This is a genomic window from Pedobacter sp. Bi126 (genome assembly GCF_918698245.1).
Taxonomy (GTDB): domain Bacteria; phylum Bacteroidota; class Bacteroidia; order Sphingobacteriales; family Sphingobacteriaceae; genus Pedobacter.
This window is the reverse complement of record NZ_CAKKMS010000007.1, coordinates 173,015-230,685: the sequence shown is the minus strand read 5'-3', so window position 1 is coordinate 230,685 and position 57,671 is coordinate 173,015. Positions and strand designations below refer to the sequence as shown.

At 38.3% G+C, this 57,671-nt stretch carries 53 protein-coding genes (2 of these 53 running past the window's edge); 16 read left to right on the top strand and 37 right to left on the bottom strand.

The genetic code is table 11. The features are described 5' to 3' along the window. Nucleotides 1–50: the 3' end of a head GIN domain-containing protein gene (locus LQ201_RS22615; RefSeq protein WP_230146698.1), read on the top strand. It extends 691 nt beyond the left edge of the window; only the last 50 of its 741 coding nucleotides appear in the window; the start codon falls outside the window, past its left edge; its stop codon occupies nt 48–50. 140 nt (nt 51–190) lie between these two features. Here LQ201_RS22615 and LQ201_RS22610 read toward each other — a convergent pair whose 3' ends face one another. The 3 genes from LQ201_RS22610 to LQ201_RS22600 form a co-directional block, all read right to left on the bottom strand. After that, nucleotides 191–598, bottom strand: a complete 408-nt coding sequence (locus LQ201_RS22610; RefSeq protein WP_230145962.1) for a hypothetical protein — start codon at nt 596–598, stop codon at nt 191–193. 100 nt (nt 599–698) lie between these two features. After that, nucleotides 699–2,108 (bottom strand): 23S rRNA (uracil(1939)-C(5))-methyltransferase RlmD, encoded by a 1,410-nt coding sequence (gene rlmD, locus LQ201_RS22605; RefSeq protein ID WP_230145961.1) that lies wholly within the window; start codon nt 2,106–2,108, stop codon nt 699–701. 216 nt (nt 2,109–2,324) lie between these two features. Further along, nucleotides 2,325–2,435, bottom strand: a complete 111-nt coding sequence (locus LQ201_RS22600) for a hypothetical protein (protein WP_029275619.1) — start codon at nt 2,433–2,435, stop codon at nt 2,325–2,327. 213 nt (nt 2,436–2,648) lie between these two features. Here LQ201_RS22600 and LQ201_RS22595 point away from each other — a divergent pair, with 213 nt between their 5' ends. Genes LQ201_RS22595 through crtD form a run of 3 tightly spaced genes read left to right on the top strand, consistent with a single transcriptional unit; the run spans nt 2,649 to nt 6,347 of the window. Beyond that, on the top strand, nt 2,649–3,107 hold the full coding sequence (locus LQ201_RS22595) for a DoxX family protein (protein WP_057931136.1): 459 nt from the start codon (nt 2,649–2,651) through the stop codon (nt 3,105–3,107). A 44-nt stretch (nt 3,108–3,151) separates the two neighbouring features. Continuing rightward, on the top strand, nt 3,152–4,855 hold the full coding sequence (locus LQ201_RS22590; protein ID WP_230145960.1) for a M28 family peptidase: 1,704 nt from the start codon (nt 3,152–3,154) through the stop codon (nt 4,853–4,855). A 4-nt stretch (nt 4,856–4,859) separates the two neighbouring features. Beyond that, nucleotides 4,860–6,347 (top strand): 1-hydroxycarotenoid 3,4-desaturase CrtD, encoded by a 1,488-nt coding sequence (gene crtD, locus LQ201_RS22585; protein WP_230145959.1) that lies wholly within the window; start codon nt 4,860–4,862, stop codon nt 6,345–6,347. A gap of 145 nt (nt 6,348–6,492) precedes the next feature. Here the strand turns inward: crtD and LQ201_RS22580 are convergent, their stop codons facing one another. The 5 genes from LQ201_RS22580 to LQ201_RS22560 are packed head-to-tail and all read right to left on the bottom strand — an operon-like array spanning nt 6,493 to nt 10,263. Beyond that, complete coding sequence (locus tag LQ201_RS22580; protein WP_230145958.1) at nt 6,493–6,996, bottom strand: shikimate kinase; 504 nt, start codon at nt 6,994–6,996, stop codon at nt 6,493–6,495. A gap of 25 nt (nt 6,997–7,021) precedes the next feature. Further along, the gene (locus tag LQ201_RS22575; RefSeq protein ID WP_230145957.1) at nt 7,022–7,468 is read right to left on the bottom strand and encodes a DinB family protein; all 447 of its coding nucleotides are present in this window, start codon (nt 7,466–7,468) and stop codon (nt 7,022–7,024) included. Nucleotides 7,469–7,471: 3 nt separating this feature from the next. Next, on the bottom strand, nt 7,472–8,527 hold the full coding sequence (locus LQ201_RS22570; RefSeq protein ID WP_230145956.1) for an ABC transporter permease: 1,056 nt from the start codon (nt 8,525–8,527) through the stop codon (nt 7,472–7,474). 2 nt (nt 8,528–8,529) lie between these two features. Further along, the gene (locus tag LQ201_RS22565) at nt 8,530–9,681 is read right to left on the bottom strand and encodes a BT_3928 family protein (RefSeq protein ID WP_230145955.1); all 1,152 of its coding nucleotides are present in this window, start codon (nt 9,679–9,681) and stop codon (nt 8,530–8,532) included. A 36-nt stretch (nt 9,682–9,717) separates the two neighbouring features. Continuing rightward, the gene (locus LQ201_RS22560) at nt 9,718–10,263 is read right to left on the bottom strand and encodes a DUF1599 domain-containing protein (protein WP_230145954.1); all 546 of its coding nucleotides are present in this window, start codon (nt 10,261–10,263) and stop codon (nt 9,718–9,720) included. A gap of 99 nt (nt 10,264–10,362) precedes the next feature. Here LQ201_RS22560 and folP point away from each other — a divergent pair, with 99 nt between their 5' ends. Together folP and cdaA are read left to right on the top strand one after the other, a co-directional pair. Beyond that, complete coding sequence (gene folP / locus LQ201_RS22555) at nt 10,363–11,214, top strand: dihydropteroate synthase (RefSeq protein WP_230145953.1); 852 nt, start codon at nt 10,363–10,365, stop codon at nt 11,212–11,214. A gap of 113 nt (nt 11,215–11,327) precedes the next feature. Then, nucleotides 11,328–12,119 (top strand): diadenylate cyclase CdaA, encoded by a 792-nt coding sequence (cdaA, locus tag LQ201_RS22550; RefSeq protein ID WP_230145952.1) that lies wholly within the window; start codon nt 11,328–11,330, stop codon nt 12,117–12,119. A 620-nt stretch (nt 12,120–12,739) separates the two neighbouring features. On the opposite strand, the gene LQ201_RS22545 is transcribed toward cdaA, so the two are convergent. The 10 genes from LQ201_RS22545 to LQ201_RS22500 form a co-directional block, all read right to left on the bottom strand. Further along, entirely contained in the window at nt 12,740–13,150 is a 411-nt protein-coding gene (locus LQ201_RS22545) for a BrxA/BrxB family bacilliredoxin (protein ID WP_029275606.1), read from the bottom strand. Nucleotides 13,151–13,251: 101 nt separating this feature from the next. Further along, the gene (locus tag LQ201_RS22540) at nt 13,252–13,740 is read right to left on the bottom strand and encodes a CCC motif membrane protein (protein ID WP_230145951.1); all 489 of its coding nucleotides are present in this window, start codon (nt 13,738–13,740) and stop codon (nt 13,252–13,254) included. Nucleotides 13,741–13,748: 8 nt separating this feature from the next. Continuing rightward, complete coding sequence (locus tag LQ201_RS22535; protein ID WP_230145950.1) at nt 13,749–14,069, bottom strand: DUF2752 domain-containing protein; 321 nt, start codon at nt 14,067–14,069, stop codon at nt 13,749–13,751. After that, the gene (locus tag LQ201_RS22530) at nt 14,050–14,484 is read right to left on the bottom strand and encodes a YkvA family protein (protein WP_230145949.1); all 435 of its coding nucleotides are present in this window, start codon (nt 14,482–14,484) and stop codon (nt 14,050–14,052) included. The genes LQ201_RS22535 and LQ201_RS22530 overlap by 20 nt, the downstream gene beginning before the upstream one ends. Nucleotides 14,485–14,502: 18 nt before the next feature. Further along, nucleotides 14,503–15,387, bottom strand: a complete 885-nt coding sequence (locus LQ201_RS22525) for a YARHG domain-containing protein (RefSeq protein ID WP_230145948.1) — start codon at nt 15,385–15,387, stop codon at nt 14,503–14,505. Nucleotides 15,388–15,407: 20 nt separating this feature from the next. After that, entirely contained in the window at nt 15,408–16,034 is a 627-nt protein-coding gene (locus LQ201_RS22520; RefSeq protein WP_230145947.1) for a DUF2306 domain-containing protein, read from the bottom strand. Between the two features lie 171 nt (nt 16,035–16,205). Then, nucleotides 16,206–17,723, bottom strand: coding sequence for a GH3 auxin-responsive promoter family protein (locus LQ201_RS22515; RefSeq protein ID WP_230145946.1), 1,518 nt, complete (start codon nt 17,721–17,723; stop codon nt 16,206–16,208). A gap of 158 nt (nt 17,724–17,881) precedes the next feature. Then, nucleotides 17,882–18,622, bottom strand: a complete 741-nt coding sequence (gene lptB, locus LQ201_RS22510; protein ID WP_057931148.1) for an LPS export ABC transporter ATP-binding protein — start codon at nt 18,620–18,622, stop codon at nt 17,882–17,884. Between the two features lie 89 nt (nt 18,623–18,711). Then, nucleotides 18,712–20,412: a single-stranded-DNA-specific exonuclease RecJ gene (recJ, locus tag LQ201_RS22505; RefSeq protein ID WP_230145945.1), complete on the bottom strand. Its 1,701-nt coding sequence runs from the start codon at nt 20,410–20,412 to the stop codon at nt 18,712–18,714. Between the two features lie 102 nt (nt 20,413–20,514). Continuing rightward, nucleotides 20,515–21,840: a sulfatase-like hydrolase/transferase gene (locus LQ201_RS22500; protein ID WP_230145944.1), complete on the bottom strand. Its 1,326-nt coding sequence runs from the start codon at nt 21,838–21,840 to the stop codon at nt 20,515–20,517. 112 nt (nt 21,841–21,952) lie between these two features. Between LQ201_RS22500 and LQ201_RS22495 the strand changes: the two genes are divergently transcribed. After that, entirely contained in the window at nt 21,953–22,720 is a 768-nt protein-coding gene (locus tag LQ201_RS22495) for an MBL fold metallo-hydrolase (protein ID WP_230145943.1), read from the top strand. Nucleotides 22,721–23,507: 787 nt separating this feature from the next. Here the strand turns inward: LQ201_RS22495 and LQ201_RS22490 are convergent. Further along, nucleotides 23,508–24,095 (bottom strand): YceI family protein, encoded by a 588-nt coding sequence (locus LQ201_RS22490; protein ID WP_230145942.1) that lies wholly within the window; start codon nt 24,093–24,095, stop codon nt 23,508–23,510. Nucleotides 24,096–24,244: 149 nt separating this feature from the next. After that, the gene (locus LQ201_RS22485) at nt 24,245–25,216 is read right to left on the bottom strand and encodes a serine hydrolase (RefSeq protein ID WP_230145940.1); all 972 of its coding nucleotides are present in this window, start codon (nt 25,214–25,216) and stop codon (nt 24,245–24,247) included. A gap of 293 nt (nt 25,217–25,509) precedes the next feature. Between LQ201_RS22485 and LQ201_RS22480 the strand changes: the two genes are divergently transcribed. Beyond that, nucleotides 25,510–25,647, top strand: a complete 138-nt coding sequence (locus LQ201_RS22480) for a hypothetical protein (RefSeq protein ID WP_230145939.1) — start codon at nt 25,510–25,512, stop codon at nt 25,645–25,647. Next, nucleotides 25,625–25,825, top strand: a complete 201-nt coding sequence (locus tag LQ201_RS22475; RefSeq protein ID WP_230145937.1) for a hypothetical protein — start codon at nt 25,625–25,627, stop codon at nt 25,823–25,825. Before LQ201_RS22480 ends, LQ201_RS22475 begins: the two co-directional genes overlap by 23 nt. Nucleotides 25,826–26,379: 554 nt before the next feature. Here LQ201_RS22475 and gcvP read toward each other — a convergent pair. Continuing rightward, the gene (gene gcvP, locus LQ201_RS22470; RefSeq protein ID WP_230145936.1) at nt 26,380–29,256 is read right to left on the bottom strand and encodes an aminomethyl-transferring glycine dehydrogenase; all 2,877 of its coding nucleotides are present in this window, start codon (nt 29,254–29,256) and stop codon (nt 26,380–26,382) included. A gap of 343 nt (nt 29,257–29,599) precedes the next feature. Here gcvP and LQ201_RS22465 point away from each other — a divergent pair, with 343 nt between their 5' ends. Next, on the top strand, nt 29,600–30,448 hold the full coding sequence (locus LQ201_RS22465) for a hypothetical protein (protein ID WP_230145934.1): 849 nt from the start codon (nt 29,600–29,602) through the stop codon (nt 30,446–30,448). 238 nt (nt 30,449–30,686) lie between these two features. Here LQ201_RS22465 and LQ201_RS22460 read toward each other — a convergent pair whose 3' ends face one another. The 4 genes from LQ201_RS22460 to LQ201_RS22445 all read right to left on the bottom strand — a co-directional run bounded on the left by LQ201_RS22460 (nt 30,687) and on the right by LQ201_RS22445 (nt 37,020). Then, on the bottom strand, nt 30,687–33,230 hold the full coding sequence (locus LQ201_RS22460) for a TlpA disulfide reductase family protein (RefSeq protein ID WP_230145932.1): 2,544 nt from the start codon (nt 33,228–33,230) through the stop codon (nt 30,687–30,689). A gap of 343 nt (nt 33,231–33,573) precedes the next feature. After that, nucleotides 33,574–34,137: a hypothetical protein gene (locus LQ201_RS22455; RefSeq protein WP_057931158.1), complete on the bottom strand. Its 564-nt coding sequence runs from the start codon at nt 34,135–34,137 to the stop codon at nt 33,574–33,576. A 1,178-nt stretch (nt 34,138–35,315) separates the two neighbouring features. Then, on the bottom strand, nt 35,316–36,206 hold the full coding sequence (locus tag LQ201_RS22450) for a DMT family transporter (RefSeq protein WP_230145930.1): 891 nt from the start codon (nt 36,204–36,206) through the stop codon (nt 35,316–35,318). 97 nt (nt 36,207–36,303) lie between these two features. Further along, entirely contained in the window at nt 36,304–37,020 is a 717-nt protein-coding gene (locus LQ201_RS22445; protein WP_230145929.1) for a pyridoxine 5'-phosphate synthase, read from the bottom strand. Between the two features lie 83 nt (nt 37,021–37,103). Between LQ201_RS22445 and LQ201_RS22440 the strand changes: the two genes are divergently transcribed. The 3 genes from LQ201_RS22440 (at nt 37,104) to LQ201_RS22430 (ending at nt 40,427) form a co-directional block, all read left to right on the top strand. Further along, nucleotides 37,104–38,744 carry a glycosyltransferase family 39 protein gene (locus tag LQ201_RS22440; RefSeq protein ID WP_230145927.1) on the top strand — a complete coding sequence of 547 codons (1,641 nt, stop codon included), beginning with the start codon at nt 37,104–37,106 and terminating at the stop codon, nt 38,742–38,744. Nucleotide 38,745: 1 nt separating this feature from the next. After that, on the top strand, nt 38,746–39,126 hold the full coding sequence (locus LQ201_RS22435) for a GtrA family protein (protein WP_029277767.1): 381 nt from the start codon (nt 38,746–38,748) through the stop codon (nt 39,124–39,126). Between the two features lie 320 nt (nt 39,127–39,446). Then, nucleotides 39,447–40,427: a polysaccharide deacetylase gene (locus LQ201_RS22430; protein ID WP_230145925.1), complete on the top strand. Its 981-nt coding sequence runs from the start codon at nt 39,447–39,449 to the stop codon at nt 40,425–40,427. Nucleotides 40,428–40,695: 268 nt separating this feature from the next. Here LQ201_RS22430 and LQ201_RS22425 read toward each other — a convergent pair whose 3' ends face one another. Continuing rightward, complete coding sequence (locus LQ201_RS22425) at nt 40,696–41,037, bottom strand: DUF6370 family protein (protein WP_230145923.1); 342 nt, start codon at nt 41,035–41,037, stop codon at nt 40,696–40,698. A 326-nt stretch (nt 41,038–41,363) separates the two neighbouring features. Continuing rightward, nucleotides 41,364–42,680, bottom strand: coding sequence for an adenosylhomocysteinase (gene ahcY / locus LQ201_RS22420; RefSeq protein ID WP_230145922.1), 1,317 nt, complete (start codon nt 42,678–42,680; stop codon nt 41,364–41,366). A gap of 347 nt (nt 42,681–43,027) precedes the next feature. On the opposite strand from ahcY, the gene LQ201_RS22415 reads away from it, so the two are divergent. After that, nucleotides 43,028–43,456: a CBS domain-containing protein gene (locus tag LQ201_RS22415; RefSeq protein WP_230145920.1), complete on the top strand. Its 429-nt coding sequence runs from the start codon at nt 43,028–43,030 to the stop codon at nt 43,454–43,456. A gap of 48 nt (nt 43,457–43,504) precedes the next feature. Here the strand turns inward: LQ201_RS22415 and LQ201_RS22410 are convergent, their stop codons facing one another. From LQ201_RS22410 to LQ201_RS22390, 5 genes are all read right to left on the bottom strand, one after another. After that, nucleotides 43,505–43,894 carry a polymer-forming cytoskeletal protein gene (locus LQ201_RS22410; protein WP_230145918.1) on the bottom strand — a complete coding sequence of 130 codons (390 nt, stop codon included), beginning with the start codon at nt 43,892–43,894 and terminating at the stop codon, nt 43,505–43,507. A 5-nt stretch (nt 43,895–43,899) separates the two neighbouring features. Then, nucleotides 43,900–44,736 carry a M23 family metallopeptidase gene (locus LQ201_RS22405; RefSeq protein WP_230145916.1) on the bottom strand — a complete coding sequence of 279 codons (837 nt, stop codon included), beginning with the start codon at nt 44,734–44,736 and terminating at the stop codon, nt 43,900–43,902. Nucleotides 44,737–45,110: 374 nt separating this feature from the next. Continuing rightward, nucleotides 45,111–46,559, bottom strand: coding sequence for a M20/M25/M40 family metallo-hydrolase (locus LQ201_RS22400; RefSeq protein WP_230145914.1), 1,449 nt, complete (start codon nt 46,557–46,559; stop codon nt 45,111–45,113). Nucleotides 46,560–47,035: 476 nt separating this feature from the next. Then, on the bottom strand, nt 47,036–48,091 hold the full coding sequence (locus LQ201_RS22395; RefSeq protein WP_230145912.1) for a TerC family protein: 1,056 nt from the start codon (nt 48,089–48,091) through the stop codon (nt 47,036–47,038). Next, entirely contained in the window at nt 48,091–49,062 is a 972-nt protein-coding gene (locus LQ201_RS22390; RefSeq protein ID WP_230145910.1) for a polyprenyl synthetase family protein, read from the bottom strand. Before LQ201_RS22390 ends, LQ201_RS22395 begins: the two co-directional genes overlap by 1 nt. A gap of 293 nt (nt 49,063–49,355) precedes the next feature. On the opposite strand from LQ201_RS22390, the gene LQ201_RS22385 reads away from it, so the two are divergent. Continuing rightward, on the top strand, nt 49,356–50,348 hold the full coding sequence (locus LQ201_RS22385) for a carboxylesterase (RefSeq protein WP_230145909.1): 993 nt from the start codon (nt 49,356–49,358) through the stop codon (nt 50,346–50,348). A gap of 129 nt (nt 50,349–50,477) precedes the next feature. After that, nucleotides 50,478–50,999 carry a hypothetical protein gene (locus tag LQ201_RS22380; RefSeq protein ID WP_230145908.1) on the top strand — a complete coding sequence of 174 codons (522 nt, stop codon included), beginning with the start codon at nt 50,478–50,480 and terminating at the stop codon, nt 50,997–50,999. A gap of 96 nt (nt 51,000–51,095) precedes the next feature. On the opposite strand, the gene LQ201_RS22375 is transcribed toward LQ201_RS22380, so the two are convergent. The 5 genes from LQ201_RS22375 to uvrA all read right to left on the bottom strand — a co-directional run. After that, nucleotides 51,096–52,064 (bottom strand): YpdA family putative bacillithiol disulfide reductase, encoded by a 969-nt coding sequence (locus LQ201_RS22375; protein WP_230145906.1) that lies wholly within the window; start codon nt 52,062–52,064, stop codon nt 51,096–51,098. Nucleotides 52,065–52,224: 160 nt separating this feature from the next. Then, nucleotides 52,225–53,637 carry a rhodanese-like domain-containing protein gene (locus tag LQ201_RS22370; RefSeq protein WP_230145905.1) on the bottom strand — a complete coding sequence of 471 codons (1,413 nt, stop codon included), beginning with the start codon at nt 53,635–53,637 and terminating at the stop codon, nt 52,225–52,227. 239 nt (nt 53,638–53,876) lie between these two features. Beyond that, nucleotides 53,877–54,896, bottom strand: a complete 1,020-nt coding sequence (locus tag LQ201_RS22365; protein WP_230145903.1) for an asparaginase — start codon at nt 54,894–54,896, stop codon at nt 53,877–53,879. A 287-nt stretch (nt 54,897–55,183) separates the two neighbouring features. Continuing rightward, complete coding sequence (locus LQ201_RS22360) at nt 55,184–55,951, bottom strand: TatD family hydrolase (protein ID WP_230145901.1); 768 nt, start codon at nt 55,949–55,951, stop codon at nt 55,184–55,186. 236 nt (nt 55,952–56,187) lie between these two features. Then, on the bottom strand, nt 56,188–57,671 hold the 3' portion of the coding sequence (gene uvrA, locus LQ201_RS22355) for an excinuclease ABC subunit UvrA (protein ID WP_230145900.1). The gene runs 1,414 nt beyond the window's last position; the window shows 1,484 of its 2,898 coding nt (coding positions 1,415–2,898); its start codon lies beyond the right edge, outside the window — the gene reads right to left on this strand; the stop codon is at nt 56,188–56,190.

Below are 57,671 nucleotides of genomic sequence, written 5' to 3'. Positions count from 1 at the left end.
TCAAGAAAACATCAAGCTCAAAAAGTGGAGATGTACACCACGTAAATTAAAAGTTTAGTTTAGTTAATAATAACGCGCTGCTTTGTGGATACAAAGCGGCGTTTTTTATTCGGTAATTGCACAGATTAATAGATTACACAGATTCTGATCATTAAAGGCTTAGGGAGGGAATCATCAACCTTTCTATCCTCTACCTTTTTTTGTACGGATAGTAAATAAAGTTGGCGCCTTCAGGAACAATTACGAATACGCACATAAAATCTTCCGGTTTTTTATATACTTTTAAGAAGGGCTCTTTTTTTTCCTTGCTGATGATTCCTTTTTCTACAAATTCTTCTAACGTAGAGGCTTGTATGGTCCAATCGGTATTAAGTTCTTCTTTATTTAAGATAAGTTCGCCAATGTTCACCTCATGCTGATGTGCAATAAAAATTGGATGGGCAGAAATGCCTTCCACCATAATCTCGATTGCTACTTCTTTAATCGCATCAGCGTAAAATTCTAAGTCTTTTTCTAAACTTACCAGCGGACTTTCCTGCTTTTTTTGTGGTGTTCCGTTCTCTTCGGGCGTTGCGCCTAATAATTCTTCTCTATCCATACCTTAACTAATGATTGAATTTTGAATGAGTGAATAGTTGAATGTCAAAGGCAAATTGCCCCATTCTTTCATTCAATTTTTCTCTCATTCAATCATTTTATTACTTTAACCTTAACAATACTACATTTTCTACGTGTTGCGTGTGCGGAAACATATCTACAGGTTTAATGCGCACCACATCGTATTTTTCTTTCAATAATTCTAAATCTCTTGCCTGTGTGGCTGCATTACAGCTTACATAGACAATTTTTTCAGACTCCATTTCAAGCAATCTCTGTACTACATCTGTATGCATACCAGCCCGTGGCGGATCAGTAATGACCACATCTGGTTTACCATGTGCCAGGATAAATTCTGAAGTAAGAATATCTTTCATATCTCCGGCATAGAAAATTGTATTATCGATGCCATTTAGCGCTGAGTTAAACTTTGCATCTTCAATAGCGGTTGGTACATATTCTACCCCAACTACCTGCTTTACGTTTTTGGCAATAAAATTTGCAATCGTCCCGGCACCAGTGTATAAATCATAAACCAGTTCATCACCTTTAAATCCGGCAAAATCCCTGGTGATTTTATATAGCTCGAAGGCTTGTTCAGAATTGGTCTGATAAAAAGATTTCACCCCAATTTTAAAACGGATGCCATCCATTTCTTCGAAAATATGATCGGGACCTGAGAAAACCACCACATCCTGATCGAAAATAGTGTCATTCTTTTTTTGGTTAACGATATACAGCAAAGAGGTAATCTGTGGAAATTCATTTTTAAGGAAACCCATCAAGCCATCAACTTGTGTCTGTTCCGGATAAGCAAATACCACAGCAACCATCACCTCTCCTGTGCTAGAAGTACGGATAATCAGGTTACGCAAAACGCCTTCATGGTTACGCAGATCGTAAAACGACAGGTCATTTTCTAAGGCATATTTACGGACAGCGTTTCTGATCGAATTAGAAGGCTCATCTTGTAGATAACAATGCTCGATATCTAAAATTTTATCAAAACGCAATGGTACGTGAAAACCCAGTGCATTCATGTCAAAATCTTCATCGCGTTCTACATCGGTTTTTTCCAACCAACGTTTGTTCGAAAAAGTAAATTCTAATTTATTTCGGTAATACCTGTTTTTTTCTGAACCTAAAATAGGTTCTGTTCCTGAGGTATCTATTTTACCTAAACGCTGTAAAGCTGCCTCAACATTTTTCTGCTTAAATTTCAATTGAGCATCGTAACCCATATGCTGCCATTTGCAACCGCCGCAGGTTCCGAAATGAGGACAAAAAGGATCAGTACGCAACGCTGATTTTTCATGAAGCTGATCAATGATTGCTTCAGCAAAATTCTTTTTCTTTTTGGTCAACCGAACATCCACCACATCACCAGGAACGGCTTTATCAACAAAAATGACCAATTCGTCAGCCTTGCCAACACCTTTTCCCTCTTCAGCAATATCGATTATATGTACGTTTGGAACAATAGTTACCGTACCAGGTTTTCTTCTACTCATTATTTTGCAAAGATAAAGCTAAAAGCTGAAAGAGGAAAGACCAAAGGCTAAACAATAAAGCTGAAACACAAAAATCAGAATGAATATAAATAGCTGAAAAGCTAAAGACCAAAGTAGGATAAATGATCCAGATAGATAAATGGTTTACCAGAAAGATTAGGCAATATTTTTCCGCTCAGTCTAAAACGACTGATTTAGCATATTTTCGATTTAAAATTATTTTCCAAAAAATTTAAATGCCGCGCCCCAAAAGCCATCTAACCAATTAAATTTTAGGTCAAATTTTTCATCCACCAGTACAGAAAACTCTAATATTTCTTTGCTCATGATAAAAAACCTATCTATTTAAGCAATAATACTAAATTCATACCAAAAACCAAAACGGTATAAATTAATTTTTTGTTAATTTTACATCAAAAGGTTAAATCACTTCTTTTACAACAACCACAATCGTGATCTATTGATTTTCAGTTCCTTATTTGATAACCAAATAAAAATCCGTAACTTAAAGTATCATTCACATAAAAATGGAGGTTCATTATGAACGTTATCCGTAAAATTGAACATTGGGGAGATGTTCATCACTCAAAATGGCTGGATTATCTTCGGATTGTACTTGGCCTGATCATTTTTGGAAAAGGTGTTTCTTTTGTTAGCGACACTTCGGTTCTTCAGAACATGATCACACAAAACAACGTATTTGGTTTTTCAGGCATGCTCATCAGTGTCGCCATTCATGTTGTTGCATTTGCACATTTAGTTGGGGGTGTTTTAATTACTTTAGGCTTAGTTACCCGCTTTGCCGTTGTAATTCAGATCCCAATCTTATTGTTTGCGGTATTTTTTGTTAACCTTACACCGGGTTTCTCCACACCGAATTCGGAATTGTGGTTTTCGGTCTTGGTGCTGTTTCTTCTTATCATGTTTTGGGTAGTAGGTTCAGGCCCATTATCGGTTGACGAAGGGTTGAAACGCAAAACTGGCAAGCGGTACGCCTAAACAAGATTAAATATTCTTAGTATCTTTCGCTTTTACGAACGATAATGAAAACGAAGATACTTTTTGCACTGCTTTTTGCGGGATTGGGATGTTACGCACAAAATTCGACAGATGAATATTTCAAGCTAACGCGGGCTGGTTTCCTAGAAAAAAATGCCTATGAAACGACTGCTTTTGTAGAAAAATACTTCCGCGTACCCGGTAACACAGGCTTTAATGCCAGTATCCATTACGTAGAAAACATCCTTAAAAAAGCCGGTTTTGTTGAACAGAAGCAGAATGAATTTGAGGCTCCTTTAAGTTATCGCATCGAAAAAAGAGCGATGAAAAACAGCACCTGGGAGCCCGTTGATGCCAATATAGATATTGTTGGAGAAACAAAACCACTCATTTCTTACCAAACTAACCGCAACATGATTCCAATCAATTGCGGATCAACAGTTACAGAAGGTGTTAGAGCTAATGTGGTTTTTATAGAAAAAATAATTCCAGCTGAAATAGAGAAAATGGACCTTAAAGGAAAAATCCTATTTTCTGAGAACAGTCCGTCACGTTTGCTTCAAATAGCTACAAAAGCGGGAGCCATTGGTGTGCTTGGCTATTCGATGCCAAAGTATACCCAACCAGAGTTACACCAAACTTCTATCCAGTTTGGGAGCATGAAAGCCAATAGTGAGGTATGGACCTTGCTTTTATCTTATGCTGCTAAAGAAAAGTTAAAAGCGGCCTGCTTAAAAGGCGAGACTAAATTGAAAGTAAATATTCAGACTAAAATTTACCCCTCAGAAGAATTAACCATAGTAGCAAATGTTAAAGGCAGTGTAAATCCTAATGAACGTTTTGTGTTCAGTGCCCATGTTCAGGAGCCTGGTGCAAACGATAATGCAAGCGGCGTTGGTACATTAGCTGAAATGGCAAGATTAACAGCAGCATTATATCAGGCAAAAAAGATAAGCCCTAAGCGTACCCTCACTTTTTTATGGGGCGACGAAATTGTATCAACAAGAAGATATATTACCGAAGATACCACCCGGGCCAAAGGCATTATGTGGGGAATGAGTTTGGATATGGTTGGCGAGGACACTAAAAAAACCGGCGGCTCATTCCTGATTGAAAAAATGCCTGATCCATCAGCCATTTGGACAAGAGGAACGGATAAACATACTGAATGGGGCGCTGGCGATGTTACTGAAAAAGATCTTTTCCCGCATTATTTTAACGATTTTATCTTCGATATCTGTAAAGCACAGGGCAAATTTGCCAACTGGACGGTTAACTACAATCCGTTTGAAGGTGGCAGCGACCACACACCATTCCTGCAAAATAAAATCCCAGGATTACTGATGTGGCACTTTACCGATGTATTTTACCATACAGATAACGACAGGATTGATAAAGTTTCGCCAACCGAAATGAAAAATGTTGGGATAAGTGGTTTAACTGCTGCCTATACTTTGATTTCTGCAGACGAAAATACCGCGATAACCACTGTTTCGCAAGTTAAAACCGATGCTTTAACCCGATTAAAAACTGAATTTGAACTGAGCAAAAAAGAAATTGCAAAAGGGAAAACCCCAGCTGATGAGAAACACATTATTGAAGTGTGGGCCAAATGGTATACTGATGCCTTGGCAACGGTAAACAAAATTCCTGTAAAATCCGAAACCACCAGGGTTGGTTCGGCCATTAAATTTGCCACCAACGAGATCGAAAAACAAACGAAGGTATATTTAGAGGAGTTGAAATAGATTGATGTCTAAACCAAAAGCAATAATTATCGGTGCCGGAATTGCGGGCATTGCATCGGCAATCCGCCTTTCCCTAAAGGGCTATGAGGTTGATGTTTTTGAAGCTAATTCAAAACCTGGAGGTAAGCTGACAGAAATAAAAATGAATGGTTTCAGGTTTGATGCCGGACCGAGCCTTTTTACCATGCCCCAGTACGTGGATGAACTCTTCAAACTGGCAGGTAAAAACCCTGAAGATTATTTTGAATATCTAAAATTAAAAGAAATTTGCCGTTATTTTTACGAAGATGGCTTATGGTTAAACGCACGTGCAGATCTCGATGAATTTGCTAAGGAAATAGAAGAAAAAACAGATTCAACTGCAAAAGAGGTTGAGCGCTATTTAAACAAAAGCAAAACCATTTACGAGGTTACCCACCGTGTATTTTTGGAAAGAAGTCTGCATAAAATTAAAAGCTACCTGCACTGGGACACCTTAAAATCTATATTCCGTTTTGGCCAGATTGATGCTTTTAGAACACAGGCAAAAGCAAACCGATCGTTCTTTAAAGACGATAGAATAGCGCAGCTTTTTAACCGTTATGCCACATATAACGGTTCCGATCCCTATCAGGCACCGGCCACATTGAATATAATTCCACATTTCGAGTATCACTATGGAGCATTTCTTCCAACGAATGGGATGTACAGTATTGTTACTGCCCTGGTAAAATTAGCAGAAGAGTTAGGAATAAGGTTTCATTACAATCAAAAGGTGGAAGAAATCATATATTCCAATGGACTTAAACCCGAAGTACAGGGCGTAAAAGTTAATGATAAAAACTACAAGGCTGACGTGGTTGTTTCGAACCTCGACATCTGGTTTACTTATAAAAACCTACTAAAAAACATAGCCCAACCTAAAAAATTATTAAACCAGGAACGGAGTAGCTCTGCTCTGATTTTTTACTGGGGCATGGACGGGAATTACAGCGATATGGGCCTGCACAACATCTTTTTCGCTGAGGATTACCAAAAGGAGTTTAATGCCATATGGAAAGAGAAAACCATCAGCATCGATCCAACGGTGTACGTAAACATCAGCTGCAAACATATTAGGGCAGATGCACCTACAGACAGTGAGAACTGGTTTGTAATGATAAATGTTCCTGCCAATAATGGTCAGAACTGGGATGTGCTGATTAAAGAAGCCAGAACAAATATCATTAAAAAGATTAGCCGTATTTTAAACAGGAATATTGAAAAAGACATTATCTGTGAGCAGATTTTAGATCCCAGAAGCATAGAAAGCAAAACAGGTTCTTATCAAGGTTCTTTATATGGCAACAGCTCCAACAATCAGTTTTCTGCCTTTTTAAGGCATCCCAATTTCAGTTCGAAAGTTAAAAATTTATATTTCTGTGGGGGTAGTGTGCATCCTGGAGGGGGCATTCCGCTTGCGTTGTTATCGGCTAGGATAATTGATGATGGAATTAGTTCAGTGGCTCATTAGCCAATAGTTCATTTGTCAATAGTCTAATAATTCATAGCTTATCGGTTATTAGTTTGTTTGTAGGTGTATCACTATTAAGTTAATCAGTTAACTGTTTTAATCGATTAATTAACTCCAAACGCCCAACTCCAAGCTCCAAATTAATCTATCGATTCTTCACAATCGCTTCTTCCAACTTCTCCCCATCCAAGTCAAATGCATCTACAATCAGTTTTGCCTGAGTGTAAAAAGGATCACGTTCTTTGAGTTTCTCTTTAATAAATTCTAAAAGCTGCTCATCATCTAAATCTTTAATTAAGGGACGTTTTTGACGGTTATGTAAACGTGATACCAAAGCCGCCGGCTCCATTTGCAAATAAACGGTTTCGCCGTTAGCATTCATCCATTCCATGTTATCGAAAAAGCATGGCAATCCGCCTCCAGTAGCTACCACACAGGTTTCTGGATAATCGAAGGTTTTAAGCATTTTGCTTTCGTAATCCCTAAAGCCACTTTCTCCATATTCAGCAAAATATTCGGCAATGCTTTTACCTGTTTTTGAAACAATTTCGGCATCAAGATCAATCACAGGGCAATCTAAACGATGTGCCAGCTGTTTAGCTTTTGTACTTTTGCCGCAGCCCATGTATCCGATAAGGAAAATTTTCATGTATCTCTCTTTTTGCTTCAACCTCTTATAATAGATGGTCGCGTTTTAACATAATATAATCGGTTACAGGTGGTGTAAAACCTTCTTTTTTCAATAAAGTTACAACCTGTCCGCGATGATAAGTAGAATGATTAAATAAATGAAATAAAATTTCATCCAATCGGTTTTCGTACTCAACACCTTGTGTATTGCTGTACAAAATCATCTTATCTAAAGAACGCTCTTTCAATACTGCCCTGATCAGCTTAAAATTTTCAATGGCAATACGCTCAAAGTTTTCCTTATGATGAATATCCCAAACACCATAAAGTGGTTTCTTGCCCGAAATCCGCTGTGCCCATATATGCTGTGCATTGAGTACGTGACTAAACAAGCGCTCTGCATCGGGCATATCGACTGTTGCAAGCTTAAATATTTCGATGATGCGTTGATCTGCAAGCTCAGTATAATTTATAATTTCTTCTTCGCACATAACCTAAGTTAATTTAACTCTTGGGTCAACATAAGCATATAAAATATCAACCAGAATATTAATGACTACAAATACGAAAGCGATAAAAAGAATAGAACCCATCACCACCGGAAAATCAGACATTTCTAAAGCGGTTACTGTTGTTCTGCCTAATCCGTTATACCCGAAAATGTACTCTACAAAAAAAGAACCTGCCAGCAATGAGGCAAACCATCCTGAAATAGCCGTAATTACCGGGTTCATCGCATTTTTTAAAGCGTGTTTATAAATTATGGCATTTCTACTTAAGCCTTTGGCTCTTGCCGTTCTGATATAATCTTGTGCCAAAACATCCAGCATTGCGCTTCTGGTTAACTGTACAATAATCGCCAAAGGTCTCAAACCAAGGGTAATCATTGGCAGCCATAGGTTTCTTAAGGTTAATACCTCACCATTAAAGGGATCGTAAGAATATAAGCTGCCGCTCATTTTTAGGCCTGTATAATTGCTAAACACAAAACCGAAAAGCCAGGCAATAATAATCCCTGCAAAAAAAGAAGGTGCTGATATACCCAGAATGGCAAATGCATTGGCCGATTTATCAATCCACGAATCTTTATAAACTGCTGAAAGCACACCTAAAAACACACCGATTATGGTGGCAAAAATCATCGCTGTTAGCGCAAGAATGAAGGTATTCGGTACCGTTTCGGAAAGTATAGCCGTCACATCTCGCTTGGTCTGATAAGAACTGCGGAGATAAGGCCATTTTATCACCAGCGCCTTTTTATCAAAAGCCATCAGTTTTGCGTAATGATATTTCTGTTGACTGGTTCTATCGTTATCCAGAATGCTAATTGGCGATAAATCGTTAATGTATAAAACAAACTGAACAGGTTTGGACCGGTCTAAACCAAATTCTTTACGAACGGCTTCGAGCGATTGCACATCGGCCCTTTGCCCCATCGTCATCCGCGCAGGGTCGCCAGGCAAAATATTAAACAGCACAAAAACAACCAATATTACACCGCCCATTACCAGCAGCCCATACATCAGTTTTTTTAGTGCGTATCCGATCATATTTATTTATCGAAATATTTTCGACTGAGTTGGTCGAAAGTGGGTACGTTGTGAAAATGCCATTTATTGATTACCACGCCGTTCCTCATCAATAAAACCCCAGGGTTTGCCCTAACCATACTTTTTAAAGGTACGGCATCAGCATAAAAAACCTCCGAAAACAGGTTGTTCTTTTTGATAAAAGCCTGTGCATCCTGAGCCGAATTGGAAGTAAGCAAAACCGTACGGATATTAAATTGCTGCGTAGCGTTTAAAGCCAGGGCATTTAGTTTACCAATAGCGGCCTCGTTTGTAGCATGAAGATCGTAGGCTACAAAGATCAAATTATAATAAGGGTTTTCGATCAGTTCCTTGGTATAATCGGTACCTGAAGCATCTGTAATGTTCAGGTCTTTGATTTTAGGTTCAAAACCTTTTTTAACCAGTCTTTTTGCCGGTTCGCCGATAATTTCCCAATTGTTATCCTTCCATATCTCTGTTTTAAGATAGGCTTTATCGCTCATATCTTTCTCTTCATTGGTTTTCTTGTTCTTTAAGTGATACATGATCTCAAATTCATCTGGTTTTTCTCCCGGAGGAATAACCATTAATGATGGAAGATGCGCACCAACCTTATAAGGCAGGAAATCGATAATCGGCAAAACATTATAAGTATATAAACCAAAACCTAAAGATATAACCGTTACTGCAATAGCGATATTTCTTTGAGTGGTTTCTTTTTTAAATAGAGGCTGGATCAGGTTCTTGTTTAAGAAAATAACAATGATTAGCGCTAAAAGGATCAAATCTTTACTGAACGACTGCCATGGGGTAAGCGGAATGGCATCGCCAAAACAGCCACAACTGGTAACTACTTTGAACGCTGCAGATATAAATGTGAGCAGGGTAAAAAAGATGATGAGAAGCAATAAACCCCATGCTACCTTTTTACTCCAGAAACCCAATAGCAATAAGGCACCGAGAACAATTTCTAAAGTACAAAGTAAAATAGCAATACCAGTGGCCATTCCACTCAGGAAATTCATGTGAAAAACTTCGAAATATTCCTGTAGTTTATAGCCAAAGCCAAGTGGATCGTTTGCTTTGATCAATCCTGAAAATATGAATAAGGCACCGACAAAAATCCTGGAGAATCTTAAAAGTATGTTTCGCATCTGTATGTATCTATTTTTTTAAAGGCTATACGCTATTTATTTAACGCCGAGTTTGATCAGTGCAAAAACCGAATAGTTCAACATATCCTGATAATTTGCATTAACACCCTCCGAAGCCAGGGTTTGCCCTTCGTTGTCTTCTATCTGTTTTACCCTAAAAATTTTCATCAAAATCAGATCGGTTAACGAGCTAATGCGCATATCGCGCCAAGCCTCACCATAATCGTGGTTTTTGGCAAACATTAAATCTTTGGTTTCCGTTACCTTTTCTTCAAACCGTTTTTCAACTTCGGCATAAGGCATTTCATTCGGGTCGCTTTCAGTCAGTTCGAGCTGCATCATGGCGATAATACAATAGTTTACAATCCCGATGTATTCAGATACAACACCCTCTCCTACCTTACTTACTTTTTTTTCTTCGAGGGTACGGATGCGTTGTGCTTTGATAAAAATCTGATCGGTTATCGAACTTGGTCTTAAAATCCGCCATGCAGTGCCATAATCTTTAGTCTTTTTTAAAAATAATGATCTGCAAACCGCAATCACTTCATCAAATTCGGTAGAGGTATTTGTTTGTGCCAAAGCCAATAATTATTTAGTTTTTAGTGTATTTTTGTCGTGAAAAAACAAAAGCTAAAGATACATTTTTAAAGCGAAACCCAAATCCCGAAAGGGTTTATTATGGCAGAAAAAAACTTTTTTGAGCCCAAGCAAAGCTTAAACATTAAAGGTAAGCTTATCGATTTAAGCCGCCCAAAAGTGATGGGCATTTTAAATATTACACCCGATTCTTTTTATAGCAATAGCCGCACAAAATCGATAGACGAAGCTTTAACCAAAGCAGCCCAGTTCCTTAATGAAGGTGCTACATTTATTGATATCGGCGGATACTCATCAAGGCCTGGCGCTAAAGATATTTCTACCAGTGAAGAGGTTGACCGTTTGGTGCCCGTAGTAGAAAGTTTAGTAAAAACATTTCCCGAGGCGATTATTTCCATTGATACGTTTAGGGCGAAAGTAGCAGCGGAAACGATTTCTGCCGGCGCGCATATCATTAATGATATTGCCGCTGGAGATATGGACGAACAGATGTTCGAAACAGTGGCTAAACTACAGGTACCTTATATGATGATGCACATGAAGGGTACTCCTCAAAATATGCAGCAAAACCCTGTTTACGACAATGTGTTATTGGAAGTAATTGATTACCTGGCGAAAAAAGTTGCAGCTCTTAAGGCACTGCATGTTCACGACATAATTATTGACCCTGGTTTTGGCTTTGGAAAAACAATCGGACATAATTATGAGCTGCTTAATCAATTGGAAGCTTTTAAAATTTTTAAACTTCCCATTTTAGTGGGCTTCTCACGTAAAGGAATGATTTATAAAACACTTGGCACTTCGGCAGCGCAGGCCCTGAACGGAACCTCGGTACTCAATACCATTGCGCTACAAAAAGGAGTGGGCATTTTAAGGGTACATGATGTTAGGGAAGCGGCGGAGTGTGTGCGCTTAGTAGAGATGTTGGGTTAAGCGTTTAGTGTTGAGCGTTATCAATTCATCTGATCGAATTCATTCTATAAATAACCAGTTTAAACAGTTAACCCATCTTGTAAACTGAAAACCATTTTGCTATCTTGCCACAAATGAAAGGTTTTGATTTTGATTTCCTTAAAGTATCGCCAACTGATATCGTTGATATCATTTTAGTAGCCTTATTAATTTACTACGTTTATACGCTCATCCGCAATACCCTGGCTGTCAACCTACTTGTTGGGATGTTTATTATTACAGTTTTTTACTGGATAGTAAAGGCTTTGCATATGGAATTGTTAACTGCTATCATAGAGAAATTTATGAGTGTGGGGATTATTGCATTGATTGTAATTTTTCACCCAGAGATCAGGCGATTCCTTTTATTGATCGGAAAAAACGCCTTTTTACAGAAAAACAAAGCCTGGTGGGGATATTTATTTGGCAGAAAAGAAATTGAAAGGAATAATTTAACCCGCATAAAGCCAATTATTGATGCCTGTAAAAGCATGAAAAAAACCCGAACAGGTGCGTTAATGGTATTTGTTAAGTTTTACGACGAGCAATTTTTTGCCAATAGCTGTGAACTTGTTGACGCCAAAATATCGAAACGTTTGCTGGAAAGTATCTTTCAGAAAAACAGTCCGCTGCATGATGGTGCTGTAGTTATTTCTGAAAACAAAATCAAAAGTGCGAGTTGTATTTTGCCTTTAACCGATAACGATCAATTGCCTTCACAGTTTGGGTTAAGGCATCGTGCGGGTATTGGCGTTTCTGAAACGACCGATGCTGTTGCAGTAATTATATCAGAAGAAACCGGGGAAATATCGTATGCCAAACAAGGTAGGGTAAGAATGAATGTTTCGTTTGGGGAGTTGGAGAAATTGCTGAATAAGGATTTTTAAGGCACCGATTAAGGTGATTTTTAGTGATTACACAGATTTTCACTTCTATGTCATTCTGAACGCAGTGAAGAATCTCTGGCTTAGGAAAACTGAACTTTCAATCAACGGAACAAACATGTACAATAGAGATCCTTCGACTTCGCTACCATTGACGTTATTTCATAAACAATTATTAATCAATATTTTAGCCGCTATCGCATTTCCATCCAGCTAGGCCATAGCACGGTATCCCCGTTCTACTTAAATCCGGCCTAACAAATTTTTCGGGCTCCACAGGCCCAGCCACCCCACTAGCTTTGAAAGAAAAATTTTCAGCCGGTGTTTTTTGTTTCTTTTTGACAGCAAAAAGAAAGAGCCCCATCGGCGGTGGCGAGCCGAGGCAAGAATGAGCCGCTGGAAAAAAAGGATATGCGTCATTCATATTGATTTTTATAAAATAAATTACCCCTCAGGATGACATAACGATGAATACTCCGTGTTTCTGTGCTTCCGTGGCAAAAATAAAACACTTAGTTTAGCAACTTCACAAACGCAAAATGGTGAATGTTCCCATTCACCATCTCGTTATCATTTAAATCACTTTCTTATCGGTCTAATCCAATAATCTGTGTAATCAATTTTTAGCAGTATTGTTCAAAAGCACCGATCAGGTTATCAGCGATCATTTGTGCCGGACGGCCTTCGATCTGGTGACGTTCGATCATGTGAACCAATTTACCATCTTTAAATAACGCCATTGCCGGAGAAGATGGAGGGAAAGGCATCATGTAATTTCTAGCCTGATCTACCGCTTCTTTTTCCATTCCTGCAAAAACAGTAACCAATTTATCAGGGTGTTTTTCGTGTGCTGCTGCTGCTCTGGCGGCCGGACGTGCATTTGCTGCTGCGCAACCGCAAACCGAATTTACTACTACCAACACAGTTCCTTCGCCTTTAATCGCTTGATCTACGTCTTCTGCGTTTTTTAATTCTTGAAAGCCTACGTTAGTTAATTCCTTACGCATTGGCTCTACTAAATATTCTGGATACATTATCTTAGTTTTTTATTTACAATTTCAATGCTACAAAAATAAGAAAATCGAATGGTATGCACCATTCGATTTATATTTTTAAGGTAAAATTAAAATGGCCCTTATTCTAAACCTTTTAAGATTTCTTGCATTTTATGTGGATCACTTAACATCCCCATGCCAAATATCACAATAATGGCAACATAATAAAGCAATGATAAAATATTAAGAACCAAACCTATAATTGCGCAAATTCTTCCAGCATTTAAATTTTTAAATGAACTTAAACTATAAATAGCAGGGTTAACTGCGTACAAAGCCTTATCTTTTTTACTTAAAACCAATGCAATGATTGCCGGAATCAGTCCCAGAATACCATAACAGCAGCAAAATGCAATGGAAAGAATTCCTAATACAAGTACAATTGTTGAGTTTGGTAAACTTTGTTGACCAAAACCTCCTCCAAACTGTCCAAATGGTGGCGGTTGCTGAAATGGTGGTGGGGTTACCGGACCATTGCCTAACGATTCAAATGGTGCAGGTTCTGGGTTTTTATCTTTTGAAAGATCAATCGGTTTATTTTCTTGAGGGGTTTCCTGTTCTTCTGACATAGTTATATTTAGATCAATTGGTGAGTGTATATTTTGTAAATGTAATTGATTAAAATAATTACTGCAACACTTGCAAAAACGATTTTGATCAGCTGTGCCCCAAACTTAAAATCCACCTTAAGATGAACAATGGTAAATATTATGACAAAAATGAGTGGAATTGTTGCGGGATAAAACTTAAATGATGCGATTAAATCGCCCCTAAATAAAGCCAAAACCGAACGCTGAAAGCCACAGCCTGGACAATCGAATCCAAAATTGGCTCTAAACGGACAAGTAAAAAGATGCTCGCCTATCCAATCGAGAAAACTATGTTGCGGTTGAGCCATCTATATCGCCAATAAATTTGATCTGTGCATCTTTCCATATTTGGTACTTCTCCAGATCTTTAAGCACTTGCCTATACACCAGGTTTAAGATATAAATATCATCAACAAAACCCAAAACCGGCACAAAATCAGGGATTACGTCTATTGGAGACAAAAAGTAAACCAAGCCACCCAAAATAGCAATGATAGATCTTTTCGGAATTTCAGTATAATCGCCGTTCACATAATCTTTAGATACGGCAAACAACAACACCAATTTCGACCAAACACCTTCCAGATCACCTTTATTGGTTACTGCCTTTCCCAATGCATCTTTAATCGTATTGCTGGCTTTGGTCTTATCACTTAAGATCACCGAAGCTTTGCTTTGCGATTTTTTAAAGAAACCCAGTATTTTCTCCCTATTCAATTTCATAGTTAACTGTATTACAAATTAACGGCCAAAAGCATCATAATTGTCTTCGGCATATTTAGTAAAGCGATCCAATAGTTTAATATTTTTGTTCTCGATAGCCGTTAAATCGTTATCAACATTGTTTTTAACAGGAACATACCATTCTACAGGATCGAAAAAATTTCTGAAAGTCTGTTTTTTAAAGGCATAACCATGTCTGGCAAAAATGGTGTTTTTGATAATCTGCAGATCAAGCTTTCTCAAATTCTTTACATCTTCTTCTTTAAGTGCAGTAGTTGAAGCATTTAATTTAAAAATCTGTTCGGATGCGCTTCTGTAAAAAGTATTGGCCCCTAACGAATCTATACTTCCATCTTCAAGGGTATCTAAACTTTCCACCATTTTATGATCGGTCCAATCTACATATTCCATTTCGGCTGGTAACATACGGCTGGCATTATATTCAAATGCTTTTTTTAACAACTTAAATTCTTTTCCTGGCCATTTCAGTTCTTTTTTATAAGCGTTCCATCTACCGATCAAAGTGTCGCCAACAAGGGTAATTTCAAATTTCCCATCGTATTTATCAGTACCAGGTTCATCCAGAACGAAGGTAATTTTACCACCATCTTCTGATATTTTACCCAATAGTGGGCGGCTATTGCCAGAAACCACGCTTTGTGCAATCACGGTATCTTTAGTTATTTTTTTTATGTTGATATTCAGTTTTTTGACAGCATCAGACATATCTCCTTCGTATTCCAACTCATCTGTTGTATAAAAATCGCCAACCCAAAAACCATAAAGTTCCTTATGAATTTCCTGCTGTGCAATGCCTGTTGCTTTTTCTTTCGGCGTTTTTTTGGTGTCTCTGCATGATAGCATCAAAAAGGGAATCAGAGCGAATAATAAGATTTTTTTCATCGATAGTATATATTTTAAGGTCAAATAAATTTCTTTTTGATCAGCCATTCGGCGATTAACAAATTCGGTATCCAGCCTAACCAGGCGATAATCTGGTAAACATCCATTGGTGCCGGATGAAATAAATATACTAAAATAACTTTCCATAGTCTTAAAGTTATCGCAGAGGTTGCCAAAGCAAAACTACGGTACATAAACTTTTTATGGGCTATTATTTTTCTTTTTAAAATAAACAGAATCGCTTTTAAGGTAAACCAGAACCACAAACTGCCTAAAATAATAAATGAGGTTTTTGCTATTAATCCCCCATTTGCAAACCAGCCGATAAAAATACCAGACGGCGCCGCAAGTAACAATACGAAGCCTGCATACAAGTAGCCCAACCATTTATGTATTTTAGGATATTTAGCTAAAATTTTAGGATTGAACTGCGTAAAACCAGCCAGTAGTACAAATATGGCACTGTAGACGTGGATGTAAAATATTGGAAGATAAGCTTTGATACCTGAAACTTCAGTCTGTTTAATCTGCAGAAAAGACACTTCACTATTCAGTGGGATATACCGTAAAGTAATCTGTACCATTAACACAAAGAAATAGGCGAAAAACAATAGCCAGGCCACACGTTTATAGCTGAAGCCTTTCATCTATTTTGTTAAACAGTAATAACTCATGATCCTAAGCGTAAAAAAGATGAGGATATTTTTCATTATTGAGCAGCGTTATCAAATATACTAAAGTCACATTGAGCTTATTGATTGCCTTTAGAAGGTCTTCGACAGGCTCAGACTGACATGCGTAAATGAGATTTATTAAATTTAAGAAGATTTCATCATCTCCAAAATATCATCAACATATTTTCGCTCATTGGCTAAACGCGGCACTTTATGCTGTCCACCCAGTTTATCTTTTGCCTTTAACCAATTATAGAAAGTATTTTCGGGGGCATTATGCACTTTGGGACGGGCTAAAGCCATATCCTTAAAACGTTTAGCATCGTAATCGGAATTCACCGCACGTAATGTATTGTCCATAATATCTACAAACTTTTCAAAATCGTTAGGTTGTTTATCGAATTCTATGATCCACTCGTGCCCACCAGCTTTTTCATCTTTAAAATAAATTGGTCCGGCGGTATAATCTTTAATTTCGGCACCGGTTTCCTGGCAAGCTTTGGTTAAGGCCTGTTCTGCATTGTCGATAATCACTTCTTCGCCAAAGGCATTAATGAAATGTTTGGTACGTCCGGTAATTTTAATGCGGTAAGGAGAAAGTGAGGTAAATTGAATGGTATCGCCGATCATATAACGCCATAAGCCACCATTTGTAGAAATTACGATGGCGTAATTTTTATGCAGTTCTACTTCACCCAACATCAATGCTTTAGGGTTTTCTTCACAGATATTCTCCATTGGCACAAACTCATAAAAAATACCATAATCCAACATCAGCAACATTTCTTCTGAGTTATCCTGATCCTGAATACCGAAAAATCCTTCTGACGCATTATAAGTTTCCAGATAATACATTTCGTCGGATGGGATAAGCTGTTTAAACTGTTCGCGATACGGGGCAAAGTTTACCGCACCATGGATATACAATTCAAGGTTTGGCCAAACTTCCAGTAAATTCTGCTTCCCGGTAAGTTCGAGTACCTTTTTGGCCAGTACGATGGTCCAGGTGGGTACGCCTGAAATGCTGGTTACATTTTCGTTGATGGTGGCTTCTGCCATTCTATCCATCTTAATTTCGTAATTATCCATCAATGCGATAGACATATCTGGCGTACGGTAATATTCGGCCCAGATTGGCAGGTTTTTGATCAGCACGGCAGATAAATCGCCATAAAAACAATCTTCATTTAACTGATTAACCTGATGGCTTCCTCCTAAAACCAAACCTTTCCCGGTAAACATCTGGTTATCCGGACGGTTATTGCAATAGATAGAGAGCATATCCTTTCCGCCCTTAAAGTGGCATTCTTCTAACGATTCTTGGGACACTGGGATAAACTTACTCCTATCACTTGTGGTACCCGATGATTTTGCAAACCACTTGATATCTGATGGCCAGAGAATATTTTGTTCTCCATTAAGCATGCGCTCAATATAAGGTTTTAAGGTATCGTAGTTTTGGATCGGAACACGTTCCTGATATTGTTGTGGAGTTAAGATTGATTTATAATCGTACAGTTTGCCCCATTCGGTATTTTCGGCACTATCAATCAAGTTATGGAACCACTCTTCCTGAACATCGTACGGATATTTCATAAAAAGCTCGATCTGGTGGATCCGCTTTTTCATTAACCAGGTAAAAATTGAATTTACAAGTGCCATATTAAAAAATAAACAGCTGATTTTTACCACAGATGTTGACAGATAAACACAGATCCTGTTGTTTTTGTTGCAACAATAATCCGTTCTTTTTACCTGAAATAATTTTAGCTGTGTTTATCATTTTCATTCCCGAAATCCGGAATAAGAATTGGTTAATATTAAACATCAAATTTCTTACGTTTCAGCACAAAGTTCGATCCAAGATAAACTTTTCTTACCATCTCGTTCTCAGCCAACACCTCTGGAACACCCTGTTCTAAAATTTTACCTTCAAAAAGCAGATATGCCCTATCGGTAATCGACAGTGTTTCCTGCACATTGTGATCGGTAATTAAAATGCCTATGTTTTTATGTTTCAGTTTAGCAACAATACTTTGGATTTCTTCTACCGCAATTGGGTCTACCCCTGCAAAAGGTTCATCCAATAAGATAAAATTAGGGTTAGCGGCTAAGGCACGCGCAATTTCGGTACGGCGGCGTTCACCTCCTGACAATAAATCGCCACGGTTTTTACGTACTTTGTGTAAACTGAACTCATTTATTAATTCTTCGAGTTTATCACGCTGTTCTTCCTTGGTCAATTTGCTCATTTCCAAAATGGCCAGGATATTATCTTCTACGGTAAGTTTTCTAAAAACAGATGCTTCCTGAGCTAAATAACCGATCCCTTTTTGCGCCCTGCGGTACATCGGATCTTCGGTAATATCTTCTTCTTCCAAGAAGATACGGCCTTCGTTTGGTTTAATTAAACCAACAATCATGTAAAAGGAAGTTGTTTTTCCGGCACCGTTCGGGCCTAAAAGACCAACAATTTCCCCTTGACTTACATTAAAAGAAACATTGTTTACAACAGTACGCTGTTTATATTTTTTAACCAGATTTTCGGCTCTTAATATCATATATTGATTGCTCCGTCATCCTGAATTTAGTTCAGGATCTTTATAATTAGATGCTGAAACAAGTTCAGCATGACGAATTTATTTTATAGTTAATTAACTTTTATTCCTTTAATATTTAATTGCAAACGTTTCTTATCACGCCACACGTTTTCCTCTAACGTATAACAAACCGAAAATGGTACCTTTGGTTGTAAAAGATTTTGAAATTCTGCCAATCCAAATGCAATGCCTTCAAAAATAGGCGAATTTTGTTGTTTTATGTTAATTTTTAAATGATTTGCGCCAACAGCCATGGCTTGCTGTGCAAGATATACATTATGGGTAACAAATATAGGCGCCATATTTTCTGGCCCAAAGGGGCCCATCTGCGATAAAACACGATAGAATTTACCATCTATCTGCGCCAGCTCGATTTCGGCATCAATCCTGATCATCGGCGTAAGCAACTCCTCTGTAATACTGGCCGATACAATTTCTTCAAACTTATCGGCAAAGGCATCTACATTATGCTGTTGCATGGTTAAACCTGCAGCAAATTTATGCCCGCCATATTGATCCAATAAATCGGCACAACCGCTTAAAGCTTCGTACAGATCGAACCCAATTACCGATCGGCAGGAACCTGCCACATGTCCGTTAGATTTCGTTAACACAATTGTTGGGCGATAATATTTTTCAGTTAAACGCGAGGCCACAATCCCGATTACCCCTTTATGCCAGTTTTCGTTAAATACAACAGTTGTTTTTTTGTTGATCAGGATATCGCTTTCGCCAATTAAAGCCAAAGCTTCGCGGGTAATGTCCTGATCGTAGGTTTTACGCTCCGTGTTTTTAAGGTTAATCAGTTCACTCTGTTCTAACGCGTTTCCATCTACCTGGCAAAGCAACATGGCAACTGCATGTTTAGCATGGTCTATCCTTCCAGCGGCATTAATCCGTGGACCTAAGGTAAAAACCACATCGGTAATGCTATAGTTTTCGGTTTTGCCCGAAACTTCCATCAGGGCACGTAAACCTTCACATGGATTGGAGTTTAACTTTTTTAAGCCGTAATAAGCTAAAATCCTATTTTCGCCAACCACAGGAACAATATCGGCAGCTATGCTCACCATTACCAAATCTAAATATTGCAGATAAGTTTCTTTAGGAAGCTGATGTTTTTGCGCATATGCCTGTGCAAGTTTAAAGCCTATACCGCAACCGGCCAGTTCTTTAAAAGGGTACGCACAATCAGCACGTTTAGGATCTAAAACGGCAATAGCCTGAGGGAGTTCATCCCCAGGTAAATGGTGATCGCAGATAATGAAATCGACGCCTAAAGTGTTGGCGTAATCAATTTTATCGATAGATTTTATTCCACAATCTAAGGCAATAATTAAAGAGAACCCATTTTCATTGGCATAATCAATCCCTGCGGTAGAAATGCCGTATCCTTCCAGATAGCGATCGGGGATATAATATTCGATGTTTTTAGTGAGCTGCGAAAAGAAACTGAAAGCCAGTGCAACCGAAGTTGTACCGTCTACATCATAATCGCCATAAATCAGTATTTTTTCATGGGTGGCCAATGCCGTTTCAATGCGGGCGATAGCAACATCCATATCCTTCATTAAAAAAGGATCATGAAGATGGTCAAGATCTGGCCTGAAGAAATCTTTGGCCTGATCGAAATCACAAATATTCCGCTGTACGAGTATTTGTGCAAGTGAGCGATCTATATTAAGTTGTTCTGCTATTTTTGTTATCGCAGCATCATTGCAATCTGATGCCAGTACCCATCTTTTTTCCATTTATTCTGTCTCCGAACAGTAAATATACATTTTAATTGGATATGATGGAGGCACTATCTAATGGGTTGTCGAACAAAACCTTTAAAAACAAAAAGTTAAATTTTACTTGGAATTTCCGGGATAGGCCTCGTAAAGCTTCATCAAATGCGCTTTCCGATCGGCATATTTTGCATCATCAATTAAATTCACCCGTTCTGCCGGATCCCACGATAAATTGTAAAGTTCGATAAGTTCTTTATTGTCTTTTTTGGTAATCCTCAACTTCCAATCGCCATCTTTTACGCCTTCTAAAACATAATTGTGGTAATAAATCGGGCGGTGAGGTTTAGTGTTGTTTTTACTGGTTAGCAAGGCTGAAATAGATTCCCCGTCATACACTTTTTGAGGTAATTTACTTTTAGTCCATTCGGCCAGTGTAGGAAAAACATCCAGATTTGAAATGGGCTTGGTTAACTGAGAATTGTTAAGGGTATGGCCTTTCCAGTACACAATAAATGGAACACGGTGACCGCCTTCGTAAGAGATCCCTTTCGAACCCCTAAAAATTCCTGCGGAGCCAACATGGTAAAATTTGGTATAACCATCCTCATACATGCGCTGTGGTGCATTTATCCACGGACCATTATCGCTGGTGAAGATAAAAATGGTATTGTCTGCCTGTCCGGAAGCGACCACCTGTTTCCAGATTGCAGCTAAACCGGCGTCCATATCTTCGATCACATCGCCAAGTTCACCACCGGCAGAAGGTGTTTTTCTACTTTTTTGTGCCGCAAAAGCAACAGGCAAATGTGGCATATTTTGCGCCAGATAAAGAAAAAATGGTTTCTTAGCTGTAACACTTTGTTTAATGAATTTGATCGATTCGCGGGTGTAAGAACTCGTTAAAATGCTATCCTGCGGTTTATAGATTTCTGGTTTGGTATTTCTAAATATCTTGATCGTTGTATCGGTTTTAACATAAGGTGCTCTATAGTCGTGGCTGTATAAAAGGCCATAAAACTCATCAAAACCCTTTTTATTTGGTAACGAAATACCATGATCGCCCAAATGCCATTTGCCCACTAACGCGGTAGCATAACCTGATTGTTTAAGCATCTGTGCAATGGTAATTTCATCTTCAGGTATGCCACGTTTATCGCCCGGACCAATCGGCCATGGTAAATCCATCCTGCTACAGTATCTTCCGGTGAGCAACGATGCCCTCGACGGTGTACAGGTTGGTGAGGTGGTAACGAAATTGGTTGCTTTTACTCCTTTCGCAGCCATTCCATCCAAAAATGGTGTTTTGATCAGCGGACTTCCATAACACGAAATGTCAGCATAACCCATATCATCAGCCAATACAATAATTACGTTTGGTTTTTGCTGTGCTTTTAGCTGTATCGAAAAACTACAAGCCAACAGAAAAATTAAGATTCGGAGATTCATGCCTGAAATTTAAGCATCATATTTTACAAAAAAAGGAAGTATCCAAGCTTTTACCAAAACAAATACTCAAGTTTAGATTGTTACCTTTGTAGAAACATTAAAGATCTACATTTTGCAAGTTCACACCCTATTCGAAGGCACCTATTCTGTTGATGCAACAAAGAAATTTGTTCCTTTCGACCCCGCCATACATCATTTTAAAGACAGACCCGCATCGCTATTCATTAATGTTCAGCCTTTTTTGGTTGAGCTGAAAAACGACCTTGTACTTTTTGATACGGGTTTAGGATTTAGTGATGACCATGGCGAGCTTATTTTGCACAAAAACATCCGTAATGCTGGTTTCGACCCTACTGACGTAACTAAGGTGTTAATGTCGCACTTACACTACGACCATTCTGGAGGCATGATCCACAAACAGAGCAATGATAGAGTTGAACTGAGTTTCCCTGATGCTGAATATGTAATTAACCGTGGCGAGTGGGAAACGGCATTTAGCAGCACTTCATCTTCTTACCACACCGATATTTTCGATTTTGTACAACGCAATGCACAATTAAAATTTGTAGAGGGCGATGGCGCATTGGATGAAACCATTGCATTCGAATTTACAGGTGCACACTGTCCAAACCACCAGGTTTTCCTTTTAACAGAAGGGAAGCAAAAGATATTTTTTGGTGGCGATGTACTGCCTGAACCTGAAGAACTGGTTAAAAACTTTATTGCCAAATACGATTTTGATGGCCGTAAGGCAATGGAATTACGCAAGGAGTTTGGTAAAAGAGCAGCTGAAGAAAACTGGGAGTGTTTGTTCTATCATGGCAAAAGCACAGCAACTGGTTTTGTTGATGCTGTTGAAGGCGGATTTAGGATTAGATAAGCCCACGCGTTTTTTACCGCAAAGGACACAAAGAAGAAACGCAAAGCACGCAGAGTTCCTTTTTTTACCACAGAGGTCACAAAGAAAGGCACAAAGTGCACAGAGCTGGGTGCTTATAGCTATAGAATCTTTGTGTAAACTCAATCCACTCGTGGTAAAAACTTAGTCCCCCTTCACGTCAAGCTTAGCGCTCTTTGCGATTAAACAAAAATATCATCTTTTTTACCACAAAAGCCACGGAGAAAGACACAAAGTACACAGAGATGGGTACTTATAGCTACATAATCTCCGTATTCCTCTGTGTAAAACTCCGTGCACTCGGTGGTAAAAACTTCATGCTCCTTCGCGTCAAACTTAGCGCTCTTTGCGGTTAAACAAAATAGAATCTTTTTTACCACAAAGGCCACAGAGAAAGGCACAAAGTACACAGAGCTGGGCACATATCTATACTTAAAACACTGTGTTCCTCTGTGTAAAACTCCGTGGCCTCGGTGGTAAAAACTTCGTGCCCCCTTCGCGTCAAACTTAGCACTATTTGCGGTTAAACAAAATAGAGTCTTTTTTACCACAAAGGCCGCGGAGAAAGGCACAAAGTACACAGAGTTGGGTGCATACTTAGAATTCTGAATAGCTCAGTGTTCCTCTGTGTTAAACTCAGTGTACTCGGTGGTAAAACCTTAGCACTCTTTATTTTCCGTGCCTTCTGTGTTTCCGTGGCTAAAAATATAATCCACAAAAAAAAGCCCAGACTAATGCCTGAGCTTTAATTTTTCCGAGACGGAAATAATTATTTTTTAGCTACCAATTTAACAGCTAATTCAAAGTTATCATCAATTGCTTTGTCGCCAATGCTATCGAAGAATGATTTAGAACCGTATTTGATGTCATATTTAGTTCTATCAACAACGATTTTACCTGCTAAAGCCGAAGCTGTACCATCTGCATTAACCGTTACAGTTGCAGGGAAGCTTAATGGTTTAGTAATACCTTTGATGGTTAAATTACCTGATACCGTTACGTTTGCTCCTGAACCAGCAACTTTAGTAATTACGAAAGTTGAAGTTGGGAATTTAGCTGTACCGAAAAAATCGTCTGCTTTTAAGTGACCTTCTAATTTAGCACTTCCATCAGCATCTTTAATTGAAGCCATATCAATTACAAATGTACCACCAGTTACATTTTTACCGTTAACGGCTAAGGTACCTGATTGTAAAGCTACAGTTCCGTTGTGAGAACCTGTTACTTTTTTACCAACCCAAGTAATGGTTGATTTTGCTGCATCTACAGTATAAGTTACTGGTTTAGTAGGGTTTTTAAAAGCTGACAATGCTACAACTGCCACTAATAAAAAAATTGAGCTAATTTTTAATTTCATTTTCTGGTTTTTTATAATTTGATACAAATATAGATTAACTCCCGATCTCTTGTTATTGACCTATGTTAACTTTTTCAAAAATAATCGGATTTATTTAAAATCATTCTATTGACTACAGAATTATAGCAATGGTTTAATCTGTTTTTTTTTTATTCTTTATGTACCCCCAAAGCTAAAAATGCGATATCTCTGGTAACTTGCGTTGGAGAATTACAATCGCAATTACTTAATCCAATTGCTAAAATATCTTCTTTAGGAAAGTAAACACTCATGGTTTTAAATCCAAAAATACTCCCACCATGCTCCCTTACTGCAATTCCGTTAATTTCTTTTAAATGCCAGCCATAACCGTAGTCAATATTATCGCCATTAATTAATTTATATTTTTTAAAGGCTTTATTAAGAACAGCAGCATTGAGAATTAAATTTTGGTTTAGCGCATTTTGCCATTTTAGCATATCATCAACTGTAGACATTAGTGAACCCGCAGAAAAAGGAATATTAAAACTGATATTCTTTTTATTTTGGTATCCGAACTCTTTTTTTTGATAACCATAAGCCCGGTGCTTTATAATGGCAATATCGCTGGCATAGCGCGAACTACTCATACCTGCTTTTTCAAATATATTTTTGGTGATGAAATTTTCGTAAGAAAGTCCGGAAACCAGCTCAATAACATAACCTAGAATTACATATCCAGCATTATTATATTCAAATTTCTCTCCTGGTTTAGCGGTTCTTGGTTCATTCTTAAAGAAATCGACCACTTGTTTTGGAGTCAAATCCTGATGAGCAATTTGTGGGAGCGATTTCATCTTTGTAAAATCAGCTATACCAGAAGTATGTGTTAACAAATGATGAATGGTAATTTCATCACCAAAAGGGTAGTCTGGAATATATTTAGCAATAGGATCCGCTGTATTTAATTTCCCCTGTGCTTCTAAAAGTAAAATTGCTACCGCTGTAAATTGCTTGGTTAAAGAACCTAGCTGAAATACATTTTCAGGTGTCATATCAAAATTAAGTTCCAAATTGGCCTTTCCAAAGGCTTTCCGATAAATTGGCACCCCGCCTTTTGCTATCATAAAAACACCCCCCGGCCCATTTTTATCTTTAAACAAATTATTGAGCAAACTGTCTATTTTAGGTTCTGGATTTTGCGCAAGCACCGAAGTAGCTGCCAGGACGAATATTACTGTGAGTTTAAAAAAGATCTTCATTGTATATTTTGTTTAGGTTCTTAGACGCAGGGATTTCTTTTGTGGTTACACTGCATAAGCCTATACAAAACGATTATTTACCCCGGATTAAAAGCTATTGCGAGATCAGCTTAACAAATGATTGAGCAATTTAAATTGCTGCTAAATAATTAATACTTATATTATTAATTACCTTACGCTAATTAATTTATACCATGGCAAAGAAAAATTTACCCGATAATTTAAAAAATGGCATTGAATCACTTTCGGGCATTTCGATGGATGGAGTGGCGGTACATTTGAATTCGGATACCTGCACAATTAAACGCTTTGTCCTATGCGAATGGTACTAATGTTCATTTAGCTGCTAATGAAGAAGCGCATTTACCGCATGAGGCATGGCATGTGGTACAGCAAAAACAAGGTAGAGTTAAACCAACAACACAATTAAATTCCGATATAACAATTAACGACGATCCTGGTTTAGAAAAAGAAGCCGATGAAATGGGATCAAAAGCAGCTGGTCTTTAAATTATAAATAAGGCACCCGCTTTTTATATTACTGCGTTTGGCTTTTATATTAATGCATCCGCTTTTTACAATAACGCACCCGCGATTTATATTAGCCCACCCGTGATTTATATTAACTTACCCGCGATTTATATTATTGCACCCACTAAGTTAAATACCACTCGCTCTGAATTGGTTTCCCACCCAGTACCCTCCTTTATAAACCTGACAGTAGCGAAAATCCTTTTTGTTTTTCCTCCGTCTTTAAAGATTGTCGCGTCGTTTCTCCTCGCAATGACGATAACAAGAGCAGAAACCACAAAAAGATTGAAGCGAATGGCAGGACTGCCGCTTCCGATGGAAAAGTGACATTCGTTTTCAAAAAAAATCTGCAAGCCTTATAAAATGAATTTATAAAACTTGCAGATGAATATGTTCGTGAGGACACGAACCTAGGCGTTTGATAATTTATCTAAATAGATTGCTTCGTCGCACTTCCTCGCAATGACGATCGGGAGTAATTAAGGGATGGAAAGGAAAACCTTAAACCCTCTACCTTCACGCCCTCTACCTTACTAAGGAACGATCTCTTCTAAATAACTCTCAATCGGCGGACAAGCACAGATTAATGCCCTATCACCATGGCTATCGTTAACACGACCAACTGATGGCCAAAACTTGCGTTCTAACACATAAGGAAGTGGAAACGCAGCTGTTTGACGGCTATAAGCATGATCCCACTCGTTAGCAGTAATTACCGAAACCGTATGAGGCGCATTTTTTAATGGGTTATCAACTTTATCTAAAGTGCCGTTTTCTACAGCGGTAATTTCGTTTTTAATTGCGATTAAGGCATCACAGAAACGGTCTAACTCATGTTTAGGCTCCGATTCAGTTGGCTCAACCATTAAAGTTCCTGCAACCGGGAAAGAAACTGTTGGTGCGTGGAAACCATAATCCATTAAACGTTTTGCAATATCGGTCACTTCGATTCCGAAAGCTTTGAACGAACGGCAATCTAAAATCATCTCGTGTGCACAACGGCCCTGAGCGCCTGAATAAAGTACAGGGTAGTGTTGCTCTAAACGCGCTTTCATATAGTTTGCGTTTAAAATAGCATATTTGGTAGCGTTGGTTAATCCTTTAGCTCCCATCATGGCAATATAAGCATGTGAGATAATCAGGATCGAAGCCGAACCCCATGGTGCAGATGAAACAGCCGAAATAGATTTTCCTTTATCGATATCAACCACGGCATGACCTGGAAGATAAGGAACCAGGTGTTTCGCCACACCAATTGGGCCCATACCAGGACCGCCACCACCGTGAGGAATACAGAAAGTTTTGTGTAAGTTTAAGTGACAAACATCGGCACCGATATTGGCCGGACTTGTTAAACCAACCTGTGCGTTCATGTTTGCACCATCCATATATACCTGTCCGCCATTAGCGTGAATGGTTTCGCAGATTTCAATAATGCTTTCTTCGAACACACCGTGAGTAGATGGATAAGTTACCATCAAACACGATAGGTTGTCTTTGTGTAATTCTGCTTTTGCTTTTAAATCTTCAACATCGATGTTACCGTTTTCTAAAGATTTTACTACAACAATTTTCATATCGGCCATTGCAGCAGAAGCAGGGTTTGTTCCGTGTGCCGAAGCAGGAATTAACGCTACGTTACGGTGGAAATCGCCTCTATCGTGGTGATAAGCGCGGATAACCATTAAACCTGCATATTCGCCCTGAGCACCAGCGTTTGGCTGTAAACTCATTGCGGCAAAACCGGTAATTTCACTTAACCATTTATCCAGTTCATTAAAAACCGAATAGTAACCCAATACCTGATCGGCAGGTGCAAACGGGTGGATACGGCCAAAGTGAGACCAGGTAACCGGAATCATCTCGGCCGTAGCGTTTAATTTCATGGTACAGCTACCCAGAGCAATCATCGAGTGGCAAAGCGATAAATCTTTTGCTTCTAATGATTTGATATAACGCAACATTTCATGTTCTGAATGGTGTGCATTAAAGATTGGGTGTGTTAAATAAGCTGAAGTACGTTGTAATGAAGCAGGGATAACCGTTTCCACATTTTCTACCACTTCAACCTGATCGGCTGCAATAGCTTTAACTTTAGCAAAGATTTTAGCAATTAAAGCTACATCTTCGAAAGTGCTGGTCTCGTCGAACGAAATAGTTACAACGTTACCAACATAATTTAAGTTGATTTCGTTATCGATACATCCTGAATGGATACCGCCCTTTAAATCGCCTAAATCGAAACGGATGGTATCGAAATAAGCAGAATTTAACTGCTCAAAGCCTAAGCCTTTTAAAGTAGATGCTAAGCTGATGGCCAAACCGTGTGTACGTTCTGCAATAGCTTTTAATCCTTTCGGACCGTGGTAAGCGGCATAAAAACCAGCCATAATAGCCAATAGCGCCTGTGCGGTACAGATGTTTGATGTTGCTTTATCTCTACGGATGTGCTGCTCGCGGGTTTGCAAAGCCATACGTAAAGCATAATCGCCATGGCTATCAATGGTTACACCGATAATACGACCAGGGATGTTACGTTTATATTCTTCTTTAGTTGCAAAAAATGCAGCGTGTGGTCCACCAAAACCCATTGGTACACCTAAACGTTGTGTAGTACCTACCACTACATCAGCTCCCCACTCGCCTGGAGGCGTTAATAAGGTTAAGCTTAAAATATCCGCAACTACCGTTAATTTAATATTTTGATTGTGCAATGCCGATGCAAAGTCTTTGTAGTCGAAAACTTCACCGTTTCCAGCAGGATACTGAACAATTGCACCGAAGAAATCTTCAGCAGCTACGAAATCTAAATGACTTCCGATCACAAGTTCAATACCGTAAGGATTAGCACGTGTTTTTAAAATATCGATCGTTTGAGGGAAAAGCAATTCCGAAACGAAGAACTTTTTAGCCGCCTGATTTTTACGCAAGCTATATTGCATAAACATCGCTTCAGCAGCAGCAGTGCCTTCATCCAATAAAGATGCATTGGCAATCTCCATTCCGGTTAAATCGATAACCATCGTTTGGAAATTTAACAAAGCTTGCAAACGGCCCTGTGCAATTTCTGCCTGATATGGTGTATATTGTGTGTACCATCCTGGGTTTTCGAATACGTTACGTAAAATTACACCCGGGGTAATGGTATCATAATAACCCTGTCCGATAAAGCTTTTGAAAACTTTATTCAACAATGAAGTTTGTTTTAAAGCACCAAGATATTCAGTTTCTGATTTCGCTGCAGGCAAGTTTAAAGGCTGTTTTAACCTAATTGCCGTCGGAACAGTTTGTTCTATCAGCTCATCAATAGAATTTACGCCAACAGTTTGCAACATTTCGGCTGTATCTGCCTCATTTGGTGCAATATGACGATTTTGAAAATCTTCCTTGTAATGGATATTTAAGCTCATGCGGTATGAATAATAAATTTGCGTGCAAAGGTAGCAAAAACGAAGCTGTATTTTGCTATATATCAATGTAAAAAAGGAGTATTATTTGCGGTTAAAAGCGACAAAATAGGTAGATTTTATGCACAAACTAAAAGACAAACGTTTGTTCATTTTTATTTGATTAACCCATTATTAGGAAAGCGATGGCTGTTCCGAAATTTAAGTTTGTCGCCATGGTTAACTTCAATCTTTTTGCATCCTGTTGAGCCGAACCAATAAGCAGCTGCAACGTAAAATATCAGCTACCAAAGAAAAGAAAAAAAGCATTTTCGTAAATTTGAAACCTACTTACCTGTGTTCTTTTATGTCAACTCGCAAAAATAACGTCGCACTTTTAGTTCATGCCTGCGATAGTTATGAATTTCTATATAAAGGTTTTGATTACGCTTTCTCAGAAAACTGGGATTTTAAAATCCCTTGCAATTATTATTTCGCTACAGAAGTAAAAAACGCTGATGTAAATGGCTTCACAAACATCAAATCGGGCAAAGGCGAATGGGCCGATCGCCTGGCAACATTGTTAGGTAACATAGACGAAAAATATGTGCTCTATTTCCAGGAAGATATGTGGTTAAGCAAACCCGTAAATCCTAAGTTCTTTACGGCGCTGTTCGAACAGGCAATTGAAAACGATTGGCAACAGGTTAAACTCCATAGTTCTGGTGTTTACAACACTAAAGAAACTACTAATTTTATTGAGGGATTTAATATTGCGGAGATCGATAATGAGGCATCAGATTATTTAATGTCGCACCAGATTACCCTTTGGAAAAAAGATTTTCTGCTGGCCCAACTCTATAAAAAAGAACATCCATGGCGGAATGAACGCAAAGGTACTAAGAGATTGAAAAAATTAAACCCACTTATTCTTCATGCCGATTACTTTGCAGAAAACGGCGCGGGGGAAAACAATAAAAATAAAAACCCGTCTGAACGAAGCGAGTATTATGCCGTTTCATTTAACAGCACCTTAAATCACAATGCCGTTCGGTTTATCGAGGTGTTAAGGTCGGGTAGTCAACCTCAAAAAGATTATGCTGCAGAACTGCTAAACCATTACGACAACAATTTAACACATAGCGGTAAGGAAAGGCCTAAAAAAGAAGATCTTTTTAAGAAGCTTAAAACGTATCTATCGAAAAAGAATTCGTAATTAATTAATGCATATCATATAGGTTTGAAAAGCAATGGCTGTGCTAAAATTCATTTTGTTCCAGCCATTCGCTACAATCTTTTTGCTAATTCACTATCATACTGAAGGTTGCTGCACATGAAAAGGATTTTCGCCGCTGTCGGGTTTAAAAACAATGGAAACTGCAAGGAACGAAGGTTGTAGGGCGCAAATGCCAAATCAATACTTGCGGCCAACAAAAGCCAGCCGCAAGGAAGCATTATTTGGTTAGCAAAGTATTTACGGCAGCCACAAGTTGCTCTTTGTCGCTTGGTCTTGGGGCTTTCATCGTGTTTACGTTTCCTTCTTTATCAATTAAAATATAAGTAGGAAAACTGTTTATCGAGAATCTGGTCTCAATCATATTTTGCTGGGTTTCTGGCAAGCGATAATGAACGGCATTTTCACTAGACAATTCATATTCTTTGATAATATTCTTCCAACCTTCTTCCGGAGAATTATTGGCGAAATACATAAAAACGACATCTTTTCCCTTTAAAGCTTCTTTAACCGGTTTTACAAAAGGCATTTCACCTTTGCATGGGGCACACCAGGTGCCCCAAAAATCAACGTAAATTACTTTTCCTTTATAAGGTTTAATTAGTTCGGCGAAAAGAGAATCTGCATTTTTCGCATCTTTTAAATGATCGGTTCTCTTTAAACTTTCCTTGTAATCTACATCAACCTTCGACATGTTTTGATAAGCAAGCTGAAGCTTATTAATTTCATTCCGGTAATAATCACTTTTCAGATTGGCCATAAAATACTTAAAGGAAGTATCTGGCATTGCTATATGGTTATTTTCAAAATATTGATGAAAATTCCGCGCTATAATACCCTCCCTTAAATCTTCATTTGAAATGCTATTGGCAATTTTCACATCTGCATCAAGAGATTTGATGTGCAATTTTTTACCTGCATTGCTCATAATCTGTTCTCTATACACTTTTCTCGTACTTTCCGCCAGTTCTCGTTTATCGGCAGTAAAGATTTTTAAGAATTGCTTAATTTTTAGTGAATCTTCAGGCGCAATTTTATTTAATTTGATCTGAATCAATACAGCCTCTATCTCTTTGGCCGATAGACTCATCTGCCCTGAATTGATCATTTCAAGAACTACATCATCCCAATCAACAGAAACTTCTTTCTCTTTACGCAGATAAGCATAATAATCCCTACTAAATAAAGAAAAGTCTCTAATCAAGGTAAAGGGTTTAGGTGGTAGGTTTTTATATAAGCTGTCATCAACATACTTCATAAACGGTTCTGGAAATTTCTCTTTCCCTTTTAAAGCAAATCTTTTCTGCATTAGGTTTCCTGCCAATTCGTATTTATAACCTTCTGATACGAAATATCTGAAACGGTTACTTGCATTGGGGTATTTTCTTAAATGGCCGTTCAAATAAGCCGTTCCATTATCGTATTCTTTTTTGCTAATCGTTAAAAAAGTCAGTAGATCAGCTTTTCTTTTGGCATCATAATCACTCTGCTTAATTTCTGAATAAGGACTATAGTACTTGTAGTTGAGCAGTTCGTTATGAAAACTGGCATTATCGCCCATAGTACTCCTAACCTGTGTATTAAAATCTTCAAAATAAAAATAATGTTCACCCGGCTCAATCACGTCAATAACTCCATTTCTCTCCCAGTCTAAAAAAACCTGTGTGGTATTTAACAAAGGTATTTTTACAGTAAAAAATCCATTACTATCCAAATCACCATAGTAATTAACCTGGTCATCTTTTAAATGATCGGTAAAACCAACCGAAAAAGGTTTATTACTTGTTGGGTTTCTTAAGTAGCCTGTAATAACTGCCGTATCCACCCTGGCAAAATGACTATCTTTAAATGCTGTTGCATCTTTTGTCCTGTTGGCTTTAAATTCTTTTTTCAACAGATATACATTGCTTGCACCTTGCTCGTCAACCAATTGCGCAATACTATCATTTTTCGCTGTAAATTGAATACTTTTCTCCTTCCCATCTTGAAGAAGTGTAATCTTTAAACTTTTCCCATTTTTTTCGATGCTTTTATAGGGATAAACCTTCTGATTGTAGATCGCAAAGTCTTCAAAAAAACCATACTGCCATGCGTTGGTTTCATTGTTTATCCAATTTCCCAAGAACTGATACACCAATGGATTCTTAGCAATAGGGGCATAAATTTTCAGCCCTTCTAGACTGTTTACCTTTAAAGCTTTAACCAATTTATGTACATAAACCATCCTGCAGCTATCTTTCTCTTTCAACAAAAACCGATCTTCTTTATCCATGTAGTTGCCGGCCCATACAATTTCCCATTCCTTATTTTGATAAAGCATTTTATGCTTGGCAGTGATGTAAAAATTGGAATGCGCACTCACCCATTTTCCAAAATAGTAAGATGGGATTTCATCTTTGCTATAAACTTTAATGTCAGGATCGGAAGCATTCCAGGTGCAAGATATTTCTTTCTCCCATCGGTTAAATTTTAATAAAGCTTTACCATCGGCAGGAGCTTTAATTTCTAAGGTTAAAACATCTTTGTTTTTGGTGTTTAACCAGATTTTGGTAATACCGTCAGTATTTTTAACACTATCAACCTTATACATCCGATAATTGTACTCAACATAATTATCATTAATTAAGGTGCCGTTCCAGTTGCCTACTTTTGTTGCTTTATAACTCCAAAAACCATGGAGATTTTTAGGTACAATAGGTTTTGCATTGGCAGGGATTAAATAAAAAAAGAAAATGAGGGTGAGGAGGTGAGCTAGATTTTTCATGGTTATTATTTAGATTATACTGATGAAGGTATCAAGTTTTTAATCTAAAAATCCTTAAAAAATGTTAAAAATCAGATAGTTCCATTTTTCAACCCAAAACAAACGTTTGTTCTATTTTTTAATACCTTATCATTTGAAAAGCAATGGCTGTGCTAAAATTCATTTTGTTCCCGCCATTCGCTACAATCTTTTTGCTACTGTCTTATCACATTGAAGCTCGCTAACAAAAAGTATTTTCGCTTCTATAGGATTTAGAAACGATGGAAACTGCAAGGAACGAAGGTTGTCGCACGCAATAGGTATTACATTTTTATCTTTGGTCTTTCAGCTTTAGTCTTTAAATCTACTTCTGCACTTTCCAGCCCTCATCTTTACTCAACTTTAATTTATAGGTTTTGGTAATGAAGTTGCTATTTTTGTTCGCATCCTTATCAAAAGGTTCGAAATCAGTTGTTGTCATTTTAAGTGATACGGTAACTTTGGCTGTACTCGAATTTACCTGAGCAAAATCAACTGGTTTTTCGTCTGATAAAACATATTCTACAACTTTTACAGTTGCCTTATCACCATCCTGTTTCAACACCAACGGACTTGCCTTATCAGTTAAAGTGATCTGATAAACGTAGCTGCTATCTTTTGATAAGAATTTTTTCTTTGCTTCCTTTAAACTTAATGAAACCAGACCTTTACTCGCTAAGGATTTATATTTCCCAAGCTCGAACATGTCGTTTGTGCTGTTGAATTTGATCTCCCCAAAATTAAACCTGGCGGTTTTATATTCGGGATTGGCTTTTAAATAATCAGTAATTACTTCAGCAGCTTCGTCCTGATTGATGGTAGTTTTGGTTTTACATGCGGTTAAACCAACGATAATAAAGGATAAAATATAAATAGTAAGTTTTTTCATGTGTATATGCTTATGCTTTTTAAAGATATTTAATTTTAGTTTAACCGCAAAGAACGCAAAGTTTATTAATCTTTAAGGCTTAAACCACAAAGCCGCTAAGAACGCTAAGTTTGCATTCAAGGCACAACATTAAATTTTAAAAGCCCTGCTTTGTGCCCTCTGTGCCTTCTCTCAGTGTACTTGCGGTAAAAAACTAGATTATTTCTTCTTGACATAGAACCAATAAAAACCACAGAGCGCGCTAAGTTTTCACAGAGAAAACAGAGACTTCAGGCACCCTATATCCTTAATTGTTAAAAATAATAGCCCGGCTTCGTGCCCTCTGTGCCTTCACTCAGTGTACTTTGTGGTAAAAAACTAGATTATTTTTTTGATATACAACCAATATAAACCACAGAGCGCACTAAGTTTTCACAGAGAAAACAGAGACTTCAGGCACCCTATATCCTTAATTGTTAAAAATAATAGCCCGGCTTTGTGCCCTCTGTGCCTTCACTCAGTGTACTTTGTGGTAAAAAACGAGATTAGTTCTTCTTGATATAGAACCAATAAAAACCACAGAGTGCACTAATTTTTCACAGGGAAAACAGAGACTTCAGGCACCCTATATCCTTAATTGTTAAAAATAATAGCCCGGCTTCGTGCCCTCTGTGCCTTCACTCAGTGTACTTTGTGGTAAAAAACTAGATTATTTTTTTTGATATACAACCAATATAAACCACAGAGCGCACTAAGTTTTCACAGAGAAAACAGAGACTTCAGGCACCCTATATCCTTAATTGTTAAAAATAATAACCCGGCTTTGTGCCCTCTGTGCCTTCTCTCTGTGTACTTTGCGGTAAAAAACTAGATTATTTCTTCTTGATATACAACCAATATAAACCACAGAGTGCACTAATTTTTCACAGGGAAAACAGAGACTTCAGGCACCCTATATCCTTAATTGTTAAAAATAATAGCCCGGCTTCGTGCCCTCTGTGCCTTCACTCAGTGTACTTTGTGGTAAAAAACTAGATTATTTTTTTTGATATACAACCAATATAAACCACAGAGCGCACTAAGTTTTCACAGAGAAAACAGAGACTTCAGGCACCCTATATCCTTAATTGTTAAAAATAATAACCCGGCTTTGTGCCCTCTGTGCCTTCACTCTATGTACTTTGTGGTAAAAAACTAGATTAATCTCGCTTTAAATATTTCAGATTTGGCAAAACCATCGCCGATAAAATTACCACAACACCAACCCACCTTAAAAACGATACCTGTTCTTGTAACACGAAACCCGCCATCATTACGGCAACGGGCAATTCTGCAGCGCTTAATATCGAACTTATGGCTGTTCCAATTCTTGGCACGCCTTCTGCATAAAATAAAGGTGGAATAACCGTGCCGAAAACTGAGATAATCAATCCCCATTTCAATAAACTACCATTTAAAGCACCATTAAATAAGAATGTTGGCGGAAAAATAATGAAGATCAATATACAGGCGCCGGTAATCATCAAGGCACTTTTTTGCAATGGAGCATATTCATTTCCAATCCGGCCACTCAACAGCAAAAAGCCAGCATAAGAAATTGCAGCCAACAAACCGAAACCAATTCCTTTTAAATCCATGCTCTTGATACTTGTTTCAGCCATTCCGCTGGCCAAAACAGTTCCAGCTAAAACCAATAGGATTGCCAGGAGCTGTAAGCCTGTGGGCTTCTTTTTAAAGAGGAGGTATTCCATTAAAATACTCATCCAAATAAACTGCATTAACAAAATAATAGCTACTGAGTTGGGTACTAGCTTTACACATTGATAATAAAATATACTCACCAAACCCGTACAGGTTCCCGCAAGTACCATTTTCCACCAAGGTGTTTTAGACACAATCGCTTTAGCTTTATAACCAGCGGTTCTGCTTTGGAAGAAAAATAGCACCCATAAAATTACGGCACCAAAGAAAGCCTGAGCCCCTGTAACGTCACCCAGCGTATAACCTTCGTGATAAGCCAGTTTAACAAAAGTAGAGAGGATACCGAAACTGCAGGCACCAAAAAAGACAAGGAGAATTCCTTTTAACATATTTACATTATCTAACCACAGAGAAAAAGAGTTTTTCACCGAGTACGCAGAGGCTCTGTTTCTCTGTGCACTTCTTAGTGTACTTTGTGGTTAAAAACTAAGCCAATTGTTGCAAATATTTCTGAATGGTAGTTTCCAAACCTAAATAAAGCGCATCACTAATGAGCGCATGACCTATTGAAACTTCTAATAAACCTGGGATGCTCTGTGCAAAATAATGTAGGTTGTGTAAGTCGAGATCATGGCCGGCGTTAATTCCCAGGCCTAATTTGTTGGCATGATGTGCCGCAGCAATATAACTTATAATGGCTTTTTCGCGATCGGCAAAATAATTATGCGCATAAGCCTCGGTATATAATTCAATCCGGTCTGTTCCGGTTTCTACCGCTCCTTCAACCATCTCTACCACCGGATCTACAAAAATAGAAACGCGGATGCCTTCCTTTTGGAAAACAGCAACCATTTCTTTCAGGTAGTCTTTATGTTTAACCGTATCCCAACCGTGGTTTGAAGTAATCTGACCTTCAGCATCAGGAACCAAAGTAACCTGAGCAGGTTTGTTGGCCAAAACCAGATCAACAAATTTATCTTCTCTGCAATTCCCTTCAATATTAAATTCTGTCGCAATAACAGCCTTTAAATCGTAAACATCCTGGTAACGGATATGGCGTTCATCAGGCCTTGGATGCACGGTAATTCCCTGTGCACCGAAACGTTCGCAATCTAATGCAACCTTAACCAGATCAGGATTATTACCTCCGCGACTGTTGCGAAGTGTAGCAATTTTATTGATATTAACCGATAACTTTGTCATGAAGCAAAGATAAGGCTTTGCCTTTGTTAATCTTAAACCTTAAAAAAATTTGACTTTTTTTTGCTCATATTTGCTTCTTGTAAATGAACTTAAAAGATACAACACTATATAAATTCCTGATCGTTTTACTTGCAATTGCGAGTATACCAGCACTTTTTGGCGGCGTAATGGAGCCCGATGGCGCATTGTACGCTTCCATGTCTAAAAACATCATCCTGTTTAAAGATTGGTTTAACCTTTATGGCCGTGGGGCCGACTGGCTGGACAAACCCCACCTCACTTTTTGGATTTCCGCAGCATCCTTTAAAATTTTCGGAATCTCATCCTTCGCCTATAAATTACCATCATTTCTGTTCGGTTTACTGGGCGCGTGGTATTTATACAAATTAGCCAAAGATATATACGATGAAAAAACCGCATTGATCAGTGCGGTAATTTTTCTAAGTGCCTTGCATATCATAACTTCTACATTTGATGTTAGGGCTGAAATTTATATTACCACCTTTACATTAGCATCTATTTACCATTATTATAAAGCACATCAAAATTCTTTCTGGCACATTGTAGCAGGTTCATTTTTTGCTGCCTGCGCGATATTGATCAAAGGAATTTTTGTATTGATTCCTGTATTTGCCGGTTTTATTATCTACTGGTTGCTTACAAAACAGTCCCGTCAGCTTTTAAAACCAAAATGGTATATCGCCATTCTTTTGATTTTTGTTTTTATTACCCCCGAGCTGTATTCGCTTTACACGCAATTCGATCTGCATCCCGAAAAAATTGTTTTTGAAAGAACCGGTGTTTCGGGCTTGAAATTTTTCTTTTGGGACAGTCAGTTCGGGCGTTTCTTTAACAACGGCCCAATTAAAGGCAAAGGCGATATTTCCTTTTTTCTACACACTACCCTTTGGGCATTCCTTCCTTGGTCTGTACTATTTTATACGGCCGTAGTAAATCTGTTTAAAAGAAAAAATAGAATCGCTTTAGCGCCCGAAAGCATTATGATCTGGGCAAGTGCAGCGGTTACTTTTCTAATCTTTTCGCTTTCTAAATTTCAGTTACCGCATTATATCCTGATCATCTTTCCTCAGTTTTCGATTATCACAGCCTTGTACTTAAGGAAGCTTGGCGGCAAAGGTTTAAAAACCTTCTTCATTATACAGAACATCATTTTCATTTTGGTTATTGCCTTACTTTCTGCCTTAGCCTTTTTCTTTGGATTTGAAAGCCCATATTTAATTATCGGCATCCTGATTGTTGTTCTCTCCATCTCTTTCTTACTATTTAGAGGCATTTTATTGGAAACCATCATTGCCAGAAGTGCATTTTTATCTGCTGGTTTAATGATATTTCTCTTCATTTTTTTCTACCCCGCCCTTTTAAAATATCAATCGGGTATGCAGGCAGGTAATTGGTTAAAGCAAAATTATCCTGCTGCTAAACCTGCAGTATTAAATTATATAGATGCGTTTTCTTTTGATTTTTACGCCCCTGGCGAAGTAAAATATTTTCATAATTATACCGATCTCGACAAATCAAAGGACCTAAAAGACTTGGTTATATACATTCCGGAACAGGAATTGGCAAAACTAAAAAGCGAATATCATGCTGAAATTCTAAAATCGTTTGAATATTTTCATACCACCAAACTGACGGGTAAATTTTTAAACGCGAAAACACGTCCTCAGGTTTTAGAGCGATTTTATTTGGTTAAAATACATTAACATGGATTTATTCTTCCGCATTTTAAAATTTGGATTAACGGGTTTCCTCGGGATGGCAATAGATTTCGGCGCGACCTGGTTGTGTAAGGAAAAGATTAAAATAAATAAATACATTTCCAATGCCATTGGCTTTACGCTTGCTGTAACCAATAATTATCTGATTAACCGGGTTTGGACTTTCGAAAGTACCAATACGCATTGGGGAACAGAATTCAGCAAGTTTTTAGTGGTGAGTTTAATTGGTTTAGGATTAAATACCTTTATCATTTACCTGTTCCACCAAAGGAAAAACGGCACCAATTTTTATGTAGCCAAATTCTTTGCGATAGTGATTGTTTTTGTGTGGAATTTCCTCGCGAATATGCTTTTTACATTTAGGTAAAAATTCTGGAATGCTTTCGAAATAGATCCTGAAAAAATCCGATAGCTATCGGATCAGGATGACGCTTGACTTAGAAGACTTGATCATGCAACTTGCACGGACCAATGAACCAATGACCAGTGAACAAATGAACCAATTTAAGTAACGTTTTTGCCAATAAAATAGAACACAACGAGCCATATTAATCCTTTAATCAGGAAGAATAAAAACCCAACTAACCCTACCCGCTTAAACCATAATTTTACTTTTTCTTTGTTCATGGCGATGTTTGTAAAGATAATGGATTTGCCTTAAATTAGAAAGATTTTAAATAAGGAAATATGAAGTTATCTAGATCTTTGCTTCTTATTATTTTTTCCATTTGCTTTTTTAGTATTAAAGTTTTTGCACAAAATTTTGATGAGATTAAACGCTACAAGGTGAACTTTGCTACCGCCGCCCGCGCTAATGAGAAGCTGATTGCAATCAGAAGCTTTTCTGCAAATAATCAAAAATATTTACTGTTGGTAAATCCAGAGACTTTAGATACCGAAATAGATTTGGCAAATAAGTATACTGTAAGTAGCTTACAATATTCGAACGTGCTGGCCATTTTTAAAAACACGGCGTACATTAAATCAATAGAAGCCGCAGCAGCTAAAGATCTACAGCTTCAAAATGCAGGGATTGATCATGCCATTCCGAACGAAAAGGGCATTACTTTAACCATCGATCTTTGTCCATCGCACAAGGCTTTAGATCGGATTATTTTTCAATCTGTTTTCGATGAATTTAAAAACATAGAGCAGCCTGCGCCACTCGCGATTTCCGTTTCTGGTAAATGGATGCTGAAACATCAGGATGACCTGAACTGGCTGAAAAGTCTGGTAGAGAAAAAAGAGCTGAATATCACCTGGGTAAACCATACCTACAACCACGAAGTAAATAAACTGCCATTAGCCGAAAACTTTCTATTGGCCCCCGGAACCAATTTAGATGTGGAGGTGTTGGAGAATGAAAAACTGATGCTCAAAAATGGTTTAATACCATCTGTATTTTTCCGTTTCCCCGGTTTGGTATCGGATAAAACCATTGTAGAAAAGATCGAAGCCTACGGATTAATCCCAGTTGGAAGTGATGCCTGGCTGGCAAAAGGACAACAGCCAAATGCGGGCAGTATTGTATTGATCCACGGCAACGGGAATGAAGAAATCGGTGTGAAAGCTTTCATCCAGTTATTAAAAACAAGACAGGCTGATGTGAAAAGCAAACAATGGCTGCTTTTTGACTTAAGAGCGGGTTTGGAAAAGGAATTTGAATAGCCTGCTTTTTAACCGCAAAGGACGCAGAGGGAAGGCGCGGAGCAAGCAAAGCTGGGTTCAGATAGTTTTAAAAAGCTTTGCGTTCTTTGCGGCAAACTACTTCTTAACTGGCAACAACTTTATTTCTTTCGCCTTAAAACATCTAATGCATTTTTTAACCGCAAAGCGCACAGAAAAAAGGAACAAAGAACACAAAGCTAGGTTCAAATAGTTTTAAATCATCCTTAGCGCCTCTTTGCTAAAAACTTTGCCTTCTTTGCGGTAAAAACTATTTCTTAACCGGCAACAACTTTATTTCTTTCGCCTTAAAACGGTTATTTACAATTTCGCCTGTAACTTCTGCTTTGCTCACGGCATTGCAAAAACCATGTTCGCCATGGGCATCGCCAAAATCGTCAATCCCTTTTCCATCAACAAAATAAGATTTACCATCTATTTTTACTGCTAACTCGCAGTCTTTACCTTTCATTTTAAACTGACATTCTCCACAGGCAATATCTACCGTTTGTTTGGTGATTACTTTTACTGATGCAGCTTTTTGAGGCGCGGTTTGGGCATTTACCGAAATAGTAAATACACCAAGAATTAACGCAAATATTAACTTTTTCATCATTTCTTCTTTTTTCAAATGTAAGTTTTCAAGGGCAAAAGAACCACAATTCTTTGTAAAATAAACCTGATGGAAACGGAAATACTTTTTGTTGTCATTCTGAGCGTAGTCGAAGAACAACAAAAAGATTGAAGTGTACAGCAGGACTGAAACCTCCGAAGAGAACAGGAACCAACGTTTTCAAAAAAATAGGAGGCTCGTCTAAACATTAGAAACACCCCACCTTGCAGACACCCCCTAGGCGAGGGGAATAAAAAAAGGGATATGCAATTTGCACATCCCTCTTATACCATATCGACTCCAGACTCTCGACTGAAGACTAAGGACTAGTACCTGTATGTATCTGCTTTGAAAGGACCTTCTACCGGTACACCGATATAATCAGCCTGGTGTTGATCCAAAACATCTAATTCTACACCGATTTTTTCTAAGTGTAAACGGGCAACTTTTTCGTCTAAATGCTTAGGCAAAGTATAAACTTTGTTTTCGTAAGCAGCAGTGTTGGTCCAAAGCTCCAATTGAGCTAAAGTTTGGTTGGTGAACGAATTACTCATTACAAAACTTGGGTGACCAGTTGCGCAACCTAAGTTAACCAAACGACCTTCGGCCAGAATGATTACATCTTTTCCATCAATGGTATATTTATCAACCTGAGGTTTAATCTCCACTTTGGTATGGCCATAAGCGCCGTTTAACCAAGCCATGTCGATTTCGTTGTCGAAGTGACCGATGTTACAAACAATCGCTTTATCTTTTAATGCTCTGAAGTGTTGCTCGCGAACGATATCACAGTTACCAGTAGTGGTTACCACGATATCAGCTTCTTTAATTGCAGTAGCTAATTTTTTAACTTCGTAACCTTCCATTGCAGCCTGTAAAGCACAGATCGGATCAATTTCAGTTACAATAACACGTACGCCTTGCGAGCTTAACGATTCTGCAGAACCTTTACCTACATCGCCATAACCACAAACAACAGCAACTTTACCAGCCATCATTACATCGGTAGCACGACGGATCGCATCAACCAATGACTCACGACATCCGTATTTGTTATCGAATTTAGATTTGGTAACCGAATCGTTAACGTTAATTGCAGGTAAGTGCAATGTTCCGTTTTTCATTCTTTCGTACAAACGGTGAACACCAGTTGTAGTTTCTTCTGATAAACCTTTAATAGCTGCAATCAGCTCAGGATATTTATCAAAAACCATATTGGTTAAATCGCCACCATCATCCAAAATCATGTTTAATGGTTGTTGCTCCGGACCGAAGTGTAAAGTTTGCTCAATACACCAATCGAATTCTTCTTCATTTAAACCTTTCCAGGCATAAACCTGAATACCAGCAGCAGCAATTGCAGCAGCAGCATGATCCTGAGTAGAAAAAATATTGCAAGATGACCAGGTAACTTCAGCACCCAGTGCAGTTAATGTTTCGATTAATACAGCCGTTTGGATGGTCATGTGCAGACAACCTGCAATACGCGCACCTTTTAACGGTTGTGTTGGACCGAATTCTTTACGTAAACTCATTAAACCTGGCATTTCTGCTTCGGCTAATTCGATTTCTTTACGGCCCCATTCTGCCAGTGAAATGTCCTTAACTTTGTAAGGGATATAAGAAGTCTCTACTGATGACATAATTATTTGTTTTAAATGAAATGCAAAGTTACGGCATAGCTTTGTCAAACCCAAATAATTAAAAGTACAAGCAGGTTTACAGATTGTAAAATAGTATTTCTATTTTCTCAGCACAAGCTCCAACACCTCATATTTTAGCTATTTTTTGAAAAGCAAGTCCTGGCGTTCTTTGTTCTGCTCTGGTCCTGCCATTCACTATAGTCCCAATTTTCAATTGGGAGCTGCCGTTCCTGTCAGGTTTAGGAAACATAAAACTGTGTGCTGTTTGTAAAGCAGTTAACAACCTAAAACAAAACTTTGATATTCAGCTAATTATTTCTTAAATTGTTATAACCAAATTAAGTTTTATGAAAAGCGTAAAACACTTGTTAGATACCAAACAGGTACGGATTATCTCGGTATCAGAAAATATTTCTGTTTTAGATGCCTTAAAAGTAATGACGGAAAAGAACATCAGCGCGGTATTGGTCATGGAAAACGATCGGCTACATGGCATTTTTACGGAACGCGATTATGCCCGAAAAATCATCCTTCAGGGTAAATCATCAAAAGATACTTTGATTAAAGAAGCAATGACGGGCAGTCCGATCACCATTAACTTAAGCGACAGTATCGATTATTGCATGGAGCTGATGACCGATAAACACATCCGCCATTTACCCGTTGTAGAAAACGACGAAGTAAAAGGAATGGTTTCGATCGGTGATGTGGTAAAGTTTATCATTGCAGATCAAAAACAGACCATTTCGCAATTGGAAAGTTATATTAGTGGTTAAGGCTGAGTTGGATTATGTTGGTTGGTGAGACACCAACCAATATACAAACTAGACTTTTACCGCTACTTTATCTTCAGTTTTACCCGATTGGTGCATTTCGAGTTTTCCATTGTACTGTGCACCTAGTTCAATTTCGAGGGCTTCCGTTTTAATGTCGCCATTAACCCTGCCTGTTTTTTTTATTTCCAGGTTTTGGGCTTTCACATTTCCGTTAACCGTTCCATAAATAATGGCCGAAGCGGTTTGTATGTCGCCTTTAATCATCCCTTTTTCACCTAAAACAATGCCGCCTTCAACATTTACATTTCCGATTACGGTTCCATCGATCCTCACTACTGCTTTTCCTTTTAGATCGCCGGTAATGGTAAAGCCGAGGCCAATTAGCGTAGAAATTTCTTGTTGATTTAAGTCTTTAATCTGGTTGTTTTTCTTGAACATGTTTCTTATAAGGTTAAAAAGGATCTTGGATTTATAACTTTACCATTTTTATGCACTTCATAATGTAAATGTGGCCCGGTTGACCGCCCGGTTGAGCCAGCTTTGCCAATGTTGTTGCCCGCAATAACATCCTCATCTACCCTTACCAAAATTTTAGAAAGGTGACCATAGTAGGTTTCAAAACCATTACCGTGTTTAATTACGATACAATTGCCATAACCACCGCGTCTTCCTGCAAAAATCACCTTACCGTTCGCTGTACATTTAACAATGTCGCCATAATTGGCCCTGATATCGAGTCCTTTATGTGTCTCCACATTTTCACCACTAAAAGGATTTTCGCGATGCCCATACCCAGATGTGATTGTACCTAAATGTGGATAACCCATAGGCGTGTAGGCTACATTATAGGCAATTTTACTCAGGTAGTTGTCGTAAAACTCACCGATTTCTTCAGCCGATAGAATATCATCACTTTGCTCTCCGCCTGCATTGCCCGTTAAAATTGGCTTTAACCCTCTTGCTTTTAGGTATTTATTGATGGTAAGCAGCTTTTTATCTATTGATTGGTAATGCTTTTTTAGGGAAGAAGTATCGATAACGGATTGTTTGTCTTTACTTTTTAAAAGCGCCAGTTCAAGTTTACTCTTGGCTAATTCTACACTCGAATTACTGCGGATCAGGTAAAATATGCCGGATATAAGTACTAAGAATACTCCTAAAACGCCTAAAATATACTTTTTCCAGTGTACAATGTATCCTGTTGGAACTTGGATGGGCTTGCTTGAACTTTGATTATTATTTACAAAAATTACGGTTGTTTTGTTCCGTTTTCTGTTCATTTTTACTCAGATTTTTTGTTTGGGACTAAAACAAATATATGATTAACAACCACACAGTCAAAAACAAAGCCCAGATTTAACACTTACAGGAATAAAAATCACAAGACATTAACATCGAATTAGCCTTCAATCCATTGCTCACGCCCGCTAAAAGACAGGTGTGTAACATTTAAGTGGTTTTGATTGTAAAGCTATTCTGGTGTCTCGCAAAGATTTCTCCTCCGAAGGAGTTCCTTTGGAACACTACTGTCTAAATGACGAATTATCTTACGGGAATTAATCATATCTGTGCAATCCTAAAATCGGTGTAATCAACCCGTAGGCAACATCAGTGTAATCACCCCGTAAGGAAAGAGGCAAGAAAATCTATGAAATTATTTCCACCTCCACTCACCGGCAATACTCAAAGGCTCCTTTAGGTTCTGCGATTCTAAGAAAGCCCTTAGCTCCTCTTCGCCCTGAACACCAACAGGAATTTTCGGTGTATTGGCTAAAGCGTAAGTTAACATCGCGCTGTAACGCACCGTATTTTTAAGCTCCTGCTCATCAACCAGTTTAAAACTATCGCCATCTGAGTGATAAAATGGACCAGAATTGTTTGGCAATTTACCACCAAAACCACCGCCGGTAGGAATCCCCTCTAACATAAACGGTTGATGATCGCTATGCAAACCAGCGCCAGCATTAAACAGATTTTTGAAACCAGTATCAATTTTTACAATATCAGCTCCCCAGGCCGTAAACAAACTTTTCATTTCTGCTCTTGAAGTAGAAAAACCTTTCGGATCGTTGGTCATGTCGTAATTCAGCATAAACTTAACCTGGCTTAATGTTTTGTCTTTCTTAGCCTGATCGACGTATGCTTTAGACCCCAATAAACCTTGCTCCTCGCCCATAAACAGTACAAATTCTACGGTACGTTTGGTTTTTAAATTCAGTTTTTTAAAGGTACGTGCCATATCTATAATAGCAAAAGAACCAATTCCATTGTCGATTGCACCGGTTGCTAAGTCCCAGCTATCTAAATGCCCACCCACTACAACTTTATCCTTAGGCAACTCGGTTCCTTTAAAAGTAGCAACTACGTTTCTCGCTTTGATTAAACCAGAGAAATTCGTCATGGCGATATGTGCAATCTGTGGCTGTGATTTAATTTTTTCCTTTAAAGCTGTACCGTCTTCTAATCCAATACAAATAGCGGGAATAGGGATCAGTTTACCCGTTACCGAAGCCGTTCCGGTTAAAAGCACGCCACCTTTTACCGTATTAATAGTAATTACCCCAATTGCGCCGTATTTTGTGGCAATGGCCGTCTTTTCTGAGCGGTGTAATGACTTTGTCCCAGCCGGAGAGCCTGGTAATACACCCAAATAAATCAATGCAATTTTACCTTTAAACTTCTCAGGACTGGCTTGATAATCTGCCTCCAATCCATTACCTGCATCTACTATCTCACCAGTAACGTCTGCACTAACCGGCGAATGTGCTAAAGTAACAGCCTTCATTTTGGTCAAACTGTTTTTATCAGCACCTATTTCTACACTGATTGTTTTTCTTGCCCAGCTTTCTACTTCAAAAGGTTGAAACTTCACTTCACAGCCGTAAGATTTTAATAAATCGAAGGCATATTGCTCTGCTTTTGCGCCGTTTGTAGAACCCGTTAAACGATGACCGATAGTTTCGGTTTCATATTTAAGTGTTTGATAAGCTTTTGAATTTTGCTGTACGTCAGCATTGATTTTGGCAAAAACATCACCAAATTTATCCTGGGCATTTACAAATAAAGTGGTACAAAGAAGCGCTGCAGCGAAAAGATATTTCATTAGGAATAATAGTTTAGTTGCTGAAAGTACAAATTTTAGTCAGAGATTGCTAGCTGTAACGTATATTTTGCTTTAGTTTTCTTTACCACAAGAAAAGAATTAGCAATCTTTTCCCCATGCACAACCTTGCCTCGGCTCACCGCCGCCGATGGGCTCTTTCTTTTCTCTTGATAGAAAAGAAACAAAAGATCAAGGCTTGCATCCTTTCTTGTAAAAAACTACAAAAATCTCAATTGTGGCAGTCTGTAGGCTCTTTCCTAACCTCATTGCCACCACACTCGCTTAAACACTGCCTTGGTCTGTGGAAGTATGGGTAAAACTGCAAAGATTTTTGTGCTTTTTCCTACGAAAATCTGCTAGGCCACACAGCAAAGTGCAGCTACCCCACTTAGTACTTTACAAAACAAAAAACTTAAATGTACTCAGGTGACTTAGGTGGTTAAAATAATTTTAGCAAAAATGTTTTAGATGATAAACTAAGGTTTTACATGCACCTTTTTCTTCGGAAAAACCAGTGAAGCCACAATGCTCATCACTAAGATACTCAGAATCACGATCAAAGAATGCTCGGTAGTGAAACCCCATTTCTCCAGATAAGTATGCCCCAGCATTTTAATCCCGATAAATGCCAATAATACGGCTAATCCGGTTTTTAAATAGTGGAATTTATGGATGATATTCACCAACAGGAAGAACATGGAACGTAAACCCATGATGGCAAAAATATTTGAGAAAAATACAATGTAAGGATCTTTTGTTACCGCAAAAATAGCTGGGATAGAATCGACAGCGAATAAAAGATCGGTAAACTCAACAATCAGCAGCACCAAAAATAAAGGTGTTACCAGTGTTTTATGGTTAATTTTTACGAAGAATTTTTTACCCTCATACTTTGGATGGATAGAAAATATTTTCGAGGCCCATTTAACCACAGGATGATTTTCCGGATCAATCTTATCATCTTCATCTTTACTAAAGAACATTTTTACCCCAGTAAAAACAAGGAAAGCGCCAAACAAATAGAGTATCCAGGCAAATTTTGCAATTAATGCTGCACCAACAAAAATGAAGATGAAACGCATAATAATGGCACCCAAAATACCCCAGAACAATACACGGTGGTAATATTTTTCTTCAACGGCGAAAGCAGAGAAAACGAGTACGATCACAAAGATATTATCTACTGAAAGTGCATACTCAATTACATAACCGGTTAAAAATTCTAAGCCGAGGTTTTGTTTATACACCGCTAAACTGCCTTCAAAATCATTGGGAATTAGTTTAATATGATGCTGGTGTCGCGTTACAATCTCTTGTAGGTGTGCAAAATCTTTTATTCCATGTAGCTGATGCCCTTCGGTTAACAGGATAAAGTAAAAACCGATAGCCAAAGCCACCATGATCAAACTCATTACTCCAGCCTGTTTTAAGCTCACCACATGTTCTTTCCGGCTAAAAAGACCAAGGTCTAAAGCAAGAATCAATGCAATAAAAAGAAGAAAACCTAAGCTAAAAAGTAATTCGTTACCCATTATTTTTTACGTTCAGTGGTGTACAGTACAAGTTGTTCTAAACCAGTTCGTGCTTCGCCTGCCTCAAAACTGTGCAAAATATCAAATGCTTCCTTCTGGTACTCCTGCATTTTCTGATTCGCATAATACACACCTTCGTGTGCATTAACGAAGTCTATAATCTGCTGAATTTTAACCGGATCGTCCTGGTGGTTTTTCACCAGGTTAATTATTTTTTTTCGTTCGGTTTTTTCAGCTTTATTCAGTGCATAAATTAAAGGCAGTGTTACTTTCTTCTCTTTAATATCAATACCCAAAGGTTTGCCTACATCATCAGTACCGAAATCGAAGGTATCGTCTTTAATCTGAAAGGCAATTCCTACTTTTTCGCCAAACAGACGCATTTTTTCGATCGTATCATCATCAGCACCTGCCGAAGCAGCCCCCGCAGCGCAACAAGAAGCAATTAAAGAAGCGGTTTTTTGTCGGATCACATCAAAATATAAATCTTCCGAAATATCCATCCTCCGCACCTTTTCTACCTGCAACAGCTCCCCTTCACTCATTTGTTTTACTGCTTCCGATACAATCTGTAACAAACGGTGTTCATTATTGTTTACCGAAAGTAATAATCCTTTGGCCAACAGGTAATCGCCGACCAGAACGGCAATCTTGTTTTTCCATAAAGCATTGATAGAGAAAAAACCACGGCGCTCATAAGCATTATCTACTACGTCATCATGCACCAAAGTAGCGGTATGTAAAAGCTCTACCAAGGCAGCTCCACGATGGGTTGATTCTGTAATTCCACCGCATAGTTTAGCCGCAAAAAATACGAACATCGGCCGCATTTGTTTGCCTTTTTGCTTTACAATATAATGGGTAATCCTATCCAGCAACGGTGCGTCGCTATGCATAGATTCTTTAAAGGTTTTTTCAAACGCTTTAATATCAGCAGCAATAGGTGTTTTTATCTGTTCGATTCCCGGCATTAAGTCGAAAAATTTTGATTGCAAACTTAAGCTAATTTCCCATAAAAAGGTAATGTGCAATCGTATTATTAAGGATTTGAAAAGCAATAACAATAATCTTTAACATCTTTTGCTCCTGCTATTGCCCATAGTCCTTGTCCTCATGCTTCGGGCTGTGGGCTATTTGGCGCCATCAGGTTTAACATTATGGGTTATTGCAAGCAATAGCCTCTCAGTATCATAACTAATTCATCAAAAAGATTAGCTTTATTTAATTTCAAATTTTACATTTAAACTAATATTTGGTGCCTCATATGAAAAAACGCTACAAAGTACTTATCGGCCTTTCGGCAATAATTGTTGCAGGCTACTTATTGGGGCCAAAACCCAAAAAGCCGGTTTATAACAAAGAACTCACACAGGTTCCCGATCTGGAAGATTTAGAGCGTTATGTGGCCAGCATAGAATCCATGCACAAAATAAAACCGGGCAACGAAGCCGAAATCATCTGGGCCGATCCCCTCCACAAGCAAACCGAGTATGCCATTGTTTACCTGCATGGTTTTTCAGCATCAAAAACAGAAGGTAACCCTGTTTACCTAAATTTAGCAAAAGAACTAAATGCCAATTTATATCTAGCGCGTTTGGCCGACCATGGCATTGATACACTTGCACCTATGCAGTATTTCACCGCCGACCGCCTTTGGGAAACCAGTAAACAGGCTTATGCCATCGGTAAAAAATTAGGCAAAAAAGTAATTTTAGTAGGTACTTCTACCGGTGGAACTGTTGCTTTAAAACTAGCAGCAACCTATCCTGAGATTAACAGCTTGATTTTATTGTCACCAAATGTGGCCATTAACGATAAAAATGCATGGCTTTTGAATAATCCATGGGGTTTACAGATTGCCCGAAAAGTAGTGGGTGGCGATGAACGTAAAGTAGACGATCGCACTGACGAATATAAAAAATACTGGTATACCAATTACCGCCTCGAATCTCTGGTAGAACTGGAAGAATTCATCGAAAGCAGTATGGTAAAGTCTACTTTTCAAAAGGTAAAACAACCTGTTTTAATGCTCTATTATTACAAAAATGAACTCGAACAAGATCCTGTAGTCCGTGTAGATGCTATGCTGAAAATGTTCGATGAATTGGGTACGCCGAATAATTTAAAAAGAAAAGTAGCTATCCCCAACGCAGGGAATCATGTAATGGGATCGTATATTACCTCGAAAGATTTGCCAAGTGTAAATGGGGCCATTGAGAGTTTTGTGGGAAGTACTTTGAAAGTACCGGTTCATTGATTTAGTTTTATCAAGAGGATCGTCACCCTGAATTTATTTCAGGGCCTATTTTGCAGGAAAGATGCTGAAGCAAGTTCAGCATGACGGCTAATATGTATATTTATTAAACAAATCTAAATCTCGCTCTTTATGAAAAACAAACCATTATTAGAGGAAGTTTTATGGCTCTTAGCTTGCATTGCAATTGCCATAATTATCGGCTTCTGCATATTTGGAAAAACCCTTTTTAGCAATTCCATTGACATCAATCTTCACGACACCTACTTCGTGATTAAAAAACAGCATTTATTGATATCCTTTTTTATTATTATTTCTTTTTCCGTTTACTACTTTAAAGAGTTTAAACACTCATTTCGCAGAAAAATTCAGCGCTCATTTATTTTCTTTTTAGGCTTTATTTTAATCCTGCTGGCGTCCATAGCAATAAAACTTTTGCCTTTCTTTAATCCATATCACAATATTAACAGCTGGACAATTTACCCGCCATTGTCTGCACAATCAGAAATCAATCAATACGAACAAAATTTCATTATTTTAACGATCGTATCTAAAGCTGTACTTATACTTCAAATTATAATAGTTTCTATGATGCTATCTGTAAGTTACAGATGGGGAAGATCAAAAAATAACCAACTAACTTCAGAGGTCTAAAAGCCTGCGCGCAGAAGATTTCGGAAGTTTTAACTTGGGTGTAAGACTTACGAAGTTATTCCATCGCTGATCCCCTGGCTAAACTTCGTAAGAAATTTAACTCAGAATATTCTTCACGATCATTTCGGCGTGCACCCTTGAGTTTTCGATAAAAAGTTTGTGGGTATCCAATCCGCCACAGACTACACCTGCCAAATACAAACCTTTCACATTGGTTTCCATCGTTTCTTCGTTATAAACCGGGCAAAGTGTTTCGGGCAGTTCGATGCCGAATTTCCTCAGCATTCCGAAATCCGGTTGGTAACCCGTCATCGCAATTACAAAATCGTTCGGTATTGTTTTTATTCCTTCGGGTGTTTTAATATCTACTTCACCTTCTCTTATTTCAATCAACTCGGAGTTAAAAAGTGCTTTAACTTCTCCCTCTTTAATCCTGTTCTGGATATCCGGACGTACCCAATATTTAACATGAGGACCAAGATCGTTACTACGAACAACCATGGTTACGTTTGCACCTTTCCGATACGTTTCTAAAGCAGCATCTACGCCAGAGTTATTGGCGCCAACCACTACCACATTTTGAAATGCATATAAATGCGGGTCTTTATAATAATGCGTTACTTTTGGTAAATCCTCTCCTGGAACATTCATCAACAATGGCACATCATAAAAACCTGTTGCTACAATTACATTATTTGCCGTATAATCGGTTTTGGAGGTATTGATTTCGAAAACATTTTGATCCTTTTTAGCAACTTGTTTTACACTTTCAAAAAGATGGATATTTAAATCAAATTTTTCGGCTACACGGCGGTAATATTCAACCGCTTCATTTCGGTTAGGCTTCGGACTAATGGTTACGAAAGGAACTCCTCCAATTTCTAACTTTTGAGAAGTAGAAAAGAAGGTCATAAACACAGGATAGTTAAACAAACTGTTTACCAAAGCACCTTTTTCTACAATTACATAGCTTAGATTTGCTTTTTGGGCTTCGATTGCACATGCCATCCCTATCGGGCCAGCACCGATAATTAATACGTCGTAATGATTTTGATTTTCAGACATCCAGTTTTTATTTCGCTTAAAGAGTGATCGTCATCTCGACTGCAGCATCGTCCCAACATTAAGTCGGGAGAGAGATCTGTTAGCATAGATTTAGCTTCGCTGAGCCTTCGGGTTCTCGACTGCACTGTGTTCCGCCCGAAATGGCGATCTCTTTTATTTATTAAACTTTCATCGCTTTGCTTGGGCAGGCGAAATCGGTTCTTTTTAAACCGGTATTTTTAATTGCGCCATAACCGCCTGCAACATCAATCACATTTTCTACTCCACGTGATTTTAAGATGGAAGCAGCAATCATCGATCGGTAGCCACCCGCACAGTGAATATAATAGGTAGATTTTGGATTAATCTCGCCAGTCCATTCGTTAATAAAATCTAGCGGACGGCTCAGTGTAAATTCCAGATGTTCTGATTCATATTCGCCCGGTTTACGCACGTCAAGTGCTGTAATTTCTCCGTTAAGACTAGCCGTTTCAAATGCCTCTGCAGAGATTGATTCAATCGTATCGATTTCCTTGCCAGCATCTGTCCATCTTTCGAAACCGCCATCTAAATAACCTATGGTACTATCGTATCCTACACGGGTTAAGCGGGTAATGGTTTCTTCTTCTTTACCCTGATCGGTAATCAGTAAAATGGGTTGCTGTAAATCGGTAATTAAAGCACCTACCCAAGGTGCAAACTGTCCGTTAAGGCCAATATTGATCGAATTTGGAATAAAACCTTTTGCAAAAACCTGTGGATCGCGGGTATCGAGCATAATCGCCCCTGTTTGGTTTGCAGTATCTTCAAAAGCTTGCGGTATTAAAGCGTTTAATCCTTTCTCGTAAACCTCATCAATACTTTCCACCCCGCCTTTATTAATGGCCGCATTTTTAGCAAAATATTGTGGTGGTGGCAAAATGCCATCTGTTACTTCGGCAATAAACTGCTCTTTTGTTTCGGCTTTTAAAGCGTAATTGACTTCCTTTTGGTGCCCCAAAGTATCAAAAGTTTCCTTACTCATGCTTTTGCCACAGGCAGAACCTGCACCATGTGCCGGGTAAACAATTACGTCATCAGCTAAAGGTTTTATTTTCTCATTTAACGAATCGTAAAGCATTCCCGCTAAATCTTCCATGGTTAAATGGCCCTTCTGTGCTAGGTCCGGGCGACCAACATCGCCAATAAATAAGGTATCGCCACTAAAAATGCAGTGATCTTTCCCATTTTCATCTCTTAGCAGATAAGTAGTCGATTCTAAAGTATGCCCGGGAGTATGTAAAGCGGTAATAGTTACGTTTCCAATTTTAAACTGCTCACCATCTTTAGCAATGTGCGATTTAAACTCGGTTTTAGCGGTTGGGCCATAGATAATTTTGGCACCAGATTTCTCTGCCAGATCTACATGTCCGGAAACAAAATCGGCATGAAAATGCGTTTCAAAAATATATTTAATGGTGGCCCCTGCTTTTTCGGCTTTCTTTAAGTACGTCCCAACCTCTCTTAGCGGATCAATAATTGCAGCCTCACCATTACTTTCGATGTAATAAGCGGCTTCTGCCAGGCAACCTGTATATATTTGTTCTATTTTCATGTTTAATAAGTATCGAGTGTTTTGTATCAAGTATCAAGACATAACCTTACGCCTTAAACCTATACCTTATACCTCTTTACTAGCAAAAATAGCGCTAAATACTTATAACCGAAATGATGATGGTCATAATTGCAGAAGTTTTACTTATTTCGGTATAGACCTTGCAGGTTTGTGAAACCTGGAAGGTCTAGTAGAAGCCTGGAACCGAAAACTGTAAATTGCCAGAATCCCGTCTAATACTAATCTTTAGTCAATTCACCCCTTAGCGATTCTTCCATTAATTTACGACTTTCTTCTATTGACAAGCCTAAGCCCATTACAAACATTAGCTTTGTAACTGTAGCCTCGAAAGTTAAATCGTAGCCACTTAAAATGCCCATTTTCAACAATTCTCTACTGGTTTCGTAACGTCCCAATTGTACAGAGCCTTTTTTACACTGAGAGATATCGATGATTATCTTTCCATTCAAAATAGCCTGACGCAAACTATCTAAAAACCATTGAGCAGTTGTGGTATTGCCCGAACCAAAAGTTTCTAAAATAATGGCATCTACCTTAGAATCTGTTATTGCCTGAACGGCCTGTGGTGTTATGCCAGGATATAATTTCAACACCCCGATGTTTGAATTAAAATTGGTATGTAATTTTAATTCTCCTTCGGTAGCTTTTAGGATATAGTTTCTGTAAAACTGCAGGTGAACCCCCGCTTCGGCAAGTATCGGGTAGTTTGGCGAACGAAAAGCCTCGAACTTTTCGCTGTTATATTTTATAGAGCGGTTGCCCCTAAATAACTGGGAATCAAAATATATACAAACCTCTGGAAAAAGTGCTTTTCCATCTTCTTTGGTCGCTGCAATCTCTAGAGCGGTAATTAAATTCTCTTTGGCGTCAGTCCTGATTTCGCCAATCGGCAGTTGCGAACCAGTTAAAACAACAGGCTTATTCAGGTTTTCGAGCATAAAACTCAATGCCGATGCGGTGAAGGCCATAGTATCAGATCCATGTAGGATGACAAAACCATCGTACTGATCGTATTTATGATAAACCAGTTCGGCTAATGTTTTCCATATTTCAGGATCCATGTTTGATGAATCCAATACTGGGTTGAAGGAATGCACATCTAAATCATAATCTAAACGGCTTAATTCAGGAACGTTTTCTTTTATCTGCTGAAAATCAAATGGAATTAACATCCCATTTATAGGATCGTTAACCATACCGATGGTACCGCCGGTATAAATTATAAGTATTTTGGTCATTTGGTTGGGTGAAGGTTGCTCACCGCAAAGAAACTAAAAATTTACAAATGATCGGACGATATTTTTAAATTAGCAACAAAAAGAGCTATAATAGCATTTTAATTACCAATTAAATAATTTAAACAGTAAATAATTACCAAATTAACAACTTAATTATTATGAAGTAGTTTCAAAATCAATTATTGAATCCTGCGAAACAGATTTCTCCATTACGTTGCACTTCAGTCGAAATGACGACCGACTTAAACCTGACTAATGACTTCAGACTGAGGACTTCCGGCTCAATCCTAAACCCCAAAAATTTTCTTCGAATTCTCTGTGGTTACATCCGCAATTTCATCAATAGGAGTACCATAAATATCGGCCAGTTTTTGGGCAACATAAATCAAATAACTGCTTTCATTAGGCTTTCCGCGGAAAGGAACTGGTGCCAGATAAGGCGAATCTGTTTCTAAAACTACATTAGCCAAAGGAATCTCTGATAATACCAGATCCAATCCAGCTTTTTTATAGGTGACTACTCCACCAATGCCTAAATAAAAATTTAAGTCGATGGCCTGTTTAGCCTGTGCTAAATTGCCCGTAAAACAATGGAATATTCCGCGAAGTTTTTCGTCCCTTTCACTTTCCAATAGCTCAAAAACCTCATCAAAAGCTTCGCGACAATGGATCACAATCGGCAAACCCAAATCTTTTGCCCAGCCAATCTGTTTACGAAAAGCATCCTGCTGAATGGCCAAGGTAGTTTTATCCCAATACAGATCGATCCCGATCTCACCAATGGCATAAATTTTCCGACCGGAAATGCTATTGTAAATTTCGTCCAATTGAGCAAGATAATCTTCCTTCACATCACAAGGATGTAAACCTGCCATTGCAAAACAATTTGCCGGATATTTCGCCACCAGATCATCTATCATGGCAATTGATTTTACATCAACATTAGGCAAAAACAAACGGTTAACGCTATTCTCGAAACAACGTTCCATTAACTGCGCTTGTTTCTCAGCATCCTGCTCGTAATATAAATGGGTATGGGTATCGGTAAAAAGCATGTTTATAATGTAAAATGGGTAATGGATGATAGGCTAGGTTATTTCATGAATGCATCATTCAAAGTCAATTTCTTCTCAAATCTGTCATGTTGAGGCTGTTGAAACACTTTACAACAAATTTTAAGCAAGTCCTTCGACAGGCTCAGGATGACAACGATTTATTATATATTCTCAGCCTATTCACACATAAAGCCCCTGAAACCAGTTCAGGTGACGAACAATGGACGAACCTCAAACTATTTCTTCTTCTTAGACGCTTTGACTTCGGATTTCGGACTATCGACCGCTGCCTCTAAAGCCATTTCCTTTTTCAAAAACTTTCCGGTTAAACTGATCGGGTTCTGGATCAAACCTTCTGGCGTACCTTCGAATAAAATCCTTCCGCCACCAGCACCGCCTTCTTCACCTAAATCGATCACCCAATCGGCAACTTTAACCACATCTAAATTATGTTCAATTACTAAAATCGTATTTCCTTTATCAACCAGCTCTTGCAATACACCTAAAAGCACATTAATATCTTCGAAGTGAAGTCCGGTGGTAGGCTCATCTAAAATATAGAAAGTTTTTCCGGTATCTTTTTTAGAAAGCTCTGTAGCTAATTTAACCCGCTGCGCCTCGCCACCTGATAAAGTAACCGAAGATTGACCTAAAGTAATATAACCTAAGCCAACATCTTTCAAGGTTTTAATCTTCCTATAAATGATCGGGATATTTTCGAAGAAATTACAGGCATCTTCGATACTCATATCCAGCACATCGCTGATCGATTTTCCCCGAAAACGAACTTCTAAGGTTTCTCTATTATATCTTTTTCCACCACATTCTTCACAAGGCACCTGTACATCAGGCAAGAAATTCATTTCAATCACCTTTAAACCAGCTCCCTGACAGGTTTCGCAACGGCCACCTTTTACATTAAAAGAGAAACGGCCGGGTTTGTACCCACGGATTTTTGCTTCAGGCAACTGTACAAACAGATTTCTGATATCAGAAAACACTCCGGTATAAGTAGATGGATTAGAACGAGGTGTTCTACCGATAGGTGCCTGATCAATTTCAATTACCTTATCAATTTCTTTCAATCCGTTAATTTTCTCGTAAGGCAAAGGTTGTTTTTTCGCCCTAAAGAAATGGTGATTTAAAATCGGATATAAAGTTTCGGTAATCAAACTCGATTTACCACTACCCGAAACTCCGGTTACGGCAATAAATTTACCCAAAGGAAAATCTACTGAAACTTCTTTTAAATTATGCCCGGTAGCTTTTATGATAGACAATTTATGCCCATTGCCTTTTCTGCGTACTTTTGGCGTTTCAATTTTCTTTTTGCCATTTAGATAATCGGCAGTTAAGGTATTCGACTTCAGGATCTGTTCGGCAGTTCCTTCTGCAACTACCGTTCCGCCGTGGATACCCGCTCCAGGACCAACATCAATCACCCAATCGGCCTCCAGAATCATATCCTTATCGTGTTCTACCACCAAAACGGTATTTCCAAGATCACGGAGATTTTTAAGCGCATTGATCAAACGTTCGTTATCGCGCTGGTGCAAACCGATACTTGGCTCATCGAGGATGTACATTACATTCATCAACTGCGAACCGATCTGCGTAGCCAATCGGATCCGTTGCGCCTCACCACCAGAAAGTGTGCGGGCTGTTCTATCTAGCGTTAAATAGGTTAAACCAACATCTGTTAAGAAACCGATCCTGGCTT

What these genes read in the sequence shown, in the direction of transcription:
- LQ201_RS22395 (WP_230145912.1), bottom strand. Translation starts at nt 48,091, where the DNA reads ATGGGTAACGAATTACTTTTTAGCTTAGGTTTTCTTCTTTTTATTGCA.
- LQ201_RS22400 (WP_230145914.1), bottom strand. Translation starts at nt 46,559, where the DNA reads ATGAAATATCTTTTCGCTGCAGCGCTTCTTTGTACCACTTTATTTGTA.
- LQ201_RS22535 (WP_230145950.1), bottom strand. Translation starts at nt 14,069, where the DNA reads ATGGCTCAACCGCAACATAGTTTTCTCGATTGGATAGGCGAGCATCTT.
- recJ (WP_230145945.1), bottom strand. Translation starts at nt 20,412, where the DNA reads ATGGAAAAAAGATGGGTACTGGCATCAGATTGCAATGATGCTGCGATA.
- LQ201_RS22385 (WP_230145909.1), top strand. Translation starts at nt 49,356, where the DNA reads ATGAAAAAACGCTACAAAGTACTTATCGGCCTTTCGGCAATAATTGTT.
- lptB (WP_057931148.1), bottom strand. Translation starts at nt 18,622, where the DNA reads ATGATATTAAGAGCCGAAAATCTGGTTAAAAAATATAAACAGCGTACT.
- LQ201_RS22520 (WP_230145947.1), bottom strand. Translation starts at nt 16,034, where the DNA reads ATGAAAGGCTTCAGCTATAAACGTGTGGCCTGGCTATTGTTTTTCGCC.
- LQ201_RS22580 (WP_230145958.1), bottom strand. Translation starts at nt 6,996, where the DNA reads ATGAAAATTTTCCTTATCGGATACATGGGCTGCGGCAAAAGTACAAAA.
- LQ201_RS22525 (WP_230145948.1), bottom strand. Translation starts at nt 15,387, where the DNA reads ATGAAAAAAATCTTATTATTCGCTCTGATTCCCTTTTTGATGCTATCA.
- LQ201_RS22365 (WP_230145903.1), bottom strand. Translation starts at nt 54,896, where the DNA reads ATGACCAAAATACTTATAATTTATACCGGCGGTACCATCGGTATGGTT.
- LQ201_RS22545 (WP_029275606.1), bottom strand. Translation starts at nt 13,150, where the DNA reads ATGTATCCAGAATATTTAGTAGAGCCAATGCGTAAGGAATTAACTAAC.
- LQ201_RS22515 (WP_230145946.1), bottom strand. Translation starts at nt 17,723, where the DNA reads ATGGCACTTGTAAATTCAATTTTTACCTGGTTAATGAAAAAGCGGATC.
- LQ201_RS22415 (WP_230145920.1), top strand. Translation starts at nt 43,028, where the DNA reads ATGAAAAGCGTAAAACACTTGTTAGATACCAAACAGGTACGGATTATC.
- LQ201_RS22500 (WP_230145944.1), bottom strand. Translation starts at nt 21,840, where the DNA reads ATGAATCTCCGAATCTTAATTTTTCTGTTGGCTTGTAGTTTTTCGATA.
- LQ201_RS22435 (WP_029277767.1), top strand. Translation starts at nt 38,746, where the DNA reads ATGGATTTATTCTTCCGCATTTTAAAATTTGGATTAACGGGTTTCCTC.
- gcvP (WP_230145936.1), bottom strand. Translation starts at nt 29,256, where the DNA reads ATGAGCTTAAATATCCATTACAAGGAAGATTTTCAAAATCGTCATATT.
- LQ201_RS22480 (WP_230145939.1), top strand. Translation starts at nt 25,510, where the DNA reads ATGGCAAAGAAAAATTTACCCGATAATTTAAAAAATGGCATTGAATCA.
- LQ201_RS22460 (WP_230145932.1), bottom strand. Translation starts at nt 33,230, where the DNA reads ATGAAAAATCTAGCTCACCTCCTCACCCTCATTTTCTTTTTTTATTTA.
- LQ201_RS22530 (WP_230145949.1), bottom strand. Translation starts at nt 14,484, where the DNA reads ATGAAATTGAATAGGGAGAAAATACTGGGTTTCTTTAAAAAATCGCAA.
- folP (WP_230145953.1), top strand. Translation starts at nt 10,363, where the DNA reads ATGGCAGAAAAAAACTTTTTTGAGCCCAAGCAAAGCTTAAACATTAAA.
- LQ201_RS22380 (WP_230145908.1), top strand. Translation starts at nt 50,478, where the DNA reads ATGAAAAACAAACCATTATTAGAGGAAGTTTTATGGCTCTTAGCTTGC.
- LQ201_RS22450 (WP_230145930.1), bottom strand. Translation starts at nt 36,206, where the DNA reads ATGTTAAAAGGAATTCTCCTTGTCTTTTTTGGTGCCTGCAGTTTCGGT.
- LQ201_RS22565 (WP_230145955.1), bottom strand. Translation starts at nt 9,681, where the DNA reads ATGCGAAACATACTTTTAAGATTCTCCAGGATTTTTGTCGGTGCCTTA.
- cdaA (WP_230145952.1), top strand. Translation starts at nt 11,328, where the DNA reads ATGAAAGGTTTTGATTTTGATTTCCTTAAAGTATCGCCAACTGATATC.
- rlmD (WP_230145961.1), bottom strand. Translation starts at nt 2,108, where the DNA reads ATGAGTAGAAGAAAACCTGGTACGGTAACTATTGTTCCAAACGTACAT.
- LQ201_RS22570 (WP_230145956.1), bottom strand. Translation starts at nt 8,527, where the DNA reads ATGATCGGATACGCACTAAAAAAACTGATGTATGGGCTGCTGGTAATG.
- LQ201_RS22600 (WP_029275619.1), bottom strand. Translation starts at nt 2,435, where the DNA reads ATGAGCAAAGAAATATTAGAGTTTTCTGTACTGGTGGATGAAAAATTT.
- LQ201_RS22445 (WP_230145929.1), bottom strand. Translation starts at nt 37,020, where the DNA reads ATGACAAAGTTATCGGTTAATATCAATAAAATTGCTACACTTCGCAAC.
- LQ201_RS22490 (WP_230145942.1), bottom strand. Translation starts at nt 24,095, where the DNA reads ATGAAATTAAAAATTAGCTCAATTTTTTTATTAGTGGCAGTTGTAGCA.
- LQ201_RS22390 (WP_230145910.1), bottom strand. Translation starts at nt 49,062, where the DNA reads ATGCCGGGAATCGAACAGATAAAAACACCTATTGCTGCTGATATTAAA.
- LQ201_RS22425 (WP_230145923.1), bottom strand. Translation starts at nt 41,037, where the DNA reads ATGAAAAAGTTAATATTTGCGTTAATTCTTGGTGTATTTACTATTTCG.
- LQ201_RS22410 (WP_230145918.1), bottom strand. Translation starts at nt 43,894, where the DNA reads ATGTTCAAGAAAAACAACCAGATTAAAGACTTAAATCAACAAGAAATT.
- LQ201_RS22540 (WP_230145951.1), bottom strand. Translation starts at nt 13,740, where the DNA reads ATGTCAGAAGAACAGGAAACCCCTCAAGAAAATAAACCGATTGATCTT.
- LQ201_RS22595 (WP_057931136.1), top strand. Translation starts at nt 2,649, where the DNA reads ATGAACGTTATCCGTAAAATTGAACATTGGGGAGATGTTCATCACTCA.
- LQ201_RS22590 (WP_230145960.1), top strand. Translation starts at nt 3,152, where the DNA reads ATGAAAACGAAGATACTTTTTGCACTGCTTTTTGCGGGATTGGGATGT.
- ahcY (WP_230145922.1), bottom strand. Translation starts at nt 42,680, where the DNA reads ATGTCATCAGTAGAGACTTCTTATATCCCTTACAAAGTTAAGGACATT.
- LQ201_RS22440 (WP_230145927.1), top strand. Translation starts at nt 37,104, where the DNA reads ATGAACTTAAAAGATACAACACTATATAAATTCCTGATCGTTTTACTT.
- LQ201_RS22360 (WP_230145901.1), bottom strand. Translation starts at nt 55,951, where the DNA reads ATGCTTTTTACCGATACCCATACCCATTTATATTACGAGCAGGATGCT.
- LQ201_RS22405 (WP_230145916.1), bottom strand. Translation starts at nt 44,736, where the DNA reads ATGAACAGAAAACGGAACAAAACAACCGTAATTTTTGTAAATAATAAT.
- LQ201_RS22610 (WP_230145962.1), bottom strand. Translation starts at nt 598, where the DNA reads ATGGATAGAGAAGAATTATTAGGCGCAACGCCCGAAGAGAACGGAACA.
- LQ201_RS22370 (WP_230145905.1), bottom strand. Translation starts at nt 53,637, where the DNA reads ATGAAAATAGAACAAATATATACAGGTTGCCTGGCAGAAGCCGCTTAT.
- LQ201_RS22375 (WP_230145906.1), bottom strand. Translation starts at nt 52,064, where the DNA reads ATGTCTGAAAATCAAAATCATTACGACGTATTAATTATCGGTGCTGGC.
- LQ201_RS22575 (WP_230145957.1), bottom strand. Translation starts at nt 7,468, where the DNA reads ATGTGCGAAGAAGAAATTATAAATTATACTGAGCTTGCAGATCAACGC.
- LQ201_RS22430 (WP_230145925.1), top strand. Translation starts at nt 39,447, where the DNA reads ATGAAGTTATCTAGATCTTTGCTTCTTATTATTTTTTCCATTTGCTTT.
- LQ201_RS22465 (WP_230145934.1), top strand. Translation starts at nt 29,600, where the DNA reads ATGTCAACTCGCAAAAATAACGTCGCACTTTTAGTTCATGCCTGCGAT.
- LQ201_RS22455 (WP_057931158.1), bottom strand. Translation starts at nt 34,137, where the DNA reads ATGAAAAAACTTACTATTTATATTTTATCCTTTATTATCGTTGGTTTA.
- crtD (WP_230145959.1), top strand. Translation starts at nt 4,860, where the DNA reads ATGTCTAAACCAAAAGCAATAATTATCGGTGCCGGAATTGCGGGCATT.